General features: G+C 25.5%; 46 protein-coding genes and 2 tRNA genes (2 of these 48 only partly in view). 35 read left to right on the plus strand and 13 right to left on the minus strand.

The window, feature by feature from the left end; all coding sequences use genetic code 4:
- Window positions 1-422: the 5' portion of a 30S ribosomal protein S12 gene (gene rpsL / locus MCAV_RS01360; protein ID WP_391592097.1), read on the minus strand. Its footprint begins 1 nt before the window's first position; only the first 422 of its 423 coding nucleotides appear in the window; its start codon is at window positions 420-422; its stop codon straddles the left edge of the window (only 2 of its three bases are visible, at window positions 1-2).
- A gap of 367 nt (window positions 423-789) precedes the next feature.
- On the opposite strand from rpsL, the gene MCAV_RS01365 reads away from it, so the two are divergent.
- The 13 genes from MCAV_RS01365 to MCAV_RS01425 all read left to right on the plus strand — a co-directional run bounded on the left by MCAV_RS01365 (window position 790) and on the right by MCAV_RS01425 (window position 19,125).
- Window positions 790-1,320, plus strand: a complete 531-nt coding sequence (locus tag MCAV_RS01365; RefSeq protein WP_391592098.1) for a YfcE family phosphodiesterase — start codon at window positions 790-792, stop codon at window positions 1,318-1,320.
- A 111-nt stretch (window positions 1,321-1,431) separates the two neighbouring features.
- Window positions 1,432-4,299 (plus strand): hypothetical protein, encoded by a 2,868-nt coding sequence (locus MCAV_RS01370; protein ID WP_391592099.1) that lies wholly within the window; start codon window positions 1,432-1,434, stop codon window positions 4,297-4,299.
- 284 nt (window positions 4,300-4,583) lie between these two features.
- The gene (locus MCAV_RS01375; RefSeq protein ID WP_391592100.1) at window positions 4,584-5,936 is read left to right on the plus strand and encodes an ATP-binding cassette domain-containing protein; all 1,353 of its coding nucleotides are present in this window, start codon (window positions 4,584-4,586) and stop codon (window positions 5,934-5,936) included.
- 35 nt (window positions 5,937-5,971) lie between these two features.
- Window positions 5,972-6,982, plus strand: coding sequence for an ABC transporter permease (locus MCAV_RS01380; protein WP_391592101.1), 1,011 nt, complete (start codon window positions 5,972-5,974; stop codon window positions 6,980-6,982).
- Window positions 6,975-7,925, plus strand: coding sequence for an ABC transporter permease (locus MCAV_RS01385; RefSeq protein WP_391592102.1), 951 nt, complete (start codon window positions 6,975-6,977; stop codon window positions 7,923-7,925). Before MCAV_RS01380 ends, MCAV_RS01385 begins: the two co-directional genes overlap by 8 nt.
- 57 nt (window positions 7,926-7,982) lie before the next feature.
- Complete coding sequence (locus MCAV_RS01390; RefSeq protein ID WP_391592103.1) at window positions 7,983-9,980, plus strand: hypothetical protein; 1,998 nt, start codon at window positions 7,983-7,985, stop codon at window positions 9,978-9,980.
- 69 nt (window positions 9,981-10,049) lie between these two features.
- On the plus strand, window positions 10,050-11,003 hold the full coding sequence (gene tsaD / locus MCAV_RS01395) for a tRNA (adenosine(37)-N6)-threonylcarbamoyltransferase complex transferase subunit TsaD (RefSeq protein ID WP_391592104.1): 954 nt from the start codon (window positions 10,050-10,052) through the stop codon (window positions 11,001-11,003).
- A 65-nt stretch (window positions 11,004-11,068) separates the two neighbouring features.
- Entirely contained in the window at window positions 11,069-12,241 is a 1,173-nt protein-coding gene (gene metK / locus MCAV_RS01400) for a methionine adenosyltransferase (RefSeq protein WP_391592105.1), read from the plus strand.
- 10 nt (window positions 12,242-12,251) lie between these two features.
- The gene (gene pheS / locus MCAV_RS01405; protein WP_391592106.1) at window positions 12,252-13,274 is read left to right on the plus strand and encodes a phenylalanine--tRNA ligase subunit alpha; all 1,023 of its coding nucleotides are present in this window, start codon (window positions 12,252-12,254) and stop codon (window positions 13,272-13,274) included.
- The gene (gene pheT / locus MCAV_RS01410) at window positions 13,268-15,658 is read left to right on the plus strand and encodes a phenylalanine--tRNA ligase subunit beta (RefSeq protein ID WP_391592107.1); all 2,391 of its coding nucleotides are present in this window, start codon (window positions 13,268-13,270) and stop codon (window positions 15,656-15,658) included. The genes pheS and pheT overlap by 7 nt, the downstream gene beginning before the upstream one ends.
- 5 nt (window positions 15,659-15,663) lie before the next feature.
- Window positions 15,664-16,401, plus strand: a complete 738-nt coding sequence (locus tag MCAV_RS01415; RefSeq protein WP_391592108.1) for a PhoU domain-containing protein — start codon at window positions 15,664-15,666, stop codon at window positions 16,399-16,401.
- A gap of 179 nt (window positions 16,402-16,580) precedes the next feature.
- Window positions 16,581-17,399, plus strand: a complete 819-nt coding sequence (locus MCAV_RS01420; RefSeq protein ID WP_391592243.1) for a DUF5378 family protein — start codon at window positions 16,581-16,583, stop codon at window positions 17,397-17,399.
- Between the two features lie 124 nt (window positions 17,400-17,523).
- Complete coding sequence (locus MCAV_RS01425; RefSeq protein WP_391592109.1) at window positions 17,524-19,125, plus strand: DUF2130 domain-containing protein; 1,602 nt, start codon at window positions 17,524-17,526, stop codon at window positions 19,123-19,125.
- Between the two features lie 98 nt (window positions 19,126-19,223).
- Here MCAV_RS01425 and MCAV_RS01430 read toward each other — a convergent pair whose 3' ends face one another.
- From MCAV_RS01430 to MCAV_RS01440, 3 genes are all read right to left on the minus strand, one after another.
- The gene (locus MCAV_RS01430) at window positions 19,224-19,970 is read right to left on the minus strand and encodes an Mbov_0400 family ICE element protein (RefSeq protein ID WP_391592110.1); all 747 of its coding nucleotides are present in this window, start codon (window positions 19,968-19,970) and stop codon (window positions 19,224-19,226) included.
- Window positions 19,971-20,113: 143 nt separating this feature from the next.
- Entirely contained in the window at window positions 20,114-24,004 is a 3,891-nt protein-coding gene (locus MCAV_RS01435; protein ID WP_391592111.1) for a hypothetical protein, read from the minus strand.
- A gap of 230 nt (window positions 24,005-24,234) precedes the next feature.
- Window positions 24,235-26,928: a hypothetical protein gene (locus MCAV_RS01440; protein WP_391592112.1), complete on the minus strand. Its 2,694-nt coding sequence runs from the start codon at window positions 26,926-26,928 to the stop codon at window positions 24,235-24,237.
- A 207-nt stretch (window positions 26,929-27,135) separates the two neighbouring features.
- Between MCAV_RS01440 and MCAV_RS01445 the strand changes: the two genes are divergently transcribed.
- The 7 genes from MCAV_RS01445 (at window position 27,136) to MCAV_RS01475 (ending at window position 37,059) form a co-directional block, all read left to right on the plus strand.
- A complete protein-coding gene (locus tag MCAV_RS01445) occupies window positions 27,136-30,339 on the plus strand; it encodes a hypothetical protein (RefSeq protein WP_391592113.1) in 3,204 nt (1,067 codons plus the stop codon).
- Window positions 30,340-30,726: 387 nt separating this feature from the next.
- Complete coding sequence (locus tag MCAV_RS01450; protein WP_391592114.1) at window positions 30,727-31,353, plus strand: hypothetical protein; 627 nt, start codon at window positions 30,727-30,729, stop codon at window positions 31,351-31,353.
- 183 nt (window positions 31,354-31,536) lie between these two features.
- On the plus strand, window positions 31,537-31,863 hold the full coding sequence (locus tag MCAV_RS01455) for a hypothetical protein (protein ID WP_391592115.1): 327 nt from the start codon (window positions 31,537-31,539) through the stop codon (window positions 31,861-31,863).
- Between the two features lie 260 nt (window positions 31,864-32,123).
- Complete coding sequence (locus MCAV_RS01460) at window positions 32,124-32,396, plus strand: hypothetical protein (protein WP_391592116.1); 273 nt, start codon at window positions 32,124-32,126, stop codon at window positions 32,394-32,396.
- A gap of 159 nt (window positions 32,397-32,555) precedes the next feature.
- Complete coding sequence (locus MCAV_RS01465) at window positions 32,556-34,769, plus strand: ATP-binding cassette domain-containing protein (protein WP_391592117.1); 2,214 nt, start codon at window positions 32,556-32,558, stop codon at window positions 34,767-34,769.
- 35 nt (window positions 34,770-34,804) lie between these two features.
- Entirely contained in the window at window positions 34,805-36,832 is a 2,028-nt protein-coding gene (locus tag MCAV_RS01470; RefSeq protein ID WP_391592118.1) for an ATP-binding cassette domain-containing protein, read from the plus strand.
- Window positions 36,833-36,891: 59 nt separating this feature from the next.
- On the plus strand, window positions 36,892-37,059 hold the full coding sequence (locus tag MCAV_RS01475; RefSeq protein ID WP_391592119.1) for a hypothetical protein: 168 nt from the start codon (window positions 36,892-36,894) through the stop codon (window positions 37,057-37,059).
- A 678-nt stretch (window positions 37,060-37,737) separates the two neighbouring features.
- Here MCAV_RS01475 and MCAV_RS01480 read toward each other — a convergent pair.
- Entirely contained in the window at window positions 37,738-39,345 is a 1,608-nt protein-coding gene (locus MCAV_RS01480; RefSeq protein ID WP_391592120.1) for an iron-containing alcohol dehydrogenase, read from the minus strand.
- A 219-nt stretch (window positions 39,346-39,564) separates the two neighbouring features.
- On the minus strand, window positions 39,565-40,314 hold the full coding sequence (locus tag MCAV_RS01485) for a 3-dehydro-L-gulonate-6-phosphate decarboxylase (RefSeq protein ID WP_391592121.1): 750 nt from the start codon (window positions 40,312-40,314) through the stop codon (window positions 39,565-39,567).
- Window positions 40,315-40,586: 272 nt separating this feature from the next.
- On the opposite strand from MCAV_RS01485, the gene MCAV_RS01490 reads away from it, so the two are divergent.
- The 6 genes from MCAV_RS01490 to MCAV_RS01515 all read left to right on the plus strand — a co-directional run bounded on the left by MCAV_RS01490 (window position 40,587) and on the right by MCAV_RS01515 (window position 46,169).
- Entirely contained in the window at window positions 40,587-41,609 is a 1,023-nt protein-coding gene (locus MCAV_RS01490; protein WP_391592122.1) for a phosphotriesterase, read from the plus strand.
- Between the two features lie 54 nt (window positions 41,610-41,663).
- Window positions 41,664-43,640 carry a PTS ascorbate transporter subunit IIC gene (locus MCAV_RS01495; protein ID WP_391592123.1) on the plus strand — a complete coding sequence of 659 codons (1,977 nt, stop codon included), beginning with the start codon at window positions 41,664-41,666 and terminating at the stop codon, window positions 43,638-43,640.
- A gap of 109 nt (window positions 43,641-43,749) precedes the next feature.
- Window positions 43,750-44,232: a PTS sugar transporter subunit IIA gene (locus tag MCAV_RS01500; RefSeq protein ID WP_391592124.1), complete on the plus strand. Its 483-nt coding sequence runs from the start codon at window positions 43,750-43,752 to the stop codon at window positions 44,230-44,232.
- Between the two features lie 2 nt (window positions 44,233-44,234).
- Window positions 44,235-45,104, plus strand: a complete 870-nt coding sequence (locus MCAV_RS01505) for an L-ribulose-5-phosphate 3-epimerase (protein ID WP_391592125.1) — start codon at window positions 44,235-44,237, stop codon at window positions 45,102-45,104.
- Window positions 45,089-45,787, plus strand: a complete 699-nt coding sequence (locus MCAV_RS01510) for an L-ribulose-5-phosphate 4-epimerase (protein ID WP_391592126.1) — start codon at window positions 45,089-45,091, stop codon at window positions 45,785-45,787. Before MCAV_RS01505 ends, MCAV_RS01510 begins: the two co-directional genes overlap by 16 nt.
- A 97-nt stretch (window positions 45,788-45,884) precedes the next feature.
- Window positions 45,885-46,169, plus strand: coding sequence for a PTS sugar transporter subunit IIB (locus MCAV_RS01515; protein WP_391592127.1), 285 nt, complete (start codon window positions 45,885-45,887; stop codon window positions 46,167-46,169).
- Window positions 46,170-46,252: 83 nt separating this feature from the next.
- Here MCAV_RS01515 and MCAV_RS01520 read toward each other — a convergent pair.
- The 7 genes from MCAV_RS01520 to MCAV_RS01550 form a co-directional block, all read right to left on the minus strand.
- Window positions 46,253-46,327: transfer RNA gene (locus tag MCAV_RS01520), tRNA-Trp, on the minus strand.
- Between the two features lie 5 nt (window positions 46,328-46,332).
- Window positions 46,333-46,427: transfer RNA gene (locus MCAV_RS01525), tRNA-Ser, on the minus strand.
- A 39-nt stretch (window positions 46,428-46,466) separates the two neighbouring features.
- Window positions 46,467-46,700 (minus strand): phosphopantetheine-binding protein, encoded by a 234-nt coding sequence (locus MCAV_RS01530; RefSeq protein ID WP_391592128.1) that lies wholly within the window; start codon window positions 46,698-46,700, stop codon window positions 46,467-46,469.
- A 12-nt stretch (window positions 46,701-46,712) separates the two neighbouring features.
- Window positions 46,713-47,234, minus strand: coding sequence for a hypothetical protein (locus MCAV_RS01535; RefSeq protein ID WP_391592129.1), 522 nt, complete (start codon window positions 47,232-47,234; stop codon window positions 46,713-46,715).
- Window positions 47,234-48,310 (minus strand): hypothetical protein, encoded by a 1,077-nt coding sequence (locus MCAV_RS01540; protein WP_391592130.1) that lies wholly within the window; start codon window positions 48,308-48,310, stop codon window positions 47,234-47,236. The genes MCAV_RS01535 and MCAV_RS01540 overlap by 1 nt, the downstream gene beginning before the upstream one ends.
- 283 nt (window positions 48,311-48,593) lie before the next feature.
- Complete coding sequence (gene groEL, locus MCAV_RS01545) at window positions 48,594-50,198, minus strand: chaperonin GroEL (protein ID WP_391592131.1); 1,605 nt, start codon at window positions 50,196-50,198, stop codon at window positions 48,594-48,596.
- 5 nt (window positions 50,199-50,203) lie between these two features.
- The gene (locus MCAV_RS01550; protein ID WP_391592132.1) at window positions 50,204-51,076 is read right to left on the minus strand and encodes a bifunctional 5,10-methylenetetrahydrofolate dehydrogenase/5,10-methenyltetrahydrofolate cyclohydrolase; all 873 of its coding nucleotides are present in this window, start codon (window positions 51,074-51,076) and stop codon (window positions 50,204-50,206) included.
- Window positions 51,077-51,328: 252 nt separating this feature from the next.
- On the opposite strand from MCAV_RS01550, the gene MCAV_RS01555 reads away from it, so the two are divergent.
- The 9 genes from MCAV_RS01555 to rplB all read left to right on the plus strand — a co-directional run.
- Window positions 51,329-52,804, plus strand: a complete 1,476-nt coding sequence (locus MCAV_RS01555; RefSeq protein WP_391592133.1) for a hypothetical protein — start codon at window positions 51,329-51,331, stop codon at window positions 52,802-52,804.
- Between the two features lie 108 nt (window positions 52,805-52,912).
- The gene (locus MCAV_RS01560; protein WP_391592134.1) at window positions 52,913-53,797 is read left to right on the plus strand and encodes a hypothetical protein; all 885 of its coding nucleotides are present in this window, start codon (window positions 52,913-52,915) and stop codon (window positions 53,795-53,797) included.
- Between the two features lie 216 nt (window positions 53,798-54,013).
- Window positions 54,014-54,796, plus strand: a complete 783-nt coding sequence (locus tag MCAV_RS01565) for a hypothetical protein (protein ID WP_391592135.1) — start codon at window positions 54,014-54,016, stop codon at window positions 54,794-54,796.
- A 24-nt stretch (window positions 54,797-54,820) separates the two neighbouring features.
- A complete protein-coding gene (locus MCAV_RS01570) occupies window positions 54,821-55,033 on the plus strand; it encodes a hypothetical protein (protein ID WP_391592136.1) in 213 nt (70 codons plus the stop codon).
- 361 nt (window positions 55,034-55,394) lie between these two features.
- Window positions 55,395-55,700 carry a 30S ribosomal protein S10 gene (gene rpsJ, locus MCAV_RS01575; RefSeq protein WP_391592137.1) on the plus strand — a complete coding sequence of 102 codons (306 nt, stop codon included), beginning with the start codon at window positions 55,395-55,397 and terminating at the stop codon, window positions 55,698-55,700.
- Window positions 55,701-55,720: 20 nt separating this feature from the next.
- Entirely contained in the window at window positions 55,721-56,440 is a 720-nt protein-coding gene (gene rplC / locus MCAV_RS01580) for a 50S ribosomal protein L3 (protein ID WP_391592138.1), read from the plus strand.
- Between the two features lie 8 nt (window positions 56,441-56,448).
- Window positions 56,449-57,150, plus strand: coding sequence for a 50S ribosomal protein L4 (rplD, locus tag MCAV_RS01585; RefSeq protein ID WP_391592139.1), 702 nt, complete (start codon window positions 56,449-56,451; stop codon window positions 57,148-57,150).
- A gap of 2 nt (window positions 57,151-57,152) precedes the next feature.
- On the plus strand, window positions 57,153-57,530 hold the full coding sequence (gene rplW / locus MCAV_RS01590) for a 50S ribosomal protein L23 (protein ID WP_391592140.1): 378 nt from the start codon (window positions 57,153-57,155) through the stop codon (window positions 57,528-57,530).
- Window positions 57,531-57,532: 2 nt separating this feature from the next.
- Window positions 57,533-57,671, plus strand: partial view of a 50S ribosomal protein L2 gene (rplB, locus tag MCAV_RS01595; protein WP_391592141.1) — the 5' end (the start) only. The gene runs 719 nt beyond the window's last position; only the first 139 of its 858 coding nucleotides appear in the window; its start codon is at window positions 57,533-57,535; its stop codon lies off the right edge, out of view.

Genomic DNA, 57,671 nt, shown 5'->3' on the forward strand with positions numbered 1-57,671 from the left:
TATTTAGCAGTTGGTTTTGGTCGCTTAGCACCATAAGAAGAACGTTGTTGTCGTCTTTTTTCAAGTCCAACAGTATCAAAAGTACCACGAACAATATGATAACGTACTCCAGGTAAATCTTTTACTCTACCACCACGAATCATCACAACATTATGTTCTTGTAAGTTGTGGCCTTCACCTGGAATGTATGCTAAAACTTCATCATTATTTGTCAAACGTACTTTAGCATATTTTCTTAATGCAGAATTTGGTTTTTTAGGGGTCATAGTCCCCACACGAGTACATACACCACGTTTGAAGGGAGCAGCACCATCGTTATGAACTTTTTTTAATGAGTTTCATGTTTTTAATAATGCTTGTGAACGTGATTTTTTAATTTTACGTTTACGTTCATATCGCACTAATTGGGCAATTGTTGGCATCTTTCACCTAATTTATAAATTTTTATTGTTATTTAATAAATAATTTTGTTTTTATATATTATATAAAGAGAATAAGTTAATTAAAAACTTATTGAAATTAACAACACATCCGTGTGTATCAAAAACAAAATAACAAATAGTAATTATAATTAAAATTTTATTTTTTTATCATTTATTTTGCTTCAAAAAGTTCACAATTTATTAAAAAATTGCTTTTTCTGATTAAAATTTTCTTATTAAATATTATTCTTAGAAGATCATCATTAATTTTTTTGATTATAAAAATTAATGATCATAATTAAGATAGTATTACAATCAGTTTGATAAGAAAATTTGATTGATATTCAATTGATAAAATCTTTTTATTATGAAAAATATGAAAGTTACTATTTTAGTTGTTTCAGATAATCATGGAAGTTTAGATAACATTCATCATTTAATCAAAAAGAAACAGTATGATGCTATTTTACATGCAGGTGATTATACATGTAATTGTCAAGATGTGCTTTTAATCCATCCAAAAACTTATTTTACATTAGGTAATAATGATTTTGCTCAAGATATTAAGTTTATGTCAGAAGATGGGATTTATTATCCAAAAGATAATGCGTATGTGATTACAATTGCTAATTACAAATTTGTTATTGTTCATGGTCATTTACAACTTGAAGGTTTTTATCAATTACAAGTGAGCAAATTTAAACAATTAGCTAAAAAATATCATGCTCAATTTGTTATTTTTGGTCAAACTCACATACCAACTTATCATCAAGTTGATCAAATTCACATTTTAAATCCTGGATCAATCAATTTTCCTAGAAGTAATATGGGAAAAACTTATGCTGAAATTGAGTTTGAAAATGATCAACCAGCAAAAGTTACAATTTGTCGATTCTAAATTAAATTGTGTTTTTTTAGCATATTTTGTATAAAATTTAGAATAGCAATTTTAAACAAATAAATAAGTTTTTTTATTAATAGTTAGAAAATATTAAAAAATTAAAAAGCAATGAAAAAAATTTTAGTTACTAGTAATTTTAGTGTTGGTGATGCTTTTGCAGAATTTTCTTTGAAATATAGTATCCCAAACTATTATTTCAACGTATTTAAACATACTTTATCCATGTATCATGTTGATCTATTCAATCAAGGATTCAACTTTAAACAATTTTGAGCTAAAGAAGTAGAGAAAAACGTTAATTTATTTGAAGTTGATGGTGTTAATATTTTACATATTAACAGTAATGATGCTAATTTTGTGACATCATCAAATTTGAATTCATTAGCTACTAAATATGAAGCCCAAATTGTTTTTTCACTAAATAAGCATGAAAATTTTCGATACCGTAATGGTATTTTATTTGTTAATCACAAGTTATTTCAAGAATCTAATCAAACAAATAGTGACGATTTAAGTTTATTAATAACTTTAGATCAAGGTTATTTAAAATATGCTGTTTTAAATTCACACCAAAAATTAGTTAACAATGACTTTAAAACTAAAACAATTAAAACTTATTATGGTTTAAAAAACATTCCTCATTTAAAAAATAAGAACATTTTAACTCCTGAAGAAGCTGCTGAAGTTAATGGACGTTACAATAATGCTTCTAATATTGATCTAACTCACTTATATAATGATCATTTAGTTAGTTTGAAATTTTTAAACCGTCACAATATTGATCCTGATATTAAAAATTTAAATAATCGCGCTTTTTCACAAAATAATATTTTTCATGATAAATCAAGTTTTAGTGAACCATTAGTTAATGCTAGTAATGATACTAATTTAAATGATTCATTATCTAATAACCAAATTGATGTTAATGCTATTTTAAATGAACCACTTATTAGTTCTGGTGATCAACAACAATCCACAAGTTCTGAATTACATAGTGATTATTTTGAATTATCTAATATTAATAAACAAAATAAAACGAATGATTTTAATTTAGAAGGTTATCAAAAAAACGCAACTAAAGATCAGAACATTTTAGATTTAGATCATGATCAATTTTTAAGAAAAATCGATCAATTAGACTCAAAAGATACTAATCAAGAATTTGATCTTAGTTCTGAAGATCAAAATCAAGCAGGTTTTAAAGCAGGTTTCAATATTGAGGATCCTTCTGTTATTGAAGATTTAGCATATGCTAGTGCTCAATCTGTTCATAAAACTAATGTTATAACTGAGCAATTAAACACTGAAAACAATAATTTACAAACATCAAATCCAATTAGATCAGATTCATTAGATTCTCATGTAGATAGTGAAACTAACTTATTTGAAAAATTTCAAGATGATTCATTACTAACTGATTCAATCACTGATAACTCTCAAGCAAGTGATACGATGACTAATGATTCTCAAAGCTTAGATAATCTTGTTTCATTTGATCAAGTTGATACTAATTCAAGTGATAATTTTGATTTATCAGATTCTAATTTTGAAATTAATAGTACATCTGATTTAACTTCTGAACAACTAGCAAATGATTCATTATCATTTGATTCAATTACTACTGATGTTCAAAAAGATGATTCAATTAGTTCTGATTCTACTAATCTTTTATTTGATCAAATAAGCGATCAGTCAACTGATAATTTCGATTCAGTTGCTCAACAACTAACAAACGATTCATTATTGGCTGATCAAGTAGCAGACCAAGTTGCTATTGCTGATGCAGAATTGGAAAATCAAATAATTAATGATCAAATGAATCAAGATTATGATTCAGATACAATTAGTTCAACAACTAAAATTTTAGAAGATAGTATTGATGATGAAGTTTTAAAATTTAAAGCAATTAATAAAGTATTGCACAAAATTTCTTTTTTATTTCATAAATTTAAAGTTAAAAAAATTAAATTAGATCAAGAAGAAGATTTAATATTAACTAAAAGTAATGGTGAAACAATAACTGATCAAAATGATGATTCAGAAATAATGGTATCTGCAAGTAGTGTTGATTCTGATCAAAGTGAAAATAATCTTTTAAATGAATCACATGATGAAAATACTACACTTGATTTTGATGATTTAGTTAATGATAATCATAAAATCGATCTTGATCAAGAAGAAATGGATCGAATCTTTCAGTTAGATTCAGAAACTTCTGATAATGATACAGTGGTTGAAACTCAGTTTAATGATTTAAATGCTCATTCTGATCAGATGACTGATCTTGATCAACAAAGTGATTCATTAATGACTGATGCAAATAGTGATAATAATCAAATTACTAATTTTGATCAACAAACAAATATCATTAGTGAATCTTATGATCCTAACTTTGATCATCAATTTAATGATCAAACTGATAAATTAATTCAAATTAATCAAGATACTACTGATTTGAGTGAAAATAGTTTTAATAGTACTACTACATCTTTTGATGATCAGCAAACTGATCAGTTCCAATTATCTGAAGATAAAAAATTACGTCGTCAAAGTTATATCAAACTTTTAACTGAACTATTAGAAGATTGTGAAAAAGCAATTATTGAGTTTTGTCAATCATCAGATGCTTCTGAGGCTGAAACTATTGCAATGCTAAAAAGTTTTCGTAAATCAGTTGCCTTTTTAAATAGTGATGTTATTGACAAACCAATTGAAGATCAATTTGTTAATAATGTTTTTGAAATTGATGATTTAGTTTTAGAAACAATTGAAGCTGAATTACGTAATATGATTCATAATTTCTATCGTCGTAGTTTAAATTTAAATAATTTGAAAAAACGAATTCGCTTACAAGAATATATTACTAATAAAGGTAAAAAAATTAATGATTATTTAATTAATCGAACTGTTGAAATTAAAAAATTCCAAAGTAAAAATACAGAAATTTTATCTGAAATTGAATCAGGAATCGCTTAATTACAAACTGTTTTTGCTTTAAATAAACTAAAATTAAAAAAGGATCACACTAAAACTAAGTGTGATTTTTTATTTTGATTAATTAATTTTTCTTATCAAATTTTAATAGTAAAATTTGATAAATTATCTAATTAAATATTAGTTATAAAACGATTTTTTTTATTGAAATAACTATCATTATTATTTACTTTTTTTATATAATTATCATAGTTTTTAAATCAATTTTTATGTCTTAAATTTAAGATTTAAGAAAAATTATTTTTAATAAGAATGAGGATTATTTAGTGCAAAAAAAGTCATTAATTTCTTTGCGTCATATTAATAAGAAGTATGACAATAATTTAACTGTAATAGAAGATCTATCTCTTGATATTGAAGAAGGATCATTTATCACAATTTTAGGTCCAAGTGGATGTGGCAAATCTACTTTATTAAAAATGATTGGAGGCTTTGAATTGCCTACTAGAGGACAAATTTTGTTAAACGGGTTAGATATTAAAGATATGCCAATTTATCAACGTCCAACTGCAACTGTTTTTCAAGATTATGCCCTTTTTCCTAATATGAATGTGTATCAAAACATTGCTTATGGTTTAAAAAAAATGACAATTCCTAAAGAAGATGTCAAAAATTTAGAGACTAAAGTTAATTTAGCAGAAAATACTGCGAAATTAAAAGCTGAAGAAAAATTAAAAGAAAATAGCAAAAAAATTAATGCTCTAAAAAAACGGATTGCACAAGAACAAGAAAAATTGTCACAAATCAAAAATTCAAAATCAATCAATTATAAAATAAAAAAAATGCTCATTAAGTCATTAGATGATAATTTAATTGATTTAGATTATTGAAAATCATATTGGGAAACTTATCCTTTATTACATAAAAATAACGCTGTTAAAAAATATTTAACTCGAAAATTAACTAAATCTGAAATTAAAGAGAAAGTTGATCAAGTTTTAAAATTAGTTGGTCTTGAAGGTAATGAATATAAACGACCTGAAGAATTATCAGGTGGCCAACGTCAAAGAGTAGCATTAGCAAGAGCGATTGTTACTTTACCTAAAGTTTTATTATTAGATGAACCATTATCAGCATTAGATGCTAAAGTGCGCAAACAAATGCAAATGGAACTAAAAAGAATTCATCATGAATTAGGAATTACTTTTATTTTATTAACACATGATCAAGAAGAAGCTTTAGTTTTATCTGATAAAATCGTTGTTATGTCTAAAGGTAAAATTGAGCAAATTGGTACTTCAAATGAAGTTTATGATTCACCATCAAATGTTTGGGTTTCTAATTTTATTGGTAAAGCTAATTTGTTTGAAGGTGTTTATTTAGCACCTGGAAAACTAAAATTTTATGATCAAACAATTGAGACTGATGTAATTGAAGGCTTTGATGTTAATGAAAAAGTATATATTATGACTCGACCTGAAGATTTTGATGTAGTTGAAACTAATAAAGGCTATATTAATGTTTTTGTTGAAGAAGTAATTTATACTGGTAAATTATGAGAATTAAAATGCCAATATCAAGATCGCATTATTTATGTTGAAAACATTGATGAAATTCAACCTGGGCAAACAATTGGTTTACTTTGAGATAAAATTGATGTTCATGTGATGAAGCAATAAATTGATTGAAAGACGATTATTAAAAATTTAAAAAAATGAAACAACTATTTTTGTTTTTTGCTAAAAAATTGCAAAATCCATCTTTTTGATTATTAATTCCATTTACTATTTTGTCAATGGTTTTAGTAATTATTCCTTTAATTATTGTTGTTTTTTATGCATTCACTCCTGTAAGTGATGGTATTAAAAACAATTTTGAAGCAATTACTCTAACAACTGGTGAAGCAATTATACGCTCTTTGTGAGTATCAATTTTAGCCACCTTTTTCTGTTTGTTAATTGCTTATCCTTTTAGTTATTTTTTAAGTTTTGCCAATTCAAAAAATTTCAAAATTTTTATTGTTTTAACAATTACTGCTCCAATTTGAAGTAGTTTTTTAATTAAATTAATTGGTTTAAAAAGTTTATTAGACATTATTAATGGTGGATCAAATTCAACTTTTGGTGTTGGTTATAGTTTATTAGGTTTAATTTATTTATACTTACCATTTGCAATTTTACCACTTTATACAATTCTTGATAAAATGCCACGCAATATTTTAAATGCTTCACAAGATTTAGGATATAACCAATGAGAAACTTTTTGATATATTGTTATTCCTTATACTAAAGTTGCAATGATGTCAGCAATTATTGTTGTTTTTTTACCATCATTTACAACTGTTGCTGTTGGTCAATTTTTAGATAATAGTAATAATAATGTCTTAATTGGTGATATTAACTATGAACAAGGTCTTCTAAGTTTAGATTCACCAATTGCTTTAGCACGATCATCATCAATTTCCTTAATTATTAGTATCATTATGTTCTGCTCTTATGGTTTAATTGTTTTAATTCCAAAATTAATTGCTATTTTCAAATCAAGCAATAAAAAAATTAGTTTTCAAGAAGAATTAGGCTTTGTTTATAACTTGTTTACTAAAATTTTTCATTTTAAGAAAAATTGTAATCATTTAAATAACAATAAGTTTTTAGCAAACAAAAAAACTAGTTCTAATAACCAAGAATTAATTGATAGTTTAAGTGAAGAAAAAAATCATGGCTAGCATTTTTAATTTAAATCGATTTTATAATTTTTTGAAAAAAAGTTATATTTGAATTACTTTAATTGTGATTTATGTACCTTTAATTGTTGTCGTGTTTTTATCCTTTACAGATCCTTCAGTTCGTGGTAATGTCGTTTTGAATTTTGAACGAAATTGAAATCGTGGTGATAACTATGCTAATTTGTTTTTAGATCCTTCATATTATGGTAATTTTATTGGTGCTTTATTAAATTCTTTAATTATTGCAGCAATTGTCACTCCAACTTCATTAGTTATTGGTATTTTAACAACTTTTGGAATTTGAAAATCACGTGCATTTGTTCGTGTTATGGTTTTAAATACTGCTAAAACTAACATTGTTAATCCTGATATTATTACTGGTATTTCCTTATCAGCATTATTTGTTATTGCTTTTGTGCCACTAGGAATTAATTTTGGACCAACAACAATTATTTTGTCACAAATTTCTTTTACAGTACCATATGTGATTATTACTTTATTGCCTAAAATGATGAAAATGAATGTTAATTTGATTTTAGCTAGTTATGATTTAAATTATCGTAAATTAGAAACCTTTTTTAAAATTGTCATCCCTTATTTACTACCATCAATTTTTGGTGCTACTTTAATTGCTTTTGCTATCTCGTTTGATGATTTTATTATTACTAATTTAGTTCGAGGTAGAATTAATACAATTTCAACTGAACTGTATACTATGAGTAAAGGAATTAAATCATGAGCGATTACTTTTGGTGCTTTAATTGTTTTAATTACTTTAACAGTAATTATTTTGCTATCAATTTTTCGCATTATTAAAACTAATAAAAATAAATTATTACCAAAATACTTAACTAGATCTTTTAGAAAAGATAATGCAATTAAAAAAGCAACTAATAAAGTTTTTCGTGATGATCCAATTAAAATTATTTCACGTGCTGAATAATGTGATTAATTAATCTTCTAAAATTGATCCAAAATAAAAAGAGAAAATAACTTCAAAATGCAAAAAACACATCTTAGAAAACTGAAATTAATGGCAATTGGATTAAGCGCAACTTTTAGTAGTATTTTTACTAGTGCTTGTTTTAATGGTGTTAAAAATTCAAATAACACTTTAGTTTTTGGTAATTATCAATCTTATATGTCACCTTGATTACAACAGCATTTAAGTAGTAATTATGATGTTAATTTTGATTCATTTAATACTTCAGAAGAAGTACCACCACGTTATCAATTAGATAATTATGATGCATCAGTTGTTTCAGCTTCAGTATTAGAAAATTTAATTAAATTAAAATTAACAAAAAAAATTAACTGATCACTATTTAATTTAGAAGTTGATGGTAAAAAAATTACAACAGCAACTGAGGCATTAAGTTTGTTTACTAAACCTGTACAAAAAATTTTGTCTGAAATTTATACTGATGAAAATGGAATGAAAATTAATTTATTAGATTATGGCATTCCTTATTTTTTACAAACCTTTAATTTTGCTTATCGTGGTCAAGTTAATAAAAATTTAAATCCTGATGTGAGCAGCAACAATAGCAATGGGAAAATTAGTTGAAGTCAAACTTTAGAAGCAATTGCTAAAGATCCACGTTTTAAATCAAACACCTTTGGTCCTCAAATTGGTATTATTAATGATCCTAGAACGTTATTATCAGTTGCTAATATTATTGATCCTAATGATGATAATGTCAATCCTAAAACTAATGCTTTAGTTAGTGATTTAGAAAATAAATATTACAATTTTGATCAATTTGGGATTAATAAAAAAAATTTAGGTAATAATCCAGTTTTATTAAACTCAGATTCAAATGTGATTTTAAATAAACTAGCAGCTACACCAAAAACTAAAGGTAGTATTGCTGGTGGATTTATGTACAATGGTGACATTTTATTTGCTTCAAATGGTGGTGATAATGAATCTGAAGTTAGTGCTGATGATTTACATATTGTTAAAAATGATAAAACTTTATATGCTTTGGATTTAATTAATTTTTCAAATAAAGTCAGTGATGATTTAACAACAAATTCTAAATTAGATCGTTTGTATAAAATCGCTCGCAAAATTAGTTTAGAAGGTGTTGATCAGCAATCATTTTTAACTGAATCTGAAGTTAGCACACTAACAGATGAACAGAAAATAGCGGCTGAAAAAGCAATTAGTAATAATTGTAATGATAAAACTTGTAAAACATATGATGCTAATTTAATTACTGATGATGTTGATAATGGTTCACATTATGTTTATGGACCAATGATTAATTTTAATTATGTTCAATATACTCCAGTTTTAACTAAAATGTATAATCAAATTTTAGGTGTTAATGCTGAAACTGTAAAAAAACACTCAACTAATAATCCAATGGCTGTAATTAATACTCAAACTGAAGATAATACTCAAACCCAACAACTACCACTTGATAAAAATGATGATTTAACATTTGATCAAGTGAAGGATTTTGTTGAAGATTCTTATTTTTATCAACCACCAACAAAAGTTTATTTTGGTTTTGGTAGTCAAATTGATAATCCTACTAATTCTGAAGAAAAAATAACTACTTTTAATGACATTCGATTAAGTTATTTTAATTTTGATGATGGTTCTTCATCTAATCAAACAACATTATCAGATCAAAACCAACCAACTCGCAAACTTGTTATTAAAAACGCTAGACTATATGATCAAAAAACTGAAATTAATAATACTAATTCAGTTCTATCACCTAGAGTTGAAGTAACATATGAAATTCAAGCAACTGCTAATGATGAAGTTATTGAATCCAATATTGTTGATTATTCTTATTCACATACAGCTAAAAGTAATTTTGAAGTTGATAAAAAAGTAGCTGTTGATAAAGCCTTATTACAAGAAAAAATTATTATGATTAATGCTGTTGCTGATATGAACAAATATGTTGAAAGAAGTTTAGCAGATTCAGTTAGAAGTAATATGTTAATTGCCTTTCTTAAACTAAAACAATCTTGATAAATTAAGTTCAAAAAAATCATTTTTTTGATTATTTGATAATTAATGTGAAATTAAAAAAAATTAATAATTATGAATCAGTTTGTTTTAGGGATTGAAACTAGTTGTGATGATACAGGAATTGGCATTTTTAATTTAGAAAATCACTTAATTGATCATCTTAAATTTTCATCAGCATCAATTCAAGCCCAATATGGTGGAGTTGTTCCTGAAATTGCCGCTAGGTCTCATGCTGATCATATTATTTCTATTACGCAAAAACTTTTAGTTAAACATAAAATTGATGTGCAAGAGATTGTTGCTATTGCTTATACAAAAACTCCTGGTTTGCAAGGATGTTTAATGGTTGGAGAAATTTTTGCACAAACTTTAAGTTTAATTTGAGATAAACCTTTAATTGCGCTTAATCATTTATATGCTCATATTTTTTCAGTAGGAATTAATCATCAAATTGTCTATCCATTTATCGCATTAGTTGCTTCAGGGAAAACAACTGCTTTATACTTAGTTAATGCTCTTGATCAAATTGAATTATTAAATGCTACAGTTGATGATGCAATTGGTGAAGCATATGATAAAGTTGGTCGTGTTATGGGTTTATCATATCCAGCAGGACCTAAAATTGATCAGTTATTTGATCATAATTTAGCAATAATTAATTTAGCAAAACAACCAAGTGCAACAAAACCTTTTAGTTATTCAGGAATTAAAACAGCAGCAATTGTTTTTTGAAAAAAAAATCCTTTAAAATTATCTGTTAGTGATTTACAAAAAGTTTTAGCTACTTCCTTTCAAAGATGAGTGATTCGCTCATTAATTAATAAAATTAATTTTTATATGAAGTTACACCAAATTGATCATCTTGCTATTGTTGGTGGTGTAGGGGCTAATAATTTTTTAAGAACAACACTAATTGATTTATCTTATCAAACATGATTAGTTGACTTATCATATGCTACTGATAATGGTGCTATGATTGCTTATTATGGTAGTTTACTATATAAGAAAAATCAATATAATAATTAATAAATATTAAATTAAAAATTGAAGATAAGGAGATAATGATAAATTTTTATCATTAAAATTGCTAAATGAATGGTGTAATTGATAACAAAAAAAGTCAGACAAAATGATATTCTGATTTTGAAATTACTAGTGCTGAAAGTGTAGGTAGTGGTCATCCTGATAAAATTTGTGATCAAATAGCAGATTATATTTTAGATCACTGTTTAGCAAATGATCAAAATGCTAAAGTTGCTTGTGAAGTTTTTGCATCAAACCGATTAATTGTTATTGGTGGAGAAATTACAACTTCAACATATGTTGATGTTGTTCAAGCAGCATGATCAGTTTTATTAAAATTAGGATACACTGAAAATGATTTTACAATTATTTCTAATATTAATAAACAATCACCTAATATTGCTCAATCAGTTATTAAAGAAGACAATCGTCTTGCTGCTGGTGATCAGGGCATTGTTTATGGTTATGCATGTAATGAAACTGAAGAATATTTACCTTTAGCATATGTTTTAGCTAATAAATTAGTCTATCAAGCTCATAAATTAATTGAAACTAAAAAATTATTATGAGCTAAATATGATATGAAAAGTTTAGTTAGCTTAAAATGATCTAATCACAAACCACAATTAGATTCAGTAATTTTTTCGATTCAACATCATGCTAATGTTAGCAATGAACAAATTACAAAAGATGTTGAACAATTAATTTTTCAACCAGTGTTTGAACAATATCATTTAAATCATAATTATCGAAAATTAATTAATACTTCTAAAGAATTTATTATTGGTGGTCCTATTGCTGATACTGGATTAACTAATCGAAAATTAATGGTTGATTCTTATGGTGGATTAGCACTTCATGGTGGGGGTGGCTATTCTGGTAAAGATCCTTCTAAAGTTGATCGTACTGGTGCTTATTTAGCAAGATGAATTGCTAAAAATTTAGTTGCAGCAAAAATTTATTCTGCAGTTGAAGTTAAATTAGTTTATGCTTTAGGTATGACATTACCAATTAATATTAGTTTAGGTTTTCATGAAGCAAATAAATACACAAGTGAACAAATTATTGCTGCAATTAAAAAAACTTTTCCATTAGATTTAAATGATGTGATTCAAGCTTTAGATTTATTTAAACCACAATATGCTAATTTTGCTTGTTTTGGTCACTTTGGTCGACTTGATTTAAAACCTAAATGAGAATCAATCGATTTAGCAGATCAATTATTAAAAAATTTAGAATAAATTATTTATTATGAATCATTCTGAAAAATTAACAACATTATTATCACAACTAAAAGAACAATTAAATCAAGCACCTAATTTACAATCAGCAATTGAAATTAAAAATTTATGATTTAAAAATCATGTTATTAGTTTGCAAAAAACTTTAAGTAATTTAAGTTTATTAGAAAGAAAAAATACGGGTATTTTAATTAATCAATTAAAAACAGCTGCACAAAATTTATTTGATGATATTAAAGATCAATTTGAACAAAAAAGTTTTCATAAAATAATAATTGATCATAGTATGCAAAATGATCATATTATTGCTGCATACCCACATTGATTAAATGATATTCTAGCAAGAACATGTGAATGATTTGTGAAAATGAATTTTCAAATTAATACTGGAAATGAAGTAGTGAGTTTTTATGAAAATTTTGATTTATTAAATATTGGACCAAATCATCCTGCGCGTTTGAATTCTGATTCATTTTATTTTGATCAAACTTATATGTTAAGATCGCACAATACAGCACATACAGCTAAAGTTTTATTAGCAGCACAACCAAAAGAAGATTTACGGATCGTTACTTTTGGTAATGTTTTTAGGAATGATTCTGATGATTTAACTCATTCGCACCAATTTGTTCAAGTTGATTTTATTTGAGTGCAAAAAAATTTATCATTAGCTAATTTAAAGTGAGTCATTAAAAATTTTTTAGAATATGTTTTTGAACGTTCAATTCAAGTGAGATTTCGCCCTTCTTTTTTTCCTTTTACTGAACCTTCTTTTGAAGTGGATATTGCATGTAATAAATGTTCACAAAATGGTTGTAATAAATGTAAAAAAACAGGTTGAATTGAAGTGCTAGGATCAGGAATGATTAATCAACATGTTCTAAAAAACACTGGCTATGATCCTAAAAAATTTAATGCAATTGCTGCAGGAGTTGGCATTGAACGATTAGCAATGTTAAAATATAATATTAATGATATTCGTCATTTTTATCAAAATGATAATCGATTTTTTAAAGTAGGTAAAAGATGTTAATTAGTAGAAATCTTTTAGGCATTCTTAACCCAGAAATTAAAAAATTTAGTTTTAATCAATTAGAAAATGCTTTTATTAAAATTGGCATTGAAATTGAAGCATTTTATTCTCATCAACCAATTAAAGAAATTTATTTTGGTTTAATTAAAAAAATAACACCACATCCTCATTCACAAAAATTATCAGTTTGTCAAGTTGAATTATCTACAGGAGTAATTAAAACGATTATTTGTGGTGCTAGTAATGTTCGTGTTAATTTAAAAGTAATTGTTGTTTTAGAAGGAGCGATTTTACCTAATGGTTTAAAAATTACACCACGTCAAATTTTAGATATTTGATCAGAAGGAATGATTTGTTCATATCAAGAATTAAGTGGTATTGATAAAACAGTTTTATCTAATGCTAAAGACAATAATGATGGAATTATTGAATTAGATGATGATTTTGATTATCAACAACCATTTGATCCTAGTGTTATTGGTTTAGATGATTTAGTTTTTGATTTATCAATTCCAGCTAATCGATCTGATTTATATTGTGCTTTTGGTTTAATTGTTGAACTTTCACAAAAACTTAATTGATCATTTAAAATAATTGATTATGATCAATTAGTTAATCAAATTAATCATTTATCTTTAACTAATGATTTAAAAGTTTTTAATGATCAGCAAACAAATGATGCTGCTTTTTTTATTAAAATTAACCAAGTTAAAATTGCTTCTAGTTCTTGAAAAATTAAAAAGTTATTATTAAATAATAATTTAAGTCCAATTAATGATTTAGTTGATTTAGGTAATTTATTAGTTTTATTATTTAATCAACCAATTCACTTTCATGATGCTAATAAAATTATTAATCAAACATTAAAAATTAGTTTTGCTAATAATCAAAAATTTACTGATTTAAATAACCGTGAATATCAGTTATCAACTGAAGAAATTATTATTAGTGATGATCATAACCAAGTATTAGCATTAGGTGGCATGATTGGTTCAAATATTAGTAAAATTACTAATTCAACTACTACTGCTTATTTAGAATTAATTAATTTTAATTCTTTAGCAATTTTAAAAACTAATAATAAATATCAAATTAATAGTACTTCAACATTAAGTAATATTAAAGTTAAATCTAATTATTTAAGTTTATTAGCCTTAAATTATATGATTGAAGTTTTAGGCACTAAATATTGTTTAGAATTAGGCTTTGCTCAATATCAAAAACCAAAAAGATCGATTTTAAATTTTGATTTAAATTGATTGCAAAATTTTATTGGTTATCAATTTAGTCCTAATGATGTTTTAAATCAATTAATAAAATTAGGTTATGAGTGAAAAAACGATCAGTTAATAACTCCAATTTGACGTAATGATTTAATTACGATGAATGATTTAGCAGAAGATATTGTTAATTTATTAGATATTAATACAATTCCTTTTGATCCACCTACTTTAAAATTAATTAACAATTTAGATGTTGATCAGTTTGAATTGTGAAATCAAGTGCGTAATTATTGAATTTCTAAAAACTTTTTTGAAGCAAAAACATACAACTTGCAAAGAAATGATGAAGTTAAAAAATTTAATTTCATGAAAATCCCTGTTTATCAACAATTGAAAAATTTTAATAATGCTAATAGAACGACTTTAAGAGTTCATGGTTTGTGTCAATTAATTGAAGTTATTAATCAAAATATTGCCAAACAAAATGCTTATCGATCTTGATTTGAATTGACTAATATTTTTTATGATCAAAAATCACGATTAAGTTTAAATGTTATTGCTATTCCTAATAATATTAAATCAGCCTTAAATCAAACGCAATTAAGTCATGATTTTTATGATTTGAAAATTTATTTAAGTGAAACTCTAAAGTTTTATCATCAAAAAATTCGTTTTGTACACCAATCATTCAATGATGTTGTTAATCAAGTTTTTGTACCTGAAGCAACTAATGCAATCATTAATGAAGATGATGAAATTATTGGTTATGTTGGTCAACTAAATTTTCTATTTTTAAAAGACTTAAAATGAAATTTAAAACAGATTTGTTATGGCGCTTTTGTTTGATTAGATCTTAAAACACCTAAAATAATTAATGCTAACTCTTTTAGTGAATATCCTTCATCATTTCGCCAATTTTCATTTACAATTAATAAAGATCAGACTGTTTTATTAAATGATTTAATTGAAAAGATTAAATCAATTGAATATGTTGCAGAAACAACATTATTAGAGAAATATATTGATCAAAATAATGATATTAATTATTTGTTATCAATCAGACTAAATAGTTTAAATGAAACATTAAATCATCAAATAATTGAAAAAAAGGTTAAAGCAATTGAAGCTATTTTTAATTCTTACCAATTAAAAATCCGATAAATTTTATGGCTATTAATTATCGCTCCCTTGATCGTACCATTAGACAAAGTTATGTCGAATTTTTGAAATATTTTAATCTTGCTTTAAAACAGAACAAAATTGTTTCTAAATATTTTAAATCAAACCAACATAATGCTGAGTTGTATGAAAAAATTAGAGCAATTGAAAAAAAATCGAATTTGCTTTATGGCCAAATATATGAATTAATTGCTTGAAATATTAGTAAAGAGCAACCAGTTAATAACCATTTAAATTTTTTTTTATCATTACTTAATTCATTAAAAGACATTGAACGCATTTGTGACATTAATTACAATATTTGCAAAATTACTAAAAATATTACTAAATGAAACAAAATATTTCATCATGTTTTTCAATTACATGAAGAATCTGATGTATGTTTAGAAAAAATGCACCAATTATTTTCTCAAAACCCACATCATACATCAACTGTTTGTTTTCGCAGTTGTCAAAAATTACAAAAATCTTTTCATGAAAAATATGCTAAAACACTAGCTGTTATTGCTAATGATTATTTTGAATCAATTGTTAGTCATTTACTACAAAATCAAGATAAAGAAAAATTAGTACCAAAACAAAATTTTGGTGTTCAATTAAGTTTAATTAGTAAACAAATTGAACGTAAAATTGATCATTGTTTAAATATTATTGAAAATTTTTATTGAATTAATCATCGCAATGATGAAAATAAAATACTTGATCGTGAAACTACTAATAAGTAAGATGCATTTTTTTCAATTCAAAAATGATTCAAAAATGTTATTAGACGATTTTAACTTTGTTCTTTTTAAAAACAAGGATTTTACTAGTGACAACTGATAAACAAATTACTACTTTATTAATCTCTAGTGCTGTTATTATTATTTTTAGTGTTTTATTAGTTTATTGCATCAGATTAATAATGATTAGATATCACAATTTTACTTCAATTAACTTAATCAATAAAAATATTAACAAATCATTATTGAAATTAAAAAAATTAAATTGAAGTTATTGTTTTTTTCTGATTTGATCACTTATCACGCTTTTTTATTTTATTTATTTTCGTTGAAGTTTTGATTATCAAAATTACATTGATAACACATTTTCAATTGGAAGTTATCAATATTCTGTTGCCTATTCTAAAGTTTATCTTTTAGATATGTGCCCTTTTTTATCAGTATTTTTTCCTTTAGGGTTAATTTTTGATTTAAAAAAGAAAATTATTAGACAATTAGCTGTTATTAGCATTTTTACTGGATCAGTGACTTTATATGCAATTGTTATTACTGAAACTAATCCAATTACTTTACAATATATTTTTCTAGGCATTGAACCAAATCGCTTATATTTTATTATGCACTTTAATTTAGTGTTTATGGGAGCGATGACACTAGCAATCTATCGTCATAAAACGAAAATTTTTCCGACCATTATTATTGGAGGATTGTATTTACTGTATGTCTATTTATTTGTTTATTATCGACAAGTTAATTGAAATGTTACAGGATTACACCCTAATGATTGATCAAATACTCAAGGGATTCAAGGCGAATATTATTATACTGGTCAAATTTTTAAATTAAGTTTTCCTAATAATATTGGTGCAGTTATTGGAATTTATATTGCAGTTAACATTATTTTGATTTTTTTGCATAATCAATGAATTATTTTGTTTCAAAAAATTGAAACCTGATTATTGTTAAAAAAAGTACTAGTTAGTGCAAATGAACTAAATTAATTGTTATAGATTTGATATAATAAAATTTTTAAGTAAAGATTAGTTTTAAATGCTGATTTTTTCAAATTTTTAATTTTTAATATTAGTATTTTTAATAAGATAAACAAAAAACAGGATTTTTATAATGAATAATAATAATAATAACCGAAAAATAAAAGTAAAATTAGCTGATTATCAAAATGATCGTTCTAAGTTTGAGTTATTAGAAGATGCTAGAAGAGGTGATTATTTTTTTATTGAAGATGTTATTAATGATTTAGCAAATATTGATCGTAATTTTTGAGAACGTAAATTAGGAAAAACAATTGAACAATACACTGAAAATATTAGAATTAAAGAAAATAAAAAATTAAATCAAGAATTGCAAAATTTTCATCAAAAAGATCTTGATAATTTAAAACAAATTCATCAAAAAGATTTAGAAAAAATTGAATTTGAAGTTACTAATAAAATCAAAGAAAATGAAGCTAAAGAAAAAATTAGGTTAAATGAAGTAATTACTCAATTAAAAATACAATTAAATAGTGAAAAAGATAAATTAAATTTTATTAATCAAAATTATCAAAAAGATTTAAATAGTAAAATTAGTAATTTAAAGCACGAATTAGAAATTGATTATTTGAAAAAAATAGATATAGAAAAAAATAAATTTCAAAAAGAAAAAGAACTAGCAATCAATAATAAGTTAAATGAACAAGAGAAAAAGTTTAATCAAGAAATTTTTGCATTAAAAAATGAAATTAAAACTTTAGAACAATATAAAACTTATAATGTTATTCAAATTGGTCAAGATTTAGAGAAATGAGTTGATGAACAATTTCAAAAATATTTTGGTTTTATTAGCATTGAGAAAAAAATCAATTGATTTCCTCAAAAAATGATTGCTGATAATAAACGAGTTGATTTTCTTTTTGAATGTTTAGATGATCAAAATAATTCAACTTTGAAAGTAGTTATTGAATGTAAGTCAGAATTAAGTGATAGTAAAACTAAAACAAAAAATTCTGATCATTTCAAACAAATTGTTAATTATGCTAAAAAAATCAATGCTGAATATGCTGTTTTAGTTTCTAATTTAGAACAAGATAATAATTTTAGTATTTTTCTAGCTGATCATTCTCAACAAACAGGTGATAAAAATATCAAATTATTTGTTATGCGTCGTGAATTTTTGATGCCACTTTTACAATTAATGCTAAAAATTCATGAAATTAAAAATAAATACTTTTCAGAAGTTTCTCATTTTAGTGATGCTGAAAAATTTGCTCAATCATTTGAAGATTGAAAGAATCAAATTTTAGACCGTAATATTAATCGCATTAATGAACATTTTGTGAAAATTACTAATAATGCCAAAAAAATTATTGAATTAGCTGAAGAAGTTCAAGAAGAAATTAATAATAAAATTACTAAAAAATTCAGAGTAATTGAAAACAGATTAAGAGATATTTCTCCTAAAGTAAAAAAATTAGTTAATTCAATGAAAGAAATTAATATTATTGATCAAAAAGCAAATGTTGCCAAAAATGATTACAACCCAATTCAACAACCTTTAGAAAAAAAATCAATTAGTGTAATAACTTCTAATTTCAATTTGAAACCAACAAATATTGTAGATACTAATAAAATAGAAAATACTAATAATGGTTCAAATGATAAAAATGAAGCAAATGATTGTGATGAAGCAATTGATAGAATTTGTAAATCTGATTCTAACAATTCTTAATAACTGTTATTAAAATAATTTTTTTAAGTGATTATATTGATATTAAAAAACTACCTAAATAAATCAGGTAGTTTTTTTATTGATTAAACTAATTAAAATTAATCTTTTTTAATTTTTTTAGCTTTTTCTCATAAAACTTGATGTTTTTCTAAATTACTAATTATTAATTCATCTTCTTTAGGAGTAAAATGACTCTTATTAAAAAAATTACCTCTTTCTTTTTGGATTGTAAAATACACATCTTTACATAGTTCTAAATTGTTACAATTTAAACTATTATTAATTTTAATATTTTGATAAATTGGTTTATATTGTTCTCGTTTTTTAGAATCAATGAATTTATCATATTCATAATTAATTAAAATTTTATGACAATATTCATTAATACTTTCGAATTTTTGTTGATCTTGATTATATGATACTTTTGTAATAGAACAAAATGGTAATTCCTGTTCTAAGTTATTTAATAAAGTATCATAAATTAAAATTCCACATAAGCGATCAAAAAATTTCATTTTATAAATTTTGTTTTTATCAAAATATTTGTTAATTTCAGATTTTTTAATATGATAAATTTTGTTAGTATTAACATAAGTGTCTTGAAAAAATAATCCCTTAATTACTTTAGGTTTTTTAGGAATTAAAATTTCTCTATGAATTGGAATTTTTAAAACATTGTTTTCATCTCTAGCAGGACGAATTTTTAAATAATAATATTCTTTTGTTAGGTTATTAGAAGAAACGATTAGAGGACAATGATCTAAAGGTTCTTGTAATTCTGTAAAAGTAACATTATTATTTTCTTTTTTAATTCTGTTAGGTTTTAATTTATCATTATTTTTCATAAATTTTTTATCCTTATTGTTTTTAAATTTTTTTAATTATTTAATTTGAAAAATAATAGTTAAAACTTAATGTTATGAAATTTTATTATTAACTAATATTTTATTTAAAATTTATAAAAAATATTATTTATTTGATTAATTATTTAGTTTTTAAAATCAAACGTCTTCACACCTTGATTTAAGCCATCAATATAAGTAGCAGCAGTTTTAGGATCAGCAAAAAGTTCAGCAATTTTTGGCACAGACAAATTAATTAAAAACGGACTTAGTTGCTCACTAAAAACAAAAGTGTTAATGATTTTCTTATCATGAATTACTTTTAGATCAATCATTTTAGTAATTGTCTGATAACTCTTATCTTCTTGTCAGTTATTAACTTTTATCCCATCAAAACTTAGAGTTCCTTTTTGATCATCACTACTAATTAGTTGAGATAATGGGACACTAATACTAACATCTTCAACTTTAATGTTTTTTAGTTCAAAAATCTTAAGATCAGTTAGTTTTAAATTGTTAGTCACAATTAATTGCTTAATTTGAAATAAAGTTAGTTTATCTTTATTAAGTCCTGCAGGAATTAGGTTGTTCTTTTGTAAATATTCTTTAATGTTTTTGATCACATCACTATCGTTTTTTCAGTTTAATTGAGACACACCACGTTGAAATAAATAAATTGCAGATGCAGGTAAAGTAAGATAGGATGGATTAGTATTATTAGTACTACTACCATTATTTACTGGTTGTCCATTTTCAAATTTGACACCATGTTGATAATAGTTTTTAAGTTGGACATTAAAAAACTGAATTGTCCCCCTACTTTCATCAACAATTAAATTAGGATTGTTACCATTTGCATTATATTGAATTTCTTGAACCAAATCAGCTTTAGTAATTGAATTATTACTACTCACCCCCCCACTAATAGAAGTAAAAAACATTTGTGGATTTTCATTAAACATCTTAACAACATCACTAATGCTTTTACCTCTCAAAACATCTTTTAAATCTTCTTGTTTTTTCCACTCAATAGTTGTACTTGTAGTACTAAATCCAGCTCATTGATAAGTTGCTATTAATGGGGCAATTTTTTTATTCTCATCAGCTGGTAAATTAATCGTTCAAGTCACAGTTCCAGCTAAATTGTTAGCTAATAAGCTAAAGGCGGCTTGTTTTTCTGTGTCTGGTTTTTTAAGTCATTCAGCATTGTTAGTTGTCACTGCATTCAAATCTAGTAAATCAGCTGCAGTTACTGCACTTGCAGGTTTTTTGATTAAGTCATAATATTTTTGTTTTTTGGTTTCATCAGAAGTGTAAGCATCAACATTGAAGAGTTTAGAAGCACCAGTTGCAGCATTTCCACTCACACTAGTTCCAATAAAACTAGTACTTAGTTTTTTCAATCCTTGATACACAAACGTTTTAGACTTTCATTTGCTTGGAAACTCTAAACTATTATTATTGCTAAACTTAAATGAAGGAACATTAACTTGAAAACTAATAGTTCCAGAAGTTGCATCTTTAGTTAAGTTAGTAATATACTGTTGATTAACATGGTGTAAATCACTATGATTACCATTAATAATATCTGCTGTTGTTTTAGTTGAATCAGCTAATAAATTACCTAAATAGTTGGTTTTAAGGGTGTTGGCGATTGCGTTTGCATCAACTGAATCATACCCATCTAACTGGTCCTTAATCAAATCTTGAATGCTCTTAGGTGCAGGCAGAAGGATTGTGTTTGATTCTGATTGATCATTTTGGTTTTGCTGCTTAGTCTTAGCCATATCCACATCAGTTCAAGTGCCTGTATTAGTATCAGATTCCACCTGCAACTGCCCCTTAACAAAGCCAGTCACAGTTTGATTAATATTATCATCAATTGTTCGTGTTTCATTGTCCATAGGCTTTGCTTCATGATTTTTAGGCAACAACCTTCCATTTGCAGAATATCCTGGCAGATACACTTTAAACTGATACTTTAGTGTACCACTAGTATCATCAAAGTCTAAATGCACTTTAGTACGATCTAGTTGTTGTAAATAAACTTGATCAAATTGTTTGCTTGATTTTCAAAACTGGTTTTTTCCAGTTAAAATATTTTCAGCACTAATAACTTGAGCAAATTTGTTTTTGTATTGGCTTAGGTTGAGGTTATTGTTAGTGTTAGTCCCTGCTGGACTCTTCACTTCTTTAGCTAAATTTCCCTCATTCTGCAACTCACTCTCTACCTGATTCACGACATAAAAATAGCTCGTATAACTATATAACCCATTAGTATTAGTATAAGCTGATTTGTATGGGGTATTCTCGCCTTGTCTAATCCCAAAACTACTAGGTTGCTTAATATTTGTCAATCATAAGTTAGGTGCAAGTCCAAAAAGTGCTGCATTGTTGTTGTTAGTGAAAAATGCGCGCAAGCCTGGAACAACACCGTTTGCACTTGGACTAATAATATCAGCATTGTTATTTGTCAACTTCAAAAAACTGATTTTATTATTCACTCCAGTAGTATTGTTTAAAGTTTGCCCACTAGGACTTAAACTAATTGTTTGATTGACATTATCAGTAGTAGTTGCATCATAAAAAACATTGCCATCATATACAGGTGTGTATGCTTGGCGGCGGTGAGATCTAGCAAAGCTTTTAGCACTTACTAAATAAGTGCGAAATGGTTTATAGCGGGTTCAGTGGATGGGGTGGTTTGCTCCGGCTGATTTGTCATTTCCAGTGAAAAAACTGGAGCTTCAATTCCCACTAAATTGTCTCACCCCCCATCAGCCATGAGGGTCTTGTCCGTTTTTTCCACTAATAAAATCACTAATGTTGGGGGGGATGGTGTTATTGCCAGATGAATCTTTAAACTTCTTAAAATCACTTGCTTTAGGTACGGTTCATTTGATGCCTTGACTATTATCTGATCCGTTTTTATAAGATGTACCCGCATAAGGATCAGGTTGTCCCTGTTGGTTCCCTCCATTACTAGTCATCTGGACATTATTATCCCACATGTTCCCTTCAATCCCATCAGTCCTACTATCCTCCTTCTGCTCAAACAACCCATAACCATTAAATGATCTTATAGTATAAACACTATAAGTGTTTCAAATGTAGCTTGTTCCTGGTAAATATTGTTTAGTTTGACCAATTTGATTAATTCAAGGATAAATACTATCAGGTTCAGGAACTAGTAGTTCAGCATTGTTATTGTCTGAGAAGGGGGTTTTGTCTGTTTGTTTTTCATATTTTTCAATAATCATCTTTTGATCCTTATGATATTTTGATTTTTTAAAATCCTCACGCCCTACAAACAAGTTGACACTTTTAGTTTGAGGAGCAATAATTGCATTTGGATCATAATTCACATTGCTTTGCTTAAAAATCATGGGCGCAACTAAATGGTTGTTAGCAAAGTTGAAATAGGGTTGATTGCCTCCAGTGTCAGGGTTAGTGCCACTACCTCATTTAACCCCACTATCAAACTGGTTATTACTATCTGGCACATCATTAAAATTACCAAAAGTTAGTCCTTTAATTGGAAAAGGCATTGACCTTCATCTAGCTACTTGCTCATCTGTGTATTTTCAAGATGAGCCACTCTTCTCACTTGTAGCATACACATTAATTCCATATGGGCCACGAATGCTTGGATCTTGGATTGGAAGTAGTCCTTCAGTATTACTTGTTTGCTGCAACGAATATCATGGAATGCCATACACTCCTAGTGGATCTTTTTCTGTTCCAATTCCTAATAAGTTGTTAGCAAGATCAAAATAAGCGAGCTTAATTTTTAAGTAGTATCTAGGGATTTGTTGAATTTGGTTGTTGTTTAAGGAGAAGTATCTTGGGACACCATCTTTAATTGGATTGGTGTATTGGTTTAGGGCAGCTTGTTTGGTGAAACTAGAGGTGGAACTAGTTGTTTGATCTTTAGAAGAATTTGGGTTAGAATCTTGACACATCTCTGTGTCACTCTCATTACTTGCATTTGCACACCAATCAAACGGATCAAGCACATATGAACTAACATCAATCATTTGCTTTAAATGAGCATTATTAGCACTAATTTTATATAGTTTTGGGAAATTGGTTTTTTCAAACTTGATGGTGTACTTACTAAAATCATTGTTAGATAAATCAATTGTGTGTAAGGATTCTCATTTTAGAACGGGATTAAAAATTGAATCAAGGTTGCTTAAACTTAAGTTAGATAAATCAAGACTAGTGATTTTAGCTAATTGATTTTTAGTAAAACTGGAATTGACTCCTAGGGGGAAGCAGGGTTCGCCCCTCCAGAACCACCCCCGTTTCCTGTGGAAGAACCAGGGTTCGACCCTACCATACCAGTCCCGTTTGAACCTCCAGCAGAACCCCCAAACCCTGGTAGAATTAATTTGTCAGACTCCTGCTCATCCACATGAAAATCAAATGCATAAGTACTAGTTTGCCCTTTAGACAACACCTCATTATCACTTAGTTGATTAAACCAGTGAGCATAAATCCAGCGATCAAGTGCAGCTGTGGCTCATAACTTGTATGAGTTATAGGCAGGAGTATTTGTACCAAAAAGTGTCAAATTGTTAATGTTAGCACCATCAAACGTATCAACCACATCAGCCACTTGATAAGCAAAATCACGGTTAATGCCGCCTAAATAAGTGTGGCTGAAAAAGGGTGTTTTATCTCCTCCAGTAACCAATCCCGCTAAATTCGCTCCAACTCATATTCGTCTGAAATAAGGGTTGAAGGAAGTATTGTCTGAAGGAGCTCCAATTTGGTTGTTTCATGGAAAGATGGGTTTGCCCATCACATTTGTTGGGTTGTTTTTGATCATAATGGTTTTAGGGTTAGTCCCTGTGGGTTGTGGCATGGCAGTCCCTCCAGAACCACCCCCACTTCCACTTCCCCCACCAAACCCATACTGAATCATCCCTGTGGGACCTTCCCGATCGTTTTCACCAACCGTCAACTTCGGTCACAAATACCAGCTGTCAGTTTGTTTTTGTTGTGGTCAAAAATCAAGCAACTGGTTGTTAGCAAAACTAATTTTAGGTAAAGTTTGATTGACATCTGCTAAACCCACTCATTGGATTTTGTCGTTGGCAAGACCTTCACTACCAAGACCAAACCCAGCTGGCTTCTCATTAACACTCCCCGTACTATAATACTTATTCCAATTCTCAGGATTGGGTCCAGGTCCGTGCATTGCATTATAAAAGTTAGTATCTGCCACCTTCATTAATGATTGATGATAAAACCAGAACTGCAAGTAAGGTAGTGGTTTAATCCCTAATGGAGGAACATATTTAAGCCTATTACTACTAAAATTGATATTAGTAAATAAGTTGGGAGATACAGGGATTACTTCAATTTGATTATGACTAAAGTCAATATTATTAATGTCTTTAGTGATCATTAAGCGAGTGGAACCAAAGTTGAGGCCTTTGGAACGGTTGGAAATGAGACCAGTGGCATCTGTAGTAATGCCACTTGCTGAGTCATACATGTTATTGTCTGTGTTGTTGGCATTCATATTTGTGCTTGGACTTACCTGATTAACATACACTCCTCCTTCCTTATTATTAAAATAAAAGTCGTCAGATGAGATGGCGGCAAGGAAGGTGGAGTAGTCAGAAATGGTTTTGTTAGAATTGTTAGCAATGGTTCCAGAAGAACCAGGGGTTCCACTCCCACTACTAGTGGTAGTAGTAGGCAAATGCATATACATTTTGCCTGGAAGTGTCTCTTCCAACCACTTCATGATGGCTTTGACTTCAGGTCTTGCTTTAACATCACTCGCATCATAAGTGTAGGGTTCTTCAGTAGAAGAAGCAGAAGAAGAAGAAGAAGAAGAAGAAGAACCAGAACCACCTTGGTTCTGACCAGAACCATCATCCCCCAACCCCTTCCCACTACTTCACAAACTTTTTAAGTACTGATAATAATCGTATTTGTTGGTAGTAGAAGAAGCAGAAGTAGCAGACCCCCCATTCCCCTGCTGCTCATTCATCTGTTTAATCTCTTCCTCACTCAAATACCCCGTATTTTTCTGATTCATCCCATAACTACTAAAATTACCAATCACCCTAATTTGATTATGAGAAGCACTAATAGTTTTTAGTGCTGGAAAATTAGTAAAATTAACATTAGGAAAATAGTGTAATTGATTATCATCAACTTTAAGTGTACCAATCCCATCATATAAAATGTGATAATTAACTTTTTGAGTAATTGGATCAGGTTTAACACTTGCAACAAGATTGTAAATGCCAAGACCCCAGCGAATATAAGGATTAAAAATTTCAGCAATACTAGTTAAGTTGTTATTTGATAAGTCTAAAGTTAAGTTGGGCTTGTTGAGTGCATTAAATCAGTCATCTCGACTGAAACTAGTTTGTTTAGATTGATTAGTTGAACTAGTTCAGCCTAGAGTGGAGGCAATTGCTTGAGCAATTGCAGGTGTTGGGAATAGTTTGGATAATTTGTTGCCACTTGTTTCAATTTTAGGTCATTGGTCATTAGCAAACAACCCAGGTGGGGGTGCTTGTTTAACTAGTTTGACTTTTTTAGTACTTTGATCATAATGAACATATCTTAAGTTGATATAGTCATAGGCGTTGGCAGATAAAGTATTATCAACTGAGTTTTTCACACTTGTTGACATAGTGATAATGCCTGTAGGTGGATTTTTTTGAGTGAATGATAAACCATTGGATTTAGTTGATTTATCTTGCAAGGTGGAGATGTCTACACCTAAAGGAAGTGATGAAGATGAATTTCCTACTTGTCCTTGCTGATAAGCTAGAACTCGTGCTTGACTAGGAGCTAGTTGCTTTTTAGTTGTTGTGTTGTTTTTGACTTGCTGGTATATGCTAATACTACTTGTAGCACAAATAATGACTGTTAGGATGTAGCCTAAAGTTTTAGTTAGAGATGGTTTGGAGGGGGTGTAGGTGAACAAAAAATTTAATATTTTTATTAAAAAACCAAATAAAACCAAATTTAATTTTCCTAAATTATCTTTTATTAATTAAATAGCAAGTTATTTAAGTTTTTTAATCTTAGTGCTAAAATGGAATCAATAACATTTTTCATTTAATTTTTTGAATTTTTTTAACTAATTAATTGAAAAAGATTTCTTAATTAATATGAAATTTAAAAAATTAATATGAAATTGAAAAAAAGTTTAAAAAAACAAATTTTTTTATCAGCAACACTAGGATTAATTTCTACTAGTGTATTATCTGCATGTGCACCTAATTACAATAGTTTAGTTCGTTCTAAAACGAATTTAACATCTAATCGAACTAATAATCAATCATTATTACCAAACCTACCACCATTAAATAATGATAATAATAATTCAAATAATAATAATAGTAATAATGGTACATTAGATGATGTTTTAAGTGGTAGTGATGAAACTAAGTTAAATTTTTCTAACAATTTTTATCAAACAACTAAATTTCAAAGATCATCTGATATTGATCCTAGATTTCAAGGGTTTGATTCTGATTTAAATCCTGAATATATTTTAAAAGCACCAAAATATAAAAATATTATTACTAATTTATCTAAAGAGCAAATTAGAAATGATATTTTAGATAACTTAAAATATTTAGTTTTAACTAATAGTAAAATTAAAATTGATTTTACTAATTTAAAACTTGATTTTCAGCTTGTAAAATCTAATGATAATTTATTAATTAAAAACTTTAAATTAGTTTTTAGTTTGTACAACCAAAATAATCAATTATTAAATTTATTTAATAGTGTAATGATTCCTGCCTTTGCACTAACTCAAGTAGTGATTCAGTTTAATCAAGCACACATTAATCCCAACTTGAAAAAAAATAATGCTTCAGATGGTAAAATTGATCAATTTTTTTCAGCCTGAACTGTTGATAGTAGTGAAAATAATATTAGTGCTAAATTAAATAATTTAAAAGTTGTAGTTGGTGATAATAACAACCAAATTTTACAATCAAGTTCAGTTCAATCAAACTTGAGTTTTGTTGAACAAACATTACATCATTTAGATTTTATTTTTGCTCGTAGTTTTGCTTTAAACACTTACTATACAAGACTAACTACTGGCTTTGATTTTGCTAAGTTAAATCAAGAAACAACTAAAAATATTAGCAATTTAACTTCTCAAGAAATTAAAGCCGATTTAAATCATAGTGAAATTAATTTAACAAAAATTTATTATGTTAATTTAGTTAAAGATATTTACAACATTCTAAAATATTTCTCAATTAAAAATGTTTCTCAAAATGATGGTAAAACTTATTCATTAATTGATCTAATTTATAATGAAACAACTTTAGCAGGAAGAAAAAAAATATTATCAGGTTTTGGCATTCCATTAACAGCAATTAATTTAATTGCAAGTATTTTTGATCAAAGTGATAAACCTAGTTTAGATGATATTTATGCTTTTATTGAAACTTTTGTTGATTATGATTTAGCAAGTTTTATTTATGATCATCTAAAAATTCGTTTAGACTGAATTAAAGATCCAGTGATTAATAATGAAATTCCTAATCAACCTAGAGTTTCTTTAAAATACATTAAAACAGTTGAATTAGATCAAGATTTAACTATTAAATTAAATACTATAACTAATGATTCAGTTACTACTACAAATAATGATGCAACTGATGTAACAATAACTGAAAATAATGAACAAAAACCAGAACGAAAATATAATGTTAGCAAAGTATTAAATTTAAAAGTAATTTTAGGCGCATTTGGTCTTGATGTAAGTGATAATAAAAACCCTTTAAATTCAATTATCACAAGTGTTGCTAGTGATTTGGATTTAAGTAACTTAAACATTCCTAAAGGAACAAAAATTAGTACAACTTATGAAGTGAAAGATGGTAATTTATCACTTTATATGGCAAAAACATTTGATCATAAAATTGCTAATAATTACACTTTAGGATGACAAGTTGATCAAGTCCATTCTTCAACTGATTTATCAGGATTATATCAATTTTTAATCCCATTTTTCAGTCAGTTAAATGCTGTGCAAACTAAGATTAGTAATAAAAATCTTTTTGCTGCGGAAGGTATTTTAAAATTAGTTGACAAAGTTAAAAAATTTGATCTAAAAGCATTGTTTGAAATTTTAACTTATTTTTATGTGCCTAATTCACAATCAAAAAATACTAGATCTAAAAATTGAATTACTAAAGAAGGTTTAAATGATAATGATCTAGAAAAAAGAGTGGAACGTCCTGTTGAAAAATTTTTACGTTTACTATTAGCAAAAAAATTTGAATTTTCTAATTCACAAATTACAGCATTAGTTTCCAATGCTTTTTATGATCTGCCTGAGACAATTAATGATCAACCACTTTATACTGAAACTAATTTAAAATCTAAAGTTGATTCACTTGTGCCTAATTTAGATCAAAGTCAAAATCAAACTGTTAAAATTAGAGCAAAAAGATCGACTGTCGATTTGACAGATTTAGGTCAATTTGATGATGAAGCAATAGATGGTGAAGAAATTGATTTATTAGGAGGTGAGGAAGAAATTGATTTATCAAGTCCAATTGAAGATGAAATAATAGATGATAGTCAAACAGACCAAACTAATGATCAACAAATAGATGAAACAACGACAACTTTAGCAAATCCAAACAACACAATTTCTTCAAGTTATACTTCAAATGATCAATTAAATTTAAACCAATTAGTAGCTAGTGCTAAACCAGGAGTTTTATTAGAAGATATTTCAAATAAATCCAATCAAAACCAAACTAATTTGCAACTAATTTGAAAATTAAGTGATCAAAAATCTTTGGCTGATAATTATCAAAATTTCTATTCAAATACAACAGCATCTATTAATGGTACTACTCGAAATAATCAGTATGAAAAAATCATTAAAACAATTACTAAAGACGGTGATGTTGTTGATCCAACAAACAATGCAACAAAACCTGATTTATTGAATAAATTTGAAACTGCTGCGATTGCAAGTTATAGTAATCCACTAAATACTTATTTAAAACCATACGTCTCAATTTTTCAATTACCGTTGTTTAGTGTATTTAATGAAATTTTACAAGGTGATTTTGCTCAAGGACATGCATTAGATTTTTCTAAGAATGTTAAAAATGCATTAAAAGGATTAATTAGTACAGTTGTTTCATTAAACCCCTATTTAGTTTCAACCAATTATCCCCTAAATCCTGATCAAATTGGAATTTTAAAAGATAATAAATATAGTACTGAATTAGAAGATCGTCAAACTAGTGTAAGTAAATTTATTGCTCCTAAAACTGATTTTGGTAAAGTGAAATTTCCTAATAAAAATGAAATTACTCAAGAATTTATTAAATCTTTACTTGGATAATAAAAAAATAATAAACAAATTCAATAAACACCTTTTTAATTTTGAATAATTTATCTTAAAAAGGTGTTTTTTTGATCAATATTATTAAATAGTTGTATCAACAACAAAATCCTATTTAATAAAAAATCAATTCTAAAATAATTATTTTTTAGTATATAAAAATTATTTGTATATCAAATTAAAATTATGATATTAATTATATAATTATATGGTTGCTTATATTTAATTTTTTATAACAACCATTAAATTTGATTATTCTTATTTTTATTAATTTATATAAAAAAATTTAATTCCTGTGAAAAATATTTTTAAAATTTCTTTATTAAAGAAAAAACTAGTATTCTTTCAATTGTTTCTGTTGTTTCAATTATTTCATTATCTGTTAGTTTGCCAATTATTTTAAATAATAATAAAAAATTTACAATTAATACGATAAATTCAAATGATGATGAGTTAAAACTTACTGATAATCATTCAATTTCTCAATCATTTAATAAAAAAATATTTCAAGATAACAATAATGAATTTATTTATGATAAATTTTATATAAAAAATTTTGAAAATTATTCTTCGATTATTTCTTTAACAGAAAAAAATAACTTAAAATTTCAAAAATTAAATGAAACTATTTTAAGTAATAATATAAATTTAGATTGAAAATCTGAATCAAATGCTTATAAAGTTTATTATTTATTAAACATTATTTTGTTTCAAAGTAAAGTTTCAGAAATAGAAATTGAAAATTATTTAAATCAATTTTTTGATAGAACAAAAGAAAAATTTATTTTTTCCTCGTCTTTAGATGAAGCAACAAATTTTCATATTTTTACATATTTTTATCGTTTATTTAAAAAATATAATTTAAATAATCTAATTAATAAATTTAAATTTAATGAAAATATTAAAAATTATTTAAATAAATTAAACTTTAATTCTCCAGATCAATTTAATTCAATAAATAATACAGATTATTTTTTAGGAATTGAATATTACATTTTAGCGTTTTTATCTTAATCAGATTTCAATCAACTTATTGGATCTAGAAAAAACGATTTTTTAAATTGATCAAATATATGAGCTGATTTTTATAAGCAAAAAATCGAATCTGAAACTAAAAAAGAATTATTAGATAATATTATTTCAAGCGCTGTATTCTTTTTAGAAGAAATTAAATTGAATAATTCTGTAAAATTTAATATGTTAGAGCAATTAATTTGATCCAAATTTAAAGATCATGTTATAAAAAATTTTAGTTCCGATTTTTCTGATTTATATTTTGATGTTTTCAAAAAAAATATTGAAAACGATACTCAATTATTCGAACAAACAATTAATCGTTTAATTAATAAAATTAAAAATTTTGAAAAACTTTATTTACCTAATTATAAAAATTCTTATTATTATTTATTTTTAAATAATAAACCAACAGAAACAATTAGAAATTATTTTTTTAATTTTAATATCAATAAAATTAATTACAACAATACAAATCCACCAAAATTTTTAATAGATAGTTTTTATTAGTTAAAAATTGCAAAAAAATTAAATATTAATTTAGATTTCAATATTGTTAACTCATAAAAAAACAAATTGATTTTTTTGTTAATAACAATAATAATTTATTGATTGATTCATTATTATTGAATTTATTAAATTATCTAACTTTAAATTTTATAGAATATAAATTTGATATTTATAATTATTATGTAAATTCTGTTAATCAAAGATTAAATCAAGAAATAGACAATAATAATAATAATAATAATAATTTTGAGCAAATGACAATGTTAAAAATTAGTCATTATCTGAAAAACAATCAAAAAAATCAACTTATTTTTAATAATATCTCTAATTTATTAAATCAAAAAAGATATTCGATTAATAATATTGAAGACTATTATTTTATTTATCAAACTTTAAAAGATTTAAATTATCAAAATTTAGTAAAAATTTTTATAAAAAATAATTCATTAAATAAATTTAAAGAAAATAATTTGAAATCTGAAACTGATTTATATCATTTTTTATATTTAAAAAATGATACTGTTAATAAATAAATTTTTTTAATAATTTTAAATAAAACATATTCACGAATTAAATTTAAATAAACACTCTATTAATTAAAATGGAGTGTTTATTTATTAAAAAAGATAAAATATTAAAAATATTCAACTAAAATATTTTTTATAATTTTTATAATCAAAAGTTTTTATCAAATGTTAGAAATAAAACAATTAACTAAAATAATTAATAATCAAGAGATCTTTTTAAATTTAAATTTAAAAATTCCTAATCAAAAAATGACTTTTATTATTGGTCGATCAGGTTCGGGAAAAACAACATTATTAAATTTAATTGGTAAATTAGATCAAGCTAATACTGGTTCAATTAAATGAAAAAATGATCAAAACCATTTTGATTTAGATTATGAAGTCGATTTTATTTTTCAAAACTATAATTTAATTGACAATTTAAATGGTTATGAAAATATTAGTTTGTCTCATAATATTCAAAATAAAACAATAGCATTAAATAAAATTTTAAAATGAGCCAAAATTGTTAATTTAAATCATTCATTATTAAAAAAACCAGTAAGATTTTTATCTGGTGGTGAAAAACAAAGAGTTGCCATTTTAAGGAGTTTAATTTCTGATGCTCCGATTTTATTAGCAGATGAACCTACTGATAATTTAGATTATCAAAATGCAGAAATTATTTTTCAAATTTTTAAAAAAATTACTAAATATAAAACAGTAATTGTAGTTTCTCATGATCAAGATGCTGCATATAAATATGGTGATTACATTTTTGATTTACCAGAAAAACAAATGATGATTAATAAACAAAAGCAATTAGTAAATCATCTAATTGATTCACAATTAGTTTTAGAATCTAATAATGAACCATTATCCAATCAAAAATATAAGTATTTAAAATGAAAATTATTACCTAAATTTATTTGATCAGATTTCAAACGAAAATGAATTAGTATTATTTTCACGATCTTAACTATTGTCTTATCAATCTCAAGTTTAGCTAGTTTTTTTACTATTAATCAAAAAAACAATAATAGCAATTTTAATAATGCATTTGTGACATTAGTCGATCAAGGTATGATTACTTTAAATTCTAATAATTCAAATATTACCGAACCAATTTCACCAACATTAATTAATAAAATTAAAAACTTAAAATTTGTTGAACATTTAATAAATCAAATTCCTAAAATTGATTTATTAGTTAGTGATAGCTCAAATAATCCAATTATTATTCCAGTCACAGATTATCAATTAATTGAACCAAATCACTTTTTTCAAAAAAGATTAACATATAATGATTTAAATGGAGCAAATTTAATTAATAATGACCAAATTATTTTGGCAAGTTCAATAATTAAACAACTAAAAATGTTTAATTTAAAAACTAATAATACAATTACATTAGGCAATTACAATAATATAACAGTTGTAAGAGCAAATGTTTATGATCAAAATCCTTTTTTTGATTTCAATCAAAAAAATATTAGTTTTATTACTCTTAACTTATATCTTGAAATATTAAAAGATTATTTCGCTAAAAAGACTAATGATTTTAGTTTAGTTGATTCAAATCAAGAAATAAATTTTTCACTATTAACTAATAATGATCAAGATTTAATCATTAATAATAATGATTCGATTAATGGTTTAAAACCAATTAATATTAATGAAATTGTAGTTAGTAAAAATTTTTTTGAAAGCAATAATTTACAACTAAATCATAATTATTTTTTATCAGGTTTTGCTAATAATCACCCAATTAAAATAGTAGGAACAATAAATGATAATAACAATAATTTAGTTAGTATTAAAACAACTTCAGAAACTCTAAAATTATGAAAAACAATAAAACCTGATGGGATTACTTTTTATTTTAAACCCAACTTTAGTAATAGAGAAATTGATGCTGCAATTAAAGCAATCAATCCTCAATTAAATGTTCAATATACAGCTAGTAAAGTGTTAAATGATATTAATTATGATAATTATATTAATCAAATTATTTTTTTAGCAATCGCCTTTATATTTTTATTTATTTCATTAATTACTATTTTAGGTTTTGCAAAATTTTTAACTGATAGTAAAACTAAAGAATTAGGAATTTTAAAAATTCTTAAAATGCCATTTTCGCTTGCTTTAATTTATCAGTTAAGCACATTTATTAATATTTTTATTATTGGATTAATTAGCAGTTTACTTATTAGTTATCCAGTTTATCTTTTATTAAATAGGATTGTATTTAATGATTCATTGAACCAACAAAATTATTTGAGCTATTTCTTTTTATTTTTATTTATTAGTGGATTGATTATTTTAATAATTGGTAGTTTATTTTATGCTATTATTATCTGATTGAAGTATCGTAAAAAAACAATTGAATTATTAACATAATTTTATTTTTTAAAAAGAATTGTCTATCAACAAATATGATCAAAATTATCAATATTAGTAAAACTATTAACAATAACAAAATTTTAAACAAAATTAATTTAACAATACCTGATCAAAAAATGTTTTTTATCATTGGTCCTTCAGGCATTGGTAAAACAACTTTATTAAACATTATTGGTCAAATTGATCAAGAATATTCTGGTGATATTTTTTATTGCAATCAATCTGATCAAAATAAAACAAAATTAAAATCAGCATTTATTTTTCAAGATTTTAATTTAATGAATGAGTTAAATGGGATTGATAATATCAAATTAGTTCACAATATTAATGGTAAACAAATTGATAAACAAAAAATTATTGATGCTGCAGAAATTGTTGGTTTAAATCCAAAAGATTTAGTAAAACCAGTTAAATTTTTATCAGGTGGTGAAAAACAAAGAATTACTATTTTAAGAAGTGTTTTAAGTGAAACTAATGTTATTCTTGCAGATGAACCAACAGGAAATTTAGATCAAAAAAATTCTGATCAAATTTTTCAAATTTTGAAAAAAATTAGTAGTAAAAAAACAGTGATTGTTGTATCTCATGATTTAAAAGCTGCACAAAGATATGGTGATTATATTTATAATTTAGCCAATAATGAATTGCAAACAAATAAAATTGATAATCAAAATAATCAAATTACCACATTAAATTTATTTGATCACAAAAATGATTTAAAAAAACATTTTAAATATAAATTAGCACCTTTATTTAAGTTAGTGATTTCAGATTTTCATAAAAAAATCTTAGCTTTATTTACTGTTATTTTTTCATTATTTTTAAGTTCTTTAACATTTTCATTTGCTTTTAATTTTTCAAATGTTAGTATTGCTACTAATGCTCAAAATGTTCTTAGTGCTAATTTAGATGCAGGCATTATTAGTAAAAACAATATTAGTGTTGATAATGATATTGATAAAATTAAAAAATTATCGGGAATTAAAGAAGTTATTGGTGATGATAATTATGGCAAGATTTTATATGTTAATCATAAAAGTCAAAAATTCAAAATTAATTATCAAACAATTAATTCAAATCTATTTTTTCAAGAACGATTAAACAAATTAAATATTGTTGGTAATAAACAATTAAATGATCATCAAATTATTATTGGCGCTGATATTGCTAAAGAATTAAATATTATTGATCCACAAAATCAAGAAATAAGTATTCAATATGGTAGAAGTGCTAGTAATTCTACTAAATTACAAGTAGTAGGAATTAATCATTCAAGTAATTTTTCAAATCATTATGATTCATTTTTAATAAATAATTCAGTTCAAAATATTATTAATTTAGAAAATCCTACAATGAATGTTTCAGATCCAAATGATCCTATAAATAATGATTCTAAAATTAATAAAGTAAGTGCAACAATTTCTGCTTTTTATATTCAAGACAATGTTGTTAGATCATCAGGTATTGTTTATAATGAATCTTATTCATTGATAGATAATAATGAAGTTATTATTGAAGGTAAAAAAATTAGTAATCAAAATGAAATTTTAGTACCTAATAACCATAATTTAAAAATTAATCAAGAATATTATTTAAATGTAAAAACTAATAATGTTGATAATGCTATAGTTGTTAAAGTCGTAGGAAAATATCAAACTAATTCAACTGATAAAACTAATGATCCAATCAAAATTAATCAAAGTTTAAAAAATTATTTAGAATCTTCACATTTAAAAAATTTACGTTTTTATTTTGATGCTAATTTAATTAAAAATTTAAATCAATTTCAAACAAATTTTCAAAAACAATTAAAAGAAATTAGCCTTTTTTATCAAGTTTCTTTTAATGCAACAGAAGTGATTAAAACTGCTTTAAATCAAAATTCAATCACATTGACTTCATTAGGGTATATTACTTTTGGATTAATTTTATTGTCAATATTTTCTATTATTACTTTTGGCTTTTTATTATCTAATTCTAAAATAAAAGAAATTGGATTATTAAAATCACTAGGAGCTAAAATCAAATTAATTTTTAGTTATCATTTAGGCACTTTTTAAGTGCTTTATTTATTGGCATTACTAGTTCTTTAATTTTAGTATATCCTTTTCTTCAATTATTGAAATTAGCTTTAACTAATTTTTCTAGTAGTTTAAATTTTTCAATTACTGGACTTTATCAAGCAACAGCAATTTTTTGAGGTGTTGTTATTCTTGTTGGTTTAATTATTTATAGTTTAACTGCTATTTATCAATACAAAAAGAACACGATCAAATTACTTAAATAATTATTGATTATCATTCCAAACAAAAGCACATTTTATTTTCAAAATAAAATTAATATTAATTAAATTTCTAGTTATTTTGTTTAATTTAAAAATTTAAACAAAAAAATTCTTATTATTAACATTTAGATTTTAGAATTAGTTTTAATTTAATTGAATTTAAGTTTAGGTGAACAATCAGCAATACTATTAAATAAAAATATTAATCTTATTGATAAAACAAATAATGAAATAAAATTTAATTTATTAAACAAATTTTGAAGTTGTTCTAGTATCTCTAATAAACTATACTAATCCACTTTAATTCTAATAAAATTGCCTATTTAAAAATGATCAATATGATAATAAATTTTAGAAGATTATCAAATTACTGTTATTAAATTTAATTACATTTAATAATTGATTTAAGTTAAGTTAATCTAATTAATGAATGATTATTAAAAAATATCGATTGAATTGATTGCTTAAATTTATTAGTTAATTATTAAAGCATAAAACAATAATTAGATGAATTTAATAAAATACCTTTTTTAATTTTTAATTAATGTGCTAATTGTATTAATAAGCATAAAAGCCTATTCAATAAAACATCTTTTAATTATTTGTTTGATTGATTAAAAAAATCACTGCATGAAACAAAACAGTGATTTTTTTAATGATTAAGATAAAAAGGTAATTTTATTAGTATAAAGGAACTTCTTTAATTACTTTTTTAGTTAATTTAGAAGTAGTTAAATAATTACTGAAACGAATTACATTAACTAAATCATCAGGAGTTAAGTTAGCTGCTTCAGGTAAATCTAAATATGCTCGTGGTAAGTTAAATTCACTAATGAAACCCATGATTTCAAGAATCAATCCTTCTATAGATTGTTTATTATAAAGTTTTTCAGCTAACAACATCGCTCGTTGTTTAAATTCTGATGACATTAATGATGCTTGTTTAAAGTAATTAGGTGCTAACAAAGCTAAATTTTCAGATTTTTTAGAATTAAATTCAGCAGACAATGCTGATTCCAAAAAGTATCAATTTCATTGATTAGGATCTGGTAAGTAAGTTGTACCATCAACAGTACGAACAATAATTACAGCTAATTGATCACAATCATTTTCAGTAATTTTTTTATTTTGATTAATTTTAGTTAAAATTGAATGAACAAATTTAGCATCTTCTGCTAGTTGATCTTGAGTTGCATCAGAAATTTGTCGATCAAAGAAATTTAAAATAATTCGAAAGTAAGTTTCAATTAATGCTTCTTTTAATTTATTAGTGCTTAATTCTAATAAAATTTCAGGATAAAAGAAGGAACAATCAGAATTATCAGAAGGTGTAATTAGTGATAGTAAATCTTTTAAACCAGTAAATTTCTTAGTACCATCATCATCAGTAACGCTGTTAAACAAAACACTAGTTGCATTAACATTATCTTCCATACATACAATAGTTGGAATTGAGAAAACTGCATAGTTAGCATTAGTATAAACTTCATTCGCAGAAAGTGATAAATGACGTAAATTAGGATTAGCTAATTTAACAACTAAAATTTTTGAAAAATCAATTAGTGGTCAAGAACCAAAAGCAATAATTGAATCAATATTATATTCATGACCAAATTTAGCAACATCTCAAACTAATTTTCGGTTAATTCGAGGTTGAATGTTAGTATATTCAACAAAGAAAATACCATTTTTTCTTAAACATTTAATTAATAATTGATAAGTTCGAGTTGTTTGTTGATAATCAGTATCAGTTAGAATTAAAACTTTTTTAGCATTTTTTCTAGCCATTTCTTCTGGCAGATATTTATCAAAAATTTTACTACTAATAACATAATCTGATAAATCAGGAGCAGTTTTTTCAACTGGTACATACTCATCATCACGCTCGATTTTAGTATCTTTAGTTGCAATATATTCTTGTAAATATTGGTGATACAATTCTTCTTCAGTTTTATAAACATAATCAGGTTTGACTCTAACTAAGTTTAATAAATTACTAATAGAAGTAATTTGCGGTTTTTTAATTAACAAATCTAGTTGTTCTTTAGGAACGATACGATGAATTCGATGATTTTTTTCATTGTTAAATTTTAGTAATTCTAAAATTTGCTGTTGTTGAAATAAAAAAGTATTAATTTTATTAGTTTTCTGTTCTGGTTTTTGAACAAATTTAACTATTTCTTTCTGTTCAACTTCAACAGCAGCAAGAATTTCATTTTTAATAGGCTCTTTTTTTAAACTTTTTTTATTTTTTTTAGTAGTTGTGGTAATTGTTTTAGTTCTGTTCATTTACATAAAATTCCATATGAAAATTCAAACGCTTTAATATAAGTGATTTGATTTAAAAGATCATTAACATAAATTTTTAATTTATTAAAAAGACGTTAACTAATTAAAAACCAAAATCAATACATCAATACAGTAGTGATAATTATATTATAAAAATAATTAAAATTGGATATTTAAATTTTGATTTATCTTGATTGAAAATATTAGTTCAATAAAAAATTACTTAGTTGAAAAATATTTATTGATTTCTCTAACAAAATTTTTAGCTTCACTAACAGCATTTTCACCTCTAATAGTGCGTCCAGCAATAAAAATCGCTGGATTACTATTTTTAAAAAACTTAATGTCTTTTGCTGCTAAACCGCCAGTAATCGAAACTTTAAAACCTGCTTGATCCAATTGTTCAATTTTTTCTAAATCAGTTTTAGTTCAATTAACACCAGCTGCTTGAGCATCTCTTGAGCGATGATAAACTACATGTTTAGCACCAGCAGTTTTTCATGCTAATAAATCTTCAGTACTAAATTTTGATGTTAATTCAATTTGAATTTCAGGTTTATGATCATATTTTAATGATTGATCATATGCTGATTTAATTGTATTAGCATCAGCTGCACAAATAACTGTTAGTAAATCTGCTTGAGCATCAAAAGCCATTTTTGCAAAAATACTACCTGCATCAGCAACTTTAAGATCTGCAACAATAATTTTATTGGGAAAAGCAGATTTTAAAAGACTAATTGCTTGTTTACCTACAGCACCAAGTAAAATTGTGCCTACTTCAACAATGTCAATGTATGGTTCAACAATTTTAACTGCTGCAATTGCTTCTTCAATTGTTAGTGTGTCTAAAGCAATTTGTAATAATGGTCTTGATTGGTTTGTTGTACCAATTTTTGTTTTTTTAGTTTTAGTATTTGCTGTTTTTTTATTATTTACTGTTTTTTTCTTAAATTTAATTTTTTCCATAAAATTTTTCCTTAAACATAATACTTAAAAATCTTAAACTATTGATTCATATTTATTAAAGTTTTTAACAAAATTTATCATAATTTTATTAATTGTGATTAATCTAAAAATATTTTAAATCTTTACTAAGGCATAATTTAAATATTTTACTTATTTATAATATAAAAAAATTGATTATATTAAATTAGTTTTGAATTGATTTTCAAATTGATATTTCTAGTTTATGTTTAATTAATTTAACAATTGAAGAAATGGAGGATATATTTAAAATAATGTCTGCTCAAAATCGAAAAAAATTAAATTTTATTCGCACTGTTTTAGGTGATATTAAACCTGAAGAATTGGGGTTTACAAATAGTCATGAACACTTAATTCGTTCTGGTGGAATTGAAGTTCGTGAACATAAAGATTTTTTAATGGATTCAGTAGCAGCAGGAAAAGCTGAATTTCAAGAATGAATCGACAATGGTGGTAAATCATTAGTTTGTTGTGATCCAATTGGTTGTGGTCGTAATGTACCTAAAATGTTAGAAATTGCTAATGCATTCCAAAATAAAGGTCATATTTTAATGTTGACCGGATTTCATAAAGCTCATTTTTATGATACTCGCATTTCATTTTTAGCTGTCACTCCTGTTGATGATGTTGTTGATATGTGCGTTAAAGAAATTGAAGAAGGAATGGATTTGTATTCATATGCTGGACCAGTAGTTAAACGCACCAAACATAAAGCAGGTTTAATTAAAGCTGGTACTGGTTATGCAGCAATTCATCCATTTGAAATGAAGGCTTTAGAAGTGGCTGCGAAGACTCATTTACGTACTGGTTGTCCTGTTTTAGTTCATTGTCAATTAGGTACTATGGCTTTTGAAGCAGCGCAAATTTTAATAAAACATGGAACAGATCCATCAAGTATTGCTTTATGTCATTTAAATAAAAATCCTGATCGTTACTATTATAAAAAAGTATTAGAACTTGGTGTTAATATCTGTTTTGATGGACCAGATCGAGTTAAATATTTTCCTGACAGTGTTTTAGCTGATAACATTCATTGAGTGATTCAACAAAATCCTCAATTTGCTAATCAAATTTTATTATCAATGGATGCTGGGCGTTGTTATTATCAAACTCACTATTCACTTGAACGTGGTGAAGTATTTTCATTAGGTGTTAAATATTTAATTACTCGTTTTATTCCTCTCTTAGAAGAAGTTGGTGTTTCTAAAACTGATATTGAAAAATTTATGATTCACAATCCACGTGAATGATTATGTTTTAGAGAACCACAACATTAAATCTAATCAATTATTTAATCAAAAAATTATTTCTAAAAAAATAAGGTATATCTTATGAATGAAAATGACAAAACTGTTAATGGTTTTGATCATGATAATTTAAATGAAGCGATTAATAAACCTAAATCGCGTTTTGGTTTATTTCCTAAAGCTGAAGATAAAATTAAAAAATTACGTAATCAATTTCAAGAATCAAATTTCTATAAATCTTATAGTGGATTTATGAGTAAATATGATAAATATGTTGCGTTATCTTTTTTTATCGCATTTGTTTTGTCATGATTTATCGCCTTTATTGTTATTGGATTAACTAACTCTAAAGGTTTTGGTGAAGCTGCTAGACTAGTATTTAATAATGCTTTAATTGTTAACTTTTTAGGTATTGGCCCAGTACTAATTGCTGTTTTAATTGCTTTAGGTTATCGTTTAGCCAAAAAAAGTTGAAGCCAGGTCTTATTAGGATTTATTAAAGGTTTTATTGGTGTTTTGATTTTAGGAGTTGGAGCAGGGATCTTAATTGGTACAGCTCGTCCTATTTTCTTAGCTCTTGGAGCATTAAACACTAATAGTACAGCTAATGTTGTGCCTTTAGATCCATACTTTGGTCAAACTACAGCTAATAACTTTTTTGGTAATAATGGAATTGGTGGTAGTGAAAACATTACTAGTATTATTTATATTTCACTAGTTTTTGGTTTTGCTTTAAACATTATTTTAGTAGCCCTAAAACGATTTACTAACTTACGTGCTATTTTTGTAACTGGTCATATTATGATTCAGCAATCAGGAATGTTTAGTATTGTTGTTTATTTATTATTTTTAGCTAATGGAATTACAGGTAGTGGTGCTTTTTGAGGTACTGCTGTTTTGGCTGGTTTAGCTGTTGGAACATATTGAGCATATGGTTCATCATTAAGTTATTATGCTACTAATAAAGTAACTGATAATGCTGGGTTTGCTGTTGGTCACCAACAAATGATCGCAATTGCAATTGCTTATAAAATTGGTAAATATTTTGGTCGTCCAGAAAAAGATGCAGAAAACTTAAGATTACCAAAATTTTTAAGAATTTTTGAAGATAACATTTTCACTCAAGCATTAATTATTTTTTCATTATTTTTAATTTTTGTTTTGGTAATTCAATATTCTGCTCCAAATGAAGCTCAAAAATTTTGAATTTTTAAAGATGGTACATATCAAACCAATACTGCTGCTAATTTCACTGTTAATACTCAAAGTGGTAATTTAAGTCAATGATCTGCTGGTGGTGGTGTATTTTGGTTTTATGGTTTTCTATTTGGTATTTTTAAAATTGTTGGTTCAATTTTAATTATTGTTTATGGTGTTAGAATGTTTGTTACTGAATTGCAAGAATCATTCTTAGGAATTAGTAGTCGTTTAATTCCTGATGCTACTGTTGGGGTTGATATTGCTGCTACTTTTGGTTATTCACAAACTTCTGTAACTATTGGTTTTATTGCTGGTACTATTGGTCAATTTGTTGCAGTTGCAATTTTATATGGTATTTCTTTAGCATTCCCATTATCAAGTAGAACTAATTTCCCAATTGTTTTACCTATTTTTATTACTCTATTCTTCAATTCTGGTGCAGTTGGTATTTATGCTAATAAATCAGGTGGATTAGTTGCAGCAATTGTTGTGCCAATTATTTTTGCTTTATTAGAAATTTTAGTTATTACTTTAGGTATTTCTTCAATTAATAGTTTCTTTGGTGCAATCAGTAATAAACCAACTACTGCTCCTTCACCATTTCAAATTGGTTATAATGGCATGGCTGATCCTAATTTCTTCTTTGGTGGTTTATTTGCTTTAGTTGGTTTAAATGGTCAATTTGGTTTCTTATTAATTGTGTTATGAGTAATTATTTTATTATTCTTATCACAAATTATTAAATACCATGATGATACAGAACAAACTTATTTGTACAAAAAATATCAAAAATTAGCTGATACTTTATCAATTAAAAATTGAAAACAAATGAAAAAATTAAATCCTAGACAATTAAATTAATTGTTTAAATTAATATTTTCACATTATCTTACTTAAACTTTTATTAATTTACTAGAAGATTTGATTTCTTGTTATTAATAAAAGTTTTTTATTAAAAGAAGAGAGTTTTATGAATTCTAATTTACAAAAAACTTTTAGTGCTATTTTAAAAGACAATAATACAGTTGCATTACAACAAACAGCAACTGATTGAAAAGACGCAATTAATCAAGTGGTCCAATTATTAGTTAATGCTAAATTAGCAACAAAAGAATATGCAGAAAAAATTATTATGGCAACTGAAGAGTTAGGACCATATTATATTGTTGCTGATCATGTAGCAATGCCACATGCTCAACCAAGTGAAGCCAATTTAGATAATGGTTTTGCTCTATTAACTTTAAAAGAATCAGTTAAATTCGGTGATGAACCAATTAAAGTTTTAATTTGTTTATCTTCAATTACTGCTGATTTTCACACAGCATGTGCTTTACCACAAATTGCCGCTTTATTTGATGATTTAGATATGGGTAATAAAATCGCTCAATGTCAAACGTTTAATGAACTTTATCGTTTAATTGATCAAATTGATTTTCAAAAATATTTAAACTAACAATGATTCTTACTAAACTAGGTTTATATGAAAAAGCCTTACATGATGATTTGACATTAGAACAAAAAGTTTTATTAGCCAAAACTGCTAAATTTGATTTTTTGGAATTGTCAATTGATGAATCAATTCAACGTTTAAAACGTTTAGAATGAGATGATCAGAAATGATTGAAACTAAAAAAATTTTTAGACCAAAATAATTTTTACTTTAATTCATTGTGTCTTTCAGCCCATCGAAAATATCCTTTAGGTAGTACTGATGCAACAATTAGACAAAAAAGTTTAACAATTTTTCAACAAGCTTTACATATTTGTCAATTATTAGACATTAAAATTATTCAATTAGCAGGTTATGATGTTTATTATGAAACTTCATCAGCACAAACAAAAGCTTTGTTTGCTGAAAACTTAAAAATAATTACTAGTCTAGCAGCAAGTGCTAATATTCAATTAGGAATTGAAACAATGGATACACCTTTTTTAGGAACAGCAACTAAAGTGCGTTATTATGTTGATTTAATTAATTCACCATACTTACAAATTTATCCTGATTTAGGTAATTTGTTTCAATGAACTAATGATCCTGAAAATGATTTAATTAATAATATTGATCATTTTCTTCAAGTTCATATTAAAGCAACATTACCAAATGTTTTTCGTGATTTAGCATGAGAGCAAAGTAATGTTCCCTTTATTAAATTATTATCAATTTTAGCTAAAAATGGTTATCAAAAAAATTTTTTAGTAGAAATGTGAGCACCAAAAAATCAAATTTTTGATTATCAAAAGGAGTTAGAACGTTTGAATTATGCTTATCAGTTTGTTAGTGATAAATTAATTCAATCAGGATATCAATTATGCTTGAAAACTTAAAAAAACAAGTTTATGAAACTAATATGGCATTAGTAAAACATGGATTAGTCGTTTTAACATGAGGTAATGCTTCAGCTTATGATGATGCGACTGGTTATGTTGTGATTAAACCAAGTGGTGTTAGTTATGATGTAATGACACCTGAAGATATGGTAGTAGTAGATTTAGATGGTAAGATCATTGAAGGGACATTAAATCCTTCATCAGATACGCCAACTCATTTAGCCTTATATAGAAAATGAAATCAAAAAATTAAAGCGATTATTCACACACATTCAACTAATGCAACCGCTTTTGCTCAAGCAATGAAACCAATTCCTTGTTTAGGCACAACTCATGCAGATGTCTTTTATGGATCAGTATTGGTAACAAGAATTTTAACTGAAAATGAAATTGCTAATAATTATGAGTTGAATACAGCAATTGTAATTTTAGAAACATTTGCTAATATTGATCCATTAGCTATTCCTGCTATTTTAGTTGCTAATCATGGTCCATTTTGTTGGGGATCAAATTTAAAACAAGCACTAAATACAGCAGTCACTCTTGAAGCAGTTGCTGAAATGAGTTGAAAAACAACTTTAATTAATCCAGACATTAAACCAATTAGTCAATACATTCAAGACAAACATTATTTTCGCAAACATGGTCCTAATGCTTATTATGGACAAAAAAAGCAATAATAATGATTTAATCAAATTAAAATTAGATTTATTAGTTATTCAATTTAAAATAAAATTAAATTGTTCAATACAATTATTAAAAAAATAGGAGTTTATAATGCATATTATTGTCGCTTGTGGTGCTGGAATGGGAACTTCAATGTTAATTCGTTTAAAAGTTGAGAAAATTTTACGTGATAAAAATATTTCTGGTAAAGTAGAAGCCTTATCAGTTGGTCAAGCAAAACCAATGACTAATACAGCTGATTTAATTATTACGCAAAATCATTTAATTAATCAATTTGATGGTACTCGTAAGGCTAAAATTGTTGGCATTAAAAATGCAACTAGTGAAAAAGAAATTAGTGAAGCACTAGAAACATTTTTAAAGTCCCGAAAATAACTTTTAGATAATTATTTCAAATAAAAAACCATGCTTGTGATTTAAACAACAAGCATGGTTTTATTATTGCTACATTAAAAAAATGGCAGGGGTAGCAGGATTCGAACCCACAGCACGCGGTTTTGAAGACCGCTGTTCTACCGTTGAACTATACCCCTATTAATGGCGGAATAGACAGGATTCGAACCTGCGCGCAGGTTGATAGACCTACCTAAAAGCTTTCCAAGCCTTCCCCTTCAGCCACTTGGGTACTATTCCATAATTTTTCAATTCAATTATCAATTTTATACTAAAAAATTATTTAATAAAGATTTTTAGTAAATCATTTAAAGTTTTAACTTTTAATAATTCTTCATCTTCAGCTTGATAATTAAGTGCTTTTTCAATATCAGTAATAATTGCAAAAGCTAAAAGACTATCAATTTGCAGATCTCGAATTGGTCAATTTAGTTTATCAGTAGTAATTTTAATATGATAATTACGTTTTTCTAATGATTTTTCAATAAATTTAATTAGTTCGTCTTTTGACATAAATGGTTCAATTTAAATCATGAAATTGATTTGAAAATGATCATAATATTTTTTTTGAGCATCAATTTGATCATTTCATTGGGCAACAACATCAACTGAAAGATCTAAATTATTAATTTTAAAATATATTTTACCATGAAATTCAGATGATGTTACTAAACCCTTTTGATTAGCTAAAATCGCATTATGAACGATTTCTTTTAAAATTGGTTGAATTTTTTCTTCATCAATTTGATAAACAACATTATTATAAACATTATGATAACTTAATGCTTCTAATAATTTTTCTTTTTGATTAAAATCATTAATTAAACTAATGCGATCAACTGATTGTAAATCTAGTTCTTGACTGACTGGATTAGTGTCATTAGAAGTAATTGGTTGATCATTCTGATTTTTTTGATGATCATTATTAATATTAATTTGTGGCTTTTTTTGCTGATAAATTAAATAACCACTAACAATTGATGTTGCTGCTAAAATAGCAGTTAGACTAGTAACAAAAATTTTTTTAACTTTAGGTTTTAATACCATTAGAATTCGATCCTTTTATAATTAAATAATTGTTTTTGACTTGGTTTTCAATTAAGTGATTTTAAATTGACTAAATTATTTTGTTTTTTAGTAATTAAAAAATCAGTTTGAAACTGAAAATTATCTTCAAGATTTAAAAATACTCTAGCCCCTTTAATTGTAAAATAAAGACTAGTTCTAATTGCACCCTTACTTTTATAAGGAATAAAAATACCATTAACACCATTATTATGAGCAATTTCTAAAACATCATTTTCAAAAATTGTTTTTCTTTTAAAACTAATATTTACAATTGTTTTAGTAGGATTAAAACTAATTAAAAGATCATCATTTTTAATTTCTAATGTTTTTTCACTTCTTGTTTTTGCAACATAATAATCAACTAAACTACTAATTTGATTAATTTGAATGATTTGATTATTTAAACTTTGTATGGTAATTAATTTTTTAATTGGTGAATTAACGATATATTGTTTATCTTCTAAAACAACATTAAATGAAGAATATTGATAATTATTAAAATTAGTATTTTTATAAATTGTTCAATCAGTCAACACTTTTAGTTGATATTCATTTTGTAAGTTTTGTTTTTTCAAATCATAACTATTAGTGTATGGAAAAGAAAAATTTTGAACTGCATTATGCATGTTTTTCAAAAAACGATCGAATTGATCATCATTAATCTTTTTTTCTTCTAATGGCACTTTAGTTAATGCGCGATGATCAATATCAAAATTTAATCATCCTGAAATTAGACGATTTTTCATTAAACTATCAAAATATTTATCATCACTTAAAATGACATTAAAACTTGATTTATAAAGATAACATTTTAAGTTAGAATGATTTGATGATCCAAAATCATCAGAACAACTACGCAAATAAGTTAAATAATTATTTTCAATTCTTTTATTAGGAAAATTAACATTGTATTTTAAAGTATTAGGCGGGAATTTAAAATCAGCTAGAATTTTAAATTGCGCATCAACTTTTCATTGATATTCAGCACTTTGAAACTTTAGTTGATAATCTTCAATAATAAATTTATCTTGATTTAAATAATAGACTTGATTCATTTTTTAGTTTTTTTTAATAAAAATCTTATTGTTTTTAGAATTCAATTAAATGATTTTTAATTATTTAGTTTTAATCTATATATTTAATTATTAAGAAAAAGTGAAAAAGCAGATTTTTTATCAAATCTTTTTTAATTTAATCATTTTGATTTAATTAATAAAAAAACTTAGACTTTGTTTTTTAAAAAAACATCATCTAAGTTGATTTTTTTAGTTTAGTTGGATTTAAATTTTTAATTTGTTTAAAACATTGATTAAACAATTGGCTTAATTAGAATAAAAATTATGATTTAATATCAGGGAAAACAAATCGTTGTTTTTCAATTAATTCAACAATTACTGCTTCAGTGGTAATTAATGTTGTAGCAACACTAATTGCTTTAGCTAATGCTGTTTTTGCAGCAACTAAAGGATCAATAATCAATTGTTCTCAAGCATTATTTCAAGATTTATTGAAAACATCAAAATATTGATCATTTGCTGGTGAATATAACTGTTTTAAGAAATAAGGATCAATTGAAGCGTTTTTTAAAATTTGTTGTGCAGGAGCTTTTAGAGCATCAGTAATAACTGCTAATCCATCTTGAAAATTAGCTTGATCAGCATATTCTTTAACTAAACTTTCAGCAACATAATAAAGTCCCATTCCTGCTCCTGGAATAATTCCATGTTTAACAGCATGAGCAGTAGCATTTAAAGCATCTTCAATCCGATATTTTTTTTCTTGTTGTTCAATTTCAGTTTGACCACCAATTTTAATTAAAGCAATTTTTGCTTCTAATGCAGCAATCCGATTTTCTAAATTATTATATTCAACATCTTTAAGTTGATACTGATCTTTTTGTGATTTTAATTGATCTAAATAATGATTAAAATTAGTTTTATCTTCTAGTTGGTGAATAATTGTTGTTTTATCTTGATTAATTTTGATTTGTTGTACTACTGCCAAATCATCTCAAGTTAGTTGGTTTAATTGACTTTCAGAATAATATGATTTTTGATTAATTACTATTGCTAAATCTTCTAATAAAGCATTGGTATTAGAAAAATAATTTTTAGGTTTAATAGCAATTACATTTAAAATTTTTTTTAATTTATTAATTGCTAAAAGTGAGATTATTTCATCACTAAAATTTTGAGCAATTAAAACTAGTGGTGTTTTATTTTGGTTTGCTGCTTCTAAAATTTTAACAATTGCTTTTAATGAATTTAATTTCTCATTAAAAACTAAAACTTTAACATGATGCCAATTGATTTCAGGTTTAGTTAAATCATCTAACATATATCTTGATAAATAACCACCATTAAATTCAAAACCTTCACCTACTTCTAAATGAGAATTAAAAGTTTGTGAATCTTCAATTTTGATAATACCATCATTACTAACAGTTTCATAAGCCTTACCAATTAATTTAGCAATTTTAGGATTGTTTGATGCAATTTTAGCTACTGCAACAATTTCTTGATTAGTTGTTAGTGGTCGTGATAATTGAGTTAATTTTTCAATTGCAACATTACTAAGAGTTTGAATTGCATCTTTTAGAGCAATTGGATCAACTCCTTTTTCAATTAATTTAAAAGACTGATTAATAATTGTTTGAGTTAAAATGATTGCAGTTGTAGTTCCATCACCAGCATCAGTATTGGTCGCTTCAGCTACTTGTTTAATCATACTAGCACCAATATTTTCAATCGGATCAACTAAATTAATATCTTTAGCAATTGTTACTCCATCATTAACAATTAAAGGTGTTAACTGGTTTTTTTGTTGCAAAATAATATTGCGTCCTAATGGTCCTGCTGTTACTGCAATTGTATCAGCAACCAAATTCAGACCAGTTAAAATTTTTGAACGAGCTTCTGAAGAACGTAAAATGATTTTAGCCATAATTTTTATTGAGTTATTTTCTTTTTAGTTAATAAATATAAATTATCAAAAATTGCAGCAACAGTCATAGGACCAACACCATTAGGTACAGGTGAATAAGCTTGACAGTGATTTAATAAACTGTTTCTAGGAACATCACCAACTAATTTTTTTTGATGATCAAAATTAATCGAAACATCAATAACTACTGCATGTTTAGCAACTAAATTAGGTGTTAAAAAATTAGTTTTACCTACACCAGTAATAATAATATCTGCTGTTGATGTATATTCAATTAAGTTTTTAGTTCGACTATGACAAATACTAACAGTAGCATCTAATGCTAATAACATTGCTGCTAATGGTTTGCCAACAATATTACTACGATTAATAATAACAATTTTTTTTCCTTGACAATCAATTTGATAATGATTTAACAATTTAATAATTCCTTTTGGTGTACAAGGAACAACTTCTTCTAAAGGATTAAATTTTTTTGTGTTTCAAATTTTAGCAGTTGTTGCTACACTTAAACCATCAACATCATATGTTGTTTTTAAAGTTTGTAAAACTTTAATTTCATTAATTTGTTCAGGTAATGGTAATTGGATTAATATTCCATCATAAAGATCATTATTTTGTAAATCATTGATTAAATTAATTAATTGATCTTGTGAATAATTAGCGTTAAATTTTAAATGTTCAGCAATAACATTAACTTTTTTAGCAATATTTAATTTATTTTTAATATAAGTTGATGATGCTAAATTATCACCAATTTGAATAATGCCTAAACGTGGTTGTCTTTTTAATGCTAAGATTTTATTTTTAATATCTTCAATCCAAGCATCAGCAGCAACACGACCATTTAAAACGATTGTATTAATTTTATGATCCATTTTTAAAACGTTTTTATTCTAATTTAATCTAATTGATTATCATTCAGTTGGACCATATAATTTTAACTAAAAATTTTAATAATTAAAATTCAATCGTTTTTAACATATTAATAAAGCAAGAAAAATTTATCTTGTTAATTAAGTTTTTAGATATAATTCAAAGTAAGTTGATTACTAATGCAAGAGATATAAAACAATTTAATTAGTTTTTATTAATCTTGTAACTATTTTAAAAAATCAACAGAATGAATGATGATTAAATTTTCTCAATCAAAAACTAGAAGATGATTATTAGTTGGAGTTATTGCAACTTTATTTTTGTCTGCTTGTTCATCTAATAACAATAATAATGATTCAAATTTACCAAATTTACCACCAGCATTTGATTGATTATCTAATTCTTCTGCAGAAGATTTATTTTGAAAAAATTGAAAAAATTTAGTTCCACGAATTGGAAACGATTTGAAAACTACAACTAATCATTTAAGTTCAGTTTTAAAATCAAATGATCAGACTGATTTTAGTTTTCCTAATTATAGTAATACTGATCTTGAATTGTTTGAATATCTCAATTCACGTTCAATTGGGATTTTAACAAGAGTTAATGGAAAAACTAATTATGGTACAGGTTGAATTCTAGGTGCAGCTACTGAAACAACTAAAAATAATAAAAACGAAAATAGTTATTATCTTCTAACTTCATCTAGTATTGCTAATAATTTCAATCAAAAAAGAAATAGTAGTATGAACTATTATCGTTTTACTTTTAGTCCTTTTTTTGAAAAATATTTACTGCATAAAGAATATCCAGGAATTAATAGTTTATCAGGGTTGAATAATAATTCTTTACGTTCATTGCGTGGCTTTAATCAATTAGAACCAAAAGATTATTATCAATTAGGTTTTGCTTCTAATCAATTTCATTGAAATGCTACTGAATTAAAAACAAAAAAAATTACTGGTTTTAAATATGATTCAGTTGATCAACAATCTAAAACTCAAGAAACAATAACTACTGAAACTAGTGAGTATCAAAATCAAAAATTAGCATTAAATTTTTCAGTTATTAAAGTTGATTTTAATGACGCTTATCAAACTGCTGTTGCTTTAGAAGATCAAGGTTTATTAAATTATTTAAGTTATTTAAGAGAATATGTTGCTAAAAATAATGATGATAGTTATTTTAATAGTGATCAAGGCGAAAAAGATATTTCTAATTCAAACAATTATTTAGTTGCTTATCCAACAATTAATCAAAATGCGATTAAATCAGTAGCAGCATTAAATTTAAAAGTTAATAAATTAAGTTTTAATGAAGTTGTTATTGATCCTAAAAGTAGTGAAACAACTGATTCACATTTAAGTATTAATTCAACTAATAATTCTTCATTTGCTACAAAATATTTTAATCCTAGTCTTGATTATAGTATTAGTAATTTAGTTTCAGATGAAGGCTTGGGTGGTTCAGTTTTAGTTCGTTATGATCCTAATAATTCAGATTTAAAGCAAAAATTTAGTTTAGTTGGAATTGATCGACTTAAATTTAATGTTTCAAATTCTAATCCCATTTCATATTTTAGTCGTTTTATTGTTAAAGGAATTTATGATCCAATTGGAATGACAACTAATAAAAACGATCCTAATCCTAAAACTGATCATAGTTTGTGTAATTATATCAATCAACAAGTTAGACGAAATCCTAATTTACGCAAATTAAGTTATTGTTAGTTTTCTAATGATTTATGGTAAAATTTTATAAAATAGTTTATATTTTTTCGATTGTGATACAATTATCACGTTCACTTTAATTTATTGAAAGGATGGTAATTTTATTAAATGAATTATCCTTATTCAAATAGCACTAATGCTAAAACTTCTTTTAGTTTTCAAGATGTTATTAACATTAAAACTGAAAGTAAAGTTGCAAAATTTATTTTAAAAGCTTTTTTTAGAGCTTCATTTATTTTTTTAATTTTTGGAGTTGTTACTGCTTTTAGTAGTTGAGGTGTTAGTGTTTTTTTTGTTAATACTATACAAAAAAATCCTAATTTTGCTACTAGTAGTGGTTTAATTATCTTTTTTATCATTTTAATTGCCATGATGTTTGCTTATACGTTTACTTATAGTAAGTGAGCATCTAATGTAGCCAATGCATCTAAAGCTGTAATTGTTACTTCAGTTTTATTTGCTTCATTTATGTATTTATTTTTATTGTCTTCACTAATTGGTGTTTTATCAGTAGTTGATATCGCCAGAGGTGGAGCAATAAGTCTTGATAATTTAAATCAACAGTTATTAATTAATGTTCTACGTACCACATCAACAGTTTTTGTTGGTGGTTGATTAGCATATTTAATTCCTGCAGCAATTGGTTATTTTCTAAAAAACCAAAAAATTGTTAAAAATATTGCTTTTGTGATTACTGTTGCTTCAGTTTTACTTTTCATTTTACTAACTGTTAACTTTGTTTTATGAATTGTGTCTGGTAATTTGCGTACTAATAGAATAGTTGATTTAATCTTTTTTGCATTATTTTCGATTATTACTTTTCTAATGCCAATCGTTACCATCTTTCGTTTTAAAAAAGTTGCCCAACAAATCGATTATAATGATCAATTGTTATTAAAACGTTGAAATTTTTTCATGAGTTTTAACATTTTTGTTGAATTATTAAATATGGTTTATTTAGTTTTAAACATTTTGTATCGTTTACGCGGTTAATTTCTTTAATTAATTAATAAAATTATTTATAATAATAACTAAAACAGTAATCTTAATTTACTGTTTTTCTTTTTGAATCAATTTTAATTAATTAATTTTTGCTGCTAATTGATTAAAAAAAGATTATTTTTGGTATTAATTATTTATTTTTATCAACTAAAAAAGATAAAATTGATAATAGATTAATCTGAAAATATTAAGGACTTTGAAAAATTAATGAATTTACGTAAAATCATTCCTCTAAAGCATGTTAAAGATGCTGAGTTTAATTTAGATTCCAACGATTTTAGTGTTACTGCTAAATTCAGTAGTTATGATTCTTATAATTTAGCCAAAATTGCTGAACTTTTAAACCAAAATGTTGATGTTCAAATGACAATTAACTGACCTAGTTCTAAACCAACACTTTTTCAACAAACTGCTAATAATGCTTTAGATGAACTACAATGTCAATATACAGTTGGTAGAATTTATCGAAATTCTAACCAAATGAAAAGTATTCTATCATCTAAACAACTAAATTCTGATCATCGCGCACAATTAGAAGCAGAATTATCTAATTTAATTATTGATAATGCTCAATTAGGGATTGAATTTCAAAAATTAGTTGGAACTCATAACACTCAAGCTCAAGCCAATTTAGAATTAGCATTTGTTGAATATAAAAATAAAAAACCAAAAATTTTTACTGATGCAGAAATTAAAGCTCAAGCTGATTTAATTAGAACTAAACGCAAAGCAGCAATTGATCATGAAGTTGCTGCAATTGAACGCAATCAAAAATTAATTTTTAATGGTTTTGTTTTAAATACTAAAACTTTAGATAAGTTAAAAGATCGTAATGTAATTAATTTAACAAAATTAGATGATCCTAAAAAACAATTATTAATTCAAGCAACTGAAGATACTAATCAAAATGATCTTGCATTAATTAATTCTGATCAACCATCACTAAATTCTATAAATTCAAATCCTGAAATTGAAATCATTGAAAAATAATTAATTTCAAAAAAGATTAATCTTATGGCTGATTTTAAAAATGATTCTAAAAAAAATCTATGATTGTTTTTAGTGAAAAAATGATTAAGAATTGAAGATAGTAATAAAACCAATAATTTAATTGTTATTAGTGATTATAAAATCAGTAAGAAGAAGCAATGATTGTTAGCAATACTAACTTTAGTAGCAATTATTGCATTAATTATGATGATTTTAGTAGTGATTCAACAAATATAAAAATAAATTCAAATTATTTTTAAATTTATTAATTAAATATTTATCTTATACCTTATATATCAAGAACAGAGAAATTAGTTAAGTTTTTCTGTTCTTTTTATTTTTTAACCTAAATTTAGATTAAATATTTTATTAAATTATCAATTATTAATATATAATATTTAACCGTATGTATCAATGATACACCAAAAGCAGTTGTATTTTTCAAAGACCAAAGTCATTATTTTCACATAGGTTTTTAATAAAAAAATTATTGTTTTTGAAATATTTTATTGCAGCATTTTTTGATTTAAATTTTTAAAAAATGATTAGTTGCAATTTAGTTAATTTATCATAAAAATTAAGATTGTTTTATTAGAGTATGAACGAAATTCGTATTAAGTTAATCTCATATGATTATCGCTTATTAGATCAATGAGTAAAAAAAATTGTTGAAATTACTAAAGAAAATAATGCCTCAGTTAAAGGACCGATTCCTTTGCCAACCAAAAAAGAAGTTTGAACCTTTCAAAGATCACCACATGTTAATAAACCATCAATGGAACAATTTGAACGTCGTACTCACAAACGATTAATTGTTTTAACTAACTTTAATAATGATGTAATGGTTGCAATCCAAAAATTAGTCTTGCCAGCTGATTTAGAAGTTAATTTTGAAATTAAATAAGAAGAAAGCAATTTTAGAAAATGAAAGCAATAATTGGTACTAAAGTTGGCATGAGTCAAATTTTTAGTCATGATGGAATATTAATTCCTATAACTGCAATTCATGTCGCTGATAATTGTGTTGTTGCAGTCAAAACTCAAGCAAAACATGGATATGATGCTGTTGTTGTTGGCTATGGTGAAATTCGTGATAAATTAGTAAGCAAACCAGTTCAAGGTCAATTTAAAAAAAATAATTTGCCACTAAAACGTCATTTAATTGAATTACGTGGGTTAACTGGTTATCAAGTTAATGATGTTCTAAAGTTAACTGATCTTTTTAAAATTGGTGATTTTGTTGATATTCAAGCAAAATCTAAAGGACATGGTTTTACTGGTGCAATTAAATTATGAAACTTTTCAGTAGGTGCTAGATCGCATGGTGCAGGATGACCTCATCGATATCAAGGTTCATTAACTGCTGGTAGAGGTGGTGCTAGTGCTCAACGAGTTTGAAAAGGTAAAAAAATGGCTGGTAGATATGGTAATGAACTAGTATCAATCATCAATTTAGAAATTGTTAACATTGATCTTGAACATAATTTATTAATGGTTAAAGGTGCAATCCCAGGACATAAAAAGGGTTTAGTACGAATTAAAACTACTACTAGAGCTAAAAAAGCAACTGCAACTCCTTTTAAAATGTTTGAACGAAATTCTTCAAACAAACAAACTGATGCAATCATAAAGGAGGTTAAATAAAGATAAATATGAACGCTTTAAAAATCATTGATTTACTTGCAAATCCAATTGGTGAATTTAAGTTAAGTCAAGAATTGTTAAATCATGAAACAATTCATCATCAATCTTTATTTGATTCAGTTTTATTAGAACAAGCAGCACAACGACAAGGAACTCATTCAACTAAAACTAAAGCTGAAGTTTCAGGAACTGGTAAAAAACCTTTTGAACAAAAACATTCAGGAAACGCACGACAAGGTTCAAAAAGAAACCCGCATTTTGTTGGTGGTGGTGTTGCTTTTGGTCCTAAACCAAACCGTAATTACACTAAAATTATGAACCGCAAAGTTTATAGTTTGGCTTATTTATCAGCTTTAAGTCGAATTATTTTAGATCAAAAAATTACTTTATTAACTAATGATGCTTTAAATGATAGTCTACCCAAAACTAAAGTAATTGCTAATTTGTTATATAGTTTAAATTTAAATGATAAAAAAATTTTATTAATTGTTAATGATGATAATCCTAATTTATTTTTAGCAGCAAGAAATTTAAAACATCTCATTGTCAAATTTGCTTCAAGTGTTTCAGTACGTGATTTGTTAAATAATTATTATGTTATTGCTCAAGTTAATAGTTTTGAATTAATTTTACATGCACGAATTAATATCAAAACTACAATTAACTATATTGAACCAAGTGTTCATCACAGTCAAGAAGAAAGTAAATAATTATGGATTTAACAAATATTATTTTAAGACCAATTAATACTGAAAAATCTTATTTAATTCGTAATAAAAATAATCAATATGCTTTTTCTGTTGCAACTAAAGCAACTAAGTCACAAATTCGTGCTGCTTTTAAAGCAATTTTTAGTGTTGATCCAATTGCAGTTAATACCATTTTACGTAAACCCCAACCTACACGATTTATGGCAAAAAATCGTCAAGGAAAAACTAAACTAATCAAAATTGCTTATATTTCTGTTGCTAAAGAGATTAAATTATTTGAAGATCAAACTGATAGTCAAACAGTTAATGATCTTAATGATAATAATCAATTAAAAACTACAGAAGTAAGTGAAGTTGATCCTAAAAATGAGGCGCAATAATTATGGCAATTAAAACAATAAAACCCCGCAGTAGTGGTCGCAGAGTGATTCAATTAGTTGATTATAAAAAAATCTTAACAACTAAGAAACCTGAAAAAAGTTTAGTCACTAGTTTAAAAAAAGTTGGTGGTCGTAATAACA

This window comes from [Mycoplasma] cavipharyngis (genome assembly GCF_042984175.1).
Classification (GTDB): domain Bacteria; phylum Bacillota_I; class Bacilli_A; order Mycoplasmatales; family Mycoplasmoidaceae; genus Mycoplasma_N; species Mycoplasma_N cavipharyngis.